We start from the raw sequence: 50,289 nt of genomic DNA on the forward strand, positions 1-50,289 counted from the left end.
AGGCCGTGCGCCAATCGGACGTCCATCTCCAATGTCACCATGGGGTAAACCAACGCTTGGTAAGAAAACACGTCGTGGTAAGAAACATTCAGACAAACTTATCGTACGTAGACGTAAGAAAAAATAAAAATAGCTTATTTGGGTGTGCGGCTTCTTAGCTGCACGCACACAATAAGAAAGGAGGCGCCACTATGGCTCGTAGTATTAAAAAGGGACCTTTCGTCGATGATCATTTAATGAAAAAAGTTGAAGCTCAAGGCGACAGCGAAAAGAAACAAGTAATCAAAACATGGTCACGTCGTTCAACAATTTTCCCAAACTTCATTGGACACACATTTGCAGTATATGATGGCCGCAAACACGTACCTGTATACGTAACTGAAGATATGGTTGGTCACAAATTAGGTGAATTTGCACCAACACGTACATTCAAAGGACATGCTGCAGACGACAAGAAAACAAGAAGATAATCACTCAATAGTAAGTAGAGGAGGAAATACGAATGGAAGCAAAAGCGGTTGCTAGAACGATCAGAATCGCACCTCGTAAAGTTAGATTAGTATTAGATCTAATTAGAGGAAAAGACGTAAGAGAAGCAGTAGCTATTTTAAAATTAACTAACAAAGCTTCTTCTCCAGTTGTAGAAAAATTATTAATGTCCGCTTTAGCTAATGCTGAGCACAACTACGGTATGAACACTGACGAATTAGTTGTTAAGGAAGCATACGCTAACGAAGGACCAACTTTAAAACGTTTCCGTCCACGTGCTCAAGGACGTGCAAGCGCAATTAATAAAAGAACAAGCCACATTACTATCGTAGTAAGTGACGGTAAAGAAGAAGCACAAGAAGCTTAATAAATACTAAGGAGGGAACACCGTGGGTCAAAAAATTAATCCAATCGGACTTCGTGTTGGTGTCATTCGCGACTGGGAAGCAAAATGGTTTGCTGAAAAAGATTTCGCATCATTATTACACGAAGACTTAAAAATTCGTAAATTTATCGATACTGCATTAAAAGATGCATCAGTATCTCACGTAGAGATCGAACGTGCTGCTAACCGTATCAATATCGCAATCCACACTGGTAAACCAGGTATGGTAATTGGTAAAGGCGGTTCAGAAATCGAGAAACTTCGTAACAAGTTAAACCAATTAACTGACAAAAAAGTACACATCAACGTGGTTGAAATCAAGAAAGTTGATTTAGATGCACGTTTAGTAGCTGAGAACATTGCACGTCAATTAGAAAACCGTGCATCATTCCGTCGTGTACAAAAACAAGCTATCGGAAGAGCAATGAAACTTGGTGCTAAAGGTATCAAAACACAAGTATCAGGTCGTTTAGGTGGCGCTGACATCGCGCGTGCTGAACAATATTCAGAAGGAACTGTACCACTTCATACATTACGTGCTGACATTGATTACGCACATGCTGAAGCTGACACAACTTACGGTAAGTTAGGTGTTAAAGTATGGATCTATCGTGGTGAAGTTCTTCCTACTAAGAAAAATAGTGAAGGAGGAAAATAATTATGTTACTACCAAAGCGTGTAAAATATCGTCGTCAACATCGTCCTGACACTAAAGGTCGTTCTAAAGGCGGTAACTACGTAACATTTGGCGAATTTGGTTTACAAGCAACAACAACATCTTGGATCACTTCTCGTCAAATCGAATCAGCTCGTATCGCTATGACACGTTACATGAAACGTGGCGGGAAAGTTTGGATTAAAATCTTCCCTCATACACCATATACTAAAAAACCTTTAGAAGTACGTATGGGTGCTGGTAAAGGTGCGGTAGAAGGCTGGATCGCAGTTGTAAAACCAGGTCGTATCTTATTTGAAGTTGCAGGCGTATCTGAAGAAGTTGCGCGTGAAGCATTACGTTTAGCGAGCCACAAACTTCCAGTTAAAACGAAGTTTGTAAAACGTGAAGAATTGGGTGGTGAAACAAATGAAAGCTAAGGAAATTAGAGACTTAACCACTTCTGAAATCGAAGAACAAATCAAATCATCGAAAGAAGAGCTTTTTAACCTACGCTTTCAATTAGCTACAGGTCAATTAGAAGAGACTGCACGTATTAAAACTGTTAGAAAAACAATTGCACGTCTTAAAACTGTTGCGCGTGAAAGAGAATTAGAACAAGGAAAAGCTAACCAATAATAGTTGAAAGAGGAGGTTACTAAAGTGAGCGAAAGAAATGATCGTAAAGTTTACGTTGGTAAAGTCGTTTCAGACAAAATGGACAAAACAGTGACTGTTTTAGTTGAAACATACAAAACGCACAAACTATATGGTAAACGTGTTAAATATTCTAAGAAGTATAAAACACATGACGAAAACAATTCAGCTAAACTAGGAGATATCGTTAAAATTCAAGAAACTCGTCCTTTATCAGCGACAAAACGTTTCCGTTTAGTAGAAATTGTCGAAGAATCAGTAATTATTTAATGACTATTTAAAGATAAGGGAGGTTTAATCATGATCCAACAAGAAACACGCTTAAAAGTAGCAGACAACTCTGGTGCTCGTGAAGTACTTACAATCAAAGTATTAGGTGGATCTGGCCGTAAAACAGCTAACATCGGTGACGTCATCGTAGCAACTGTTAAAAATGCTACACCAGGAGGCGTTGTTAAGAAAGGCGATGTTGTTAAAGCTGTTGTTGTACGTACTAAATCAGGCGTACGTCGTAAAGACGGTTCTTACATCAAATTTGATGAAAATGCATGTGTTATCATTCGTGACGACAAAGGACCACGTGGTACTCGTATCTTCGGTCCAGTAGCGCGTGAATTACGTGAAGGAAACTTTATGAAAATTGTTTCTCTTGCACCAGAAGTACTATAATTTATAAAATCTAAATCACAATTCAAGGAGGTGCCCACATGCATATCAAAAAAGGTGACAACGTAATCGTTATCGCAGGTAAAGACAAAGGTAAAACAGGTAAAGTTGTAGCAACTGAACCTAAAAAAGACCGCGTCGTTGTGGAAGGTGTAAACGTCGTTAAAAAACACCAAAAACCAACTCAAATCAATCCTGAAGGTGGAATCTTAGAAACTGAAGCAGCTATTCATGTTTCTAACGTACAATTATTAGACCCTAAAACAAACAAACCTACACGTGTAGGCTACAAATTTGTTGATGGTAAAAAAGTAAGAATCGCTAAAAAATCAGGCGAAGAAATCAAGTCTAATAAATAATAAAAGTTGAAAGGAGGATCCACTTTGAACCGTTTAAAAGAAAAATTCAACTCTGAAGTTAGTGAGAACTTAGTTAAAAAATTCAACTATAGCTCAGTAATGGAAGTACCAAAAATCGATAAAATCGTAGTCAACATGGGTGTTGGTGATGCAGTTCAAAACTCAAAAGTATTAGATACAGCAGTTGAGGAATTAACAGCAATCACTGGTCAAAAACCTTTAATCACTAAAGCTAAAAAATCAGTTGCGACATTCCGTTTACGTGAAGGTATGCCAATTGGTGCTAAAGTAACATTACGTGGTGAAAGAATGTATGAATTCTTAGACAAATTAATTTCTGTATCATTACCACGTGTACGTGACTTCCGTGGTGTTTCTAAAAACGCATTTGATGGTCGCGGTAACTACACTTTAGGTGTTAAAGAACAGTTAATTTTCCCTGAGATCGATTATGATAAAGTATCAAAAGTTCGAGGAATGGATATCGTTATCGTAACTACTGCTAACACTGACGAGGAAGCTCGTGAATTGTTAACACAATTCGGTATGCCATTTCAAAAATAATCTCTAAAGGAGGCTAATTAAGTGGCTAAAAAATCAATGGTTGCTAAGCAACAAAAGAAACAAAAGTTCCAAGTCCGTGAATATACGCGTTGTGAACAATGTGGACGTCCACATTCTGTATATCGTAAATTTAAACTTTGCCGTATTTGTTTCCGTGAATTAGCTTATAAAGGTCAAATTCCTGGCGTACGTAAAGCTAGCTGGTAAAAATTTAACTCTTGAAAGGAGGCAACAAACTATGACATTGTCAGATCCAATTGCAGATATGTTAACTCGTGTGAGAAACGCAAACATGGTGCGTCACGAAAAATTAGAATTACCTGCATCAAACATTAAAAAAGAAATTGCTGAAATCCTTAAAAATGAAGGTTTCATTAAAAATGTAGAATATATTGAAGATGATAAACAAGGTGTAATCCGTTTATTCTTAAAATATGGTTCAAATAACGAACGTGTTATTACAGGATTAAAACGTATTTCTAAACCAGGTTTACGTGTATACGCTAAAGCGAACGAAGTACCTAAAGTATTAAACGGTTTAGGTATCGCATTAGTATCTACTTCAGAAGGTGTTATCACTGATAAAGAAGCTAGAAAACGTAATGTTGGTGGCGAAGTATTAGCTTACATTTGGTAATCATTAAATAAATAAGGAGGTGCCACAGCATGAGCCGTGTTGGTAAAAAAATTATCGAGATCCCAAGTGACGTTACTGTAACAATCGAAGGTAACAAAGTTACTGTTAAAGGACCTAAAGGTGAATTATCACAAACACTTAACGAAGAAATGACTTACAAACAAGAAGAAAACACACTTGAAGTTGTTAGACCATCAGATTCTAAAGAACATAGAACAATTCATGGTACAACTCGTGCGTTAATTAATAATATGGTACAAGGTGTATCTCAAGGATACGTTAAAGGACTTGAACTTATCGGTGTTGGTTACCGTGCTCAAGTACAAGGTTCTAAACTTGTATTAAACGTAGGTTATTCTCATCCAGTTGAAATCGAAGCTGCTGAAGGTATTACTTTCTCAGTAGAGAAAAATACAACTGTAAAAGTTGAAGGTATCGACAAAGAATTAGTTGGTGCTACAGCATCTAAAATTCGCGATGTACGTCCACCAGAGCCTTATAAAGGTAAAGGTATCCGTTACCAAGGTGAATACGTACGCCGTAAAGAAGGTAAAACTGGTAAATAATAAATAAACTCTATAGAAAGGAGTATTGACATGATCAGCAAAATTGATAAAAACAAAGTACGTTTAAAAAGACATGCACGTGTTCGTACGAAATTGTCAGGTACTAGCGAAAAGCCACGTCTAAACGTATACCGTTCAAACAAACACATTTATGCACAAATCATTGATGACGTTAAAGGTGTAACGTTAGCTCAAGCTTCTACTAAAGATAGCGATATCGACACATCAGTGACTAAAGTTGAAATGGCAACTAAAGTCGGTGAATCAATCGCTAAAAAAGCAAGCGAAAAAGGAATCGAAGCAGTTGTATTCGATCGTGGAGGATACTTATTCCACGGACGTGTTAAAGCGTTAGCAGATGCAGCTCGCGAAAATGGACTTCAATTTTAATTTAAAGGAGGGACAATTTAAATGGCTCGTAGAGAAGAAGAAGTTAAAGAATTTGAAGAACGCGTTGTTACGATTAACCGTGTTGCAAAAGTTGTTAAAGGTGGACGTCGTTTCCGTTTCACAGCACTTGTAGTTGTAGGTGACAAAAATGGTCGCGTTGGTTTCGGTACTGGTAAAGCACAAGAGGTACCTGAAGCAATTAAAAAAGCTGTTGAGGCTGCGAAGAAAAATCTTATCACAGTTCCACGTGTTGAAGGTACAACACCACACACAATCACTGGACGCTATGGTTCAGGTAGTGTATTCATGAAACCAGCTGCTCCTGGTACAGGGGTTATCGCAGGTGGTCCAGTTCGTGCCGTATTAGAACTTGCAGGTATCACAGATATCTTAAGTAAATCATTAGGTTCTAACACACCAATTAACATGGTGCGCGCAACTGTAGACGGTTTACAAAACTTAAAAAATGCTGAAGATGTTGCCCGTTTACGTGGTAAATCAGTAGAAGAATTATATAATTAAGGAGGGAAACATTTAAAATGGCTAAAATTCAAATTACCCTCACTCGAAGCGTTATCGGACGTCCAGAAACTCAACGTAAAACAGTTAAAGCTTTAGGTTTGAAAAAACTTAACTCATCTGTTGTTGTTGAAGATAACGATGCGATTCGTGGACAAATCAATAAAGTAAGTCACTTAGTAACAGTAGAAGAAAAATAATTAAGGAGGTGCCGAAATGAAATTACATGAGTTAAAACCATCAGAAGGTTCACGTAAAGTACGTAACCGTGTAGGTCGTGGTGCGGCTACTGGTAACGGTAAAACAAGTGGTCGTGGTCAAAAAGGTCAAAAAGCACGTTCAGGTGGTGGCGTTAGACCAGGTTTTGAAGGTGGTCAATTACCTTTATTCCGTCGTATTCCAAAACGTGGTTTCACTAACATCAACCGTAAAGAATATGCTATTGTTAACTTAGACCAACTTAACAAATTCGAAGATGGTACTGAGGTTACACCTGAATTATTAATCGAATCAGGCGTAGTTAAAAGTGAAAAATCTGGCATTAAAGTATTAGGTAATGGTTCATTAGAAAAGAAATTGACTGTTAAAGCACACAAATTCTCAGCTTCTGCTAAAGATGCTATTGAAGCGAAGGGCGGAGCTCACGAGGTGATCTAATGTTTCACACTCTTGTGAATTTCTTTAAAACAAAAGAAGTTCGTAACAAGATTTTCTTTACACTTGCAATGTTAGTGATTTTCAAAATTGGTACGTATATTCCAGCACCTGGAGTTAATCCAGCAGCATTTGATAATCAACAAGGTTCTCAAGGCGTCACTGATCTGTTAAATACATTTGGTGGCGGAGCCTTGAAGAACTTTTCCATTTTCGCAATGGGGATTATGCCTTACATTACTGCTTCCATTGTAATGCAATTATTACAGATGGACATTGTACCTAAGTTTACAGAATGGGCAAAACAAGGTGAGGTCGGCCGCAAAAAGTTAAATAACTTAACACGCTATTTTACAATCGTGCTTGCATTCATTCAATCTATCGGTATGTCTTATCAATTTAATTCATACCTCGGTGGATCACTCGTCCAAACTCAAAGCGTATGGTCATATCTATTAATTGCAGTTGTTCTTACAACAGGTACTGCATTCTTAATGTGGTTAGGTGAACAAATTACGCAATATGGTGTTGGTAATGGTATTTCTATTATCATTTTTGCAGGTATTTTATCTACATTGCCGTCCGCATTAATGCAATTCTATCAACAAGAATTCGTTGGACAAGACGATGTAACGTTAGCTTGGTTGAAAGTGATAGGTCTTATTGTTGGTATGATTTTACTAACAGTAGGTGCTGTATTCGTTTTACAAGCGATTCGTAAAATTCCAATTCAATATGCAAAAAAACAATCAAATATGCGTCTTGGTTCACAGGCAACATATTTACCATTAAAAGTAAACTCTGCAGGGGTAATTCCTGTCATCTTTGCAATGGCATTCTTCTTATTACCTAGAACATTAACGTTGTTCTTTCCTAAAGCAGATTGGGCTCAAAAAATAGGTAATTATGCTGACCCATCAAACAATATGGGAATGGTCGTGTATGTAGTACTTATTATTGCATTCACATATTTCTATGCGTTTGTACAAGTTAACCCAGAAAAAATGGCAGAAAATCTGAAAAAGCAAGGTAGCTACGTTCCTGGGATTCGTCCTGGCGAACAAACGAAAAAATATATTACTAAAGTTTTATATCGTTTAACGTTTGCAGGTTCAATTTTCTTAGCAGCAATTTCGATTCTTCCGATTATTGCTACGAAGTTTATGAACTTACCGCAAGCCATTCAACTTGGTGGTACAAGCTTACTTATCGTTATCGGTGTTGCCATTGAAACGATGAAAGGTTTAGAAGCTCAAGTCAATGAAAAAGAATATAAAGGCTTTGGTAGACGATAATTCATAGGAGGGCATTTATGAATATTATCTTAATGGGATTACCTGGTGCTGGTAAAGGAACTCAAGCGAGTGAAATTATTAAAAAGTACCCAATTCCACATATTTCAACAGGGGATATGTTCAGAAAAGCGATTAAAGATGAAACCGAACTCGGTAAAGAAGCTAAATCGTATATGGATCGTGGGGAACTCGTACCAGACGAAGTTACAGTAGGCATTGTAAAAGAACGTATCTCTGAAGACGATGCTAAAAAAGGTTTCTTACTTGACGGATTTCCTCGTACAATCGAACAAGCTGAAGCTTTAAATTCGATTTTAGAAGACCTTGGAAGAGAAATCGATGCAGTTGTTAACATTGATGTGCCCGAAGAAGAACTTATGAACCGTCTGACTGGACGTCGCATTTGTGAAATCTGTGGCACGACGTATCATCTTGTTTTCAATCCGCCTAAGGTTGAAGGTACATGTGATCTTGAAGGTGGTAAACTTTACCAACGTGAAGACGACAACCCTGAAACAGTTGCAAATCGTTTAGATGTGAACATTAAACAATCTAAACCGATTTTAGATTTCTATAGCCAAAAAGGCGTTCTTAAAAATATTGACGGTTCTAAAAATATTAATGAAGTTACAGAAGACGTCATCACTATTTTAGAATCATTAAAATAATAACGACTTGGTTTAAAGTGTTTGACTTTACACGTCGTTAACTTTGAAACTGTAATCAAATATTCGTGACAAGTCTTATAACGATACGCTTTGACAATGTAAACCAAGCCAACTATTATCTCGTTGATATATTAAGATCCTTACAACTGAAAAGGAGGCGTTAATTCATGGCAAAACAAGATGTTATCGAACTTGAAGGTACGGTATTAGACACTTTACCTAACGCAATGTTTAAAGTAGAATTAGAAAATGGTCACGAAATCTTAGCTCACGTAAGTGGAAAGATTCGCATGAACTATATTCGTATTTTACCAGGCGATAAAGTAACAGTAGAAATGTCTCCGTATGACTTAACACGCGGAAGAATCACATATCGTTATAAATAATTGTCACTCCATCATTGAAGGAGGTATAAAAAATGAAAGTAAGACCATCAGTAAAACCAATTTGCGAAAAATGTAAAGTCATTAAACGTAAAGGTAAAGTAATGGTAATTTGTGAAAACCCTAAACACAAACAAAAACAAGGTTAATTAAAAGAGAGGTGTAAATAATATGGCACGTATTGCAGGAATTGATATCCCACGTGATAAACGCGTAGTAATTTCATTAACTTATATCTACGGTATCGGTAAAACTTCAGCTAAAGAAATCTTATCTGAAGCAAACGTTTCAGAAGACACTCGTGTTAAAGATTTAACTGATGACGAATTAGGCCGCATCCGTGAAGTTGTAGATGGCTACAAAGTTGAAGGTGACTTACGTCGTGAAGTAAACTTAAACATCAAACGTTTAATGGAAATTTCATCATACCGTGGTATCCGTCACCGTCGTGGATTACCAGTAAATGGTCAAAAAACTAAAAACAATGCGCGTACGCGTAAAGGCCCAGTTAAAACTGTAGCTAACAAGAAAAAATAATAGGTAAAGGAGGCAAATTAATCTATGGCACGTAAACAAGTATCACGTAAACGTAGAGTGAAAAAGAATATCGAAAACGGTGTTGCTCACATCCGTTCTACATTCAATAATACAATCGTAACTATTACAGATGAATTCGGAAATGCTTTATCTTGGTCATCTGCAGGTGCATTAGGTTTCAAAGGTTCTAAGAAATCAACACCATTCGCAGCGCAAATGGCATCAGAAACAGCTTCAAAAGCTGCAATGGAACACGGTTTAAAATCAGTTGAAGTAACTGTAAAAGGCCCTGGTCCAGGTCGTGAATCAGCGATCCGTGCATTACAATCAGCAGGTTTAGAAGTAACAGCGATTAAAGACGTTACTCCAGTTCCACATAATGGTTGCCGTCCACCAAAACGTCGTCGCGTATAATTAAATTTTTGTTTTGTCACTATTCACTTAACACTAAAAATTTATAGTTTATGCAAGTCGACGTACTTAAGGAGGATATGTAAATGATAGAAATCGAGAAACCTAGAATTGAAACAATTGAAGTTAGTGATGATGCTAAATTCGGTAAGTTTGTTGTTGAACCACTTGAGCGTGGTTACGGTACTACACTAGGAAACTCCTTACGTCGTATCCTACTATCATCATTACCAGGTGCGGCTGTGAAATATATCGAAATCGAAGGCGTTTTACACGAATTCTCAGCGATTGATAACGTTGTAGAAGATGTTTCTACAATTATCATGAATATTAAAAAGCTAGCGCTTAATATATACTCTGAAGAAGAAAAAACATTAGAAATCGATATAAAAGAAGAAGGCGAAGTCACTGCTAAAGATATCACACATGACAGTGATGTTGAAATCTTAAATCCTGACCTTAAAATTGCCACTGTATCTAAAGGTGGTCATTTCAAAATGCGTTTAGTTGCGAACAAAGGTCGCGGATATGCACTAGCTGATCAAAACAACTCTAGTGATTTACCAATCGGTGTAATCCCAGTAGATTCATTATATTCACCAGTTGAACGTGTGAATTATACTGTTGAAAATACACGTGTCGGTCAAAGCTCTGACTTTGATAAGTTAACTTTAGACGTGTGGACTGATGGTTCAATCACACCTAAAGAGGCTGTATCATTAGCTGCTAAAATTATGACTGAGCATTTAAACATCTTTGTTGGTTTAACTGATGAAGCTCAAAATGCTGAAATCATGATTGAAAAAGAAGAAGATCAAAAAGAAAAAGTATTAGAGATGTCTATTGAAGAATTAGACTTATCTGTACGTTCTTATAACTGTCTTAAACGTGCTGGTATTAACTCAGTACAAGAACTCGCTGACAAATCAGAGGCTGATATGATGAAAGTGCGTAACTTAGGTCGCAAGTCTCTTGAAGAAGTTAAATACAAATTAGAAGACTTAGGTTTAGGTCTAAGAAAAGAAGATTGATAAAGGAGGTTAACTCATGGGTTACAGAAAATTAGGTCGTACTTCAGATCAACGTAAAGCAATGTTACGTGACTTAGCAACTTCACTTATCGTTAATGAGCGTATTGAAACTACAGAAGCACGTGCGAAAGAACTTCGTAGCGTCGTTGAAAAATTGATCACTTTAGGTAAAAAAGGTGACTTAGCTTCTCGTCGTAACGCTGCTAAAACATTACGTAACGTGGAAATCTTAAACGAAGATGAAACGACACAAACTGCATTACAAAAATTATTTGGTGAAATCGCTGAACGTTACCAAGAGCGTCAAGGCGGATACACTCGTATTGTTAAAGTTGCACCTCGTAAAGGTGACGGTGCGTTAACAGTAATTATCGAATTAGTTTAATAAATACACACTACTACATTTAAAGCATATGAGTGCAACGATAATGTTTGCCACATACAAATATTGTCTAGCTCAAAGTACCCCATCTAACTAAATATTGACGACAAAGCGTGAACTCAATTTAGATGGGGTGCGCGCTTTTTTCTTGTGAGTCACATTTGACGCAATACTATTGCAGTCGGATGAAAACATGAAATGATGAAAAGCGACAGGCATTTTGTCTTTTTGACTACGGGCGTTCCACCATGTGGAGTTGCCCTTTTTTTGTTGAATATATATTTATTGATAAAAGTTAAATATATGGATACACGGGGATTCATCGATTCGGTGAGTATACATAAAAGGGTTTATTCGGTAAAATAGGGAAGAAGTTAAAAAAGTGAGGATAAATTATGCAACCGATCATTGCGTTTGAAAATGTTTCATTTAAATATGATACTGCCGACACGATGACATTAAAAAATATCACTTTCACTATCTCATCAGGAGAATGGGTGTCAATCGTAGGGCATAATGGATCTGGTAAATCAACGTTAACGAAATTAATAACGGGCATTGAAACAGAGTTCGAAGGTGACATCTGTATGAATGGCGAATATATCAAAGCGCAAGAACAAGTCGCATTTCGACAACAGATTGGCGTCGTTTTTCAAAATCCGGAAAATCAATTTGTGGGTTCTACGGTGAAGTATGATGTTGCATTTGGACTAGAAAATCGCTGTACACCTTATGAAGATATGCAGCAAATTGTCCCGCAAGTGTTAAAAGATGTAGACATGTATGATAAACAAAATCATGAGCCTACTGCGCTTTCAGGTGGTCAAAAACAACGTGTTGCGATTGCAGGTGTACTCGCGCTAAATCCTAAATTAATCATTTTAGATGAAGCAACCTCAATGCTAGATCCTGAAGGAAAAGCAGAAATGCTTAAAATGATGAAAAAGATGAACCGTGAATGGGGTGTGACGGTTTTATCAATAACCCATGATTTAAGTGAAGTCGTTGATTCAGATAAAGTGATTGTGATGAATCAAGGACAAGTCGCACTACAAGGAGATGTACATACAATTTTTAACGAGGCGAAACGTCTAAAAGATTTAGGACTTGATTTGCCTTTTGAAATGCGACTGGCACAAAAATTAAAACTAGACACGCATTTATTAACTTATGATGCATTAGTGGAGAGATTATTATGATTCAGTTTAATGAGGTTTCTTATACCTACCAACAACACACCCCTTATGCATATCAAGCATTGAACCTTGTGACCACTACTTTTGAAGAAGGAAAGTTTTATGCGGTGATTGGAAAAACAGGTTCTGGTAAATCCACGCTTATACAACATTTAAATGGTTTATTAAAACCATCGCGAGGCAAACTGCAAGTTTTTGATTTAAAAGTTGACCGTAAAACGAAAGATCGTGCATTTAAGTTTATACGTCGACGTATTGGAATGGTATTTCAATTTCCAGAATCTCAGTTATTTGAAGAAACGGTTCAAAAAGAAATCGTTTTTGGCCCACGAAATTTCAATCAGGATACAACAGAAGCACTGAATAAAGGGAAAACATATCTACGTATGATGGGCGAACAACCTGATCACTTATTAGAGCAGTCTCCTTTTTTACTGTCAGGTGGTCAAAAGCGTAAAGTTGCTTTAACTGCCATTTTAGCAAGTAACCCCGATATTTTAGTATTAGATGAACCGACTGCTGGGTTAGATCCAAGAAGTAAGCAACAGGTGATGACACTGATTCAGCATTTGAACGAGCAAGAAGGCAAAACCGTCATCCTTGTGACGCATGAAATGAACGATGTTGCCCGTTATGCGCATGAAGTCAAAGTAATGAAACATGGTCATGTGGTTGCTTCTTATGATACTGAAACGTTCTTCAAACAGGAACAATTGGTGCGTTCATTGCATCTTAATTTACCAGATACTTTACGCTTACAAAGAGATTTGGAGCGACAATCAGGTATTCCATTTGAAGACATTGCACTTACTGAAGAGGATTTTGTCGCATTGTATGAAAAGTGGGGTGGGCGACGTGAAAGATAAATTGATTATCGGTCGTTATCTGCCATTAGATTCTATTATTCACCGTTTAGACCCAAGAGCAAAATTTATTTTTGTATTTCTATTTATTATCATCATCTTTTTAAGCCACCATTGGATTGCGTATTTGTGGTTGGCATGCTTAATACTGATTGGTATAAAATTAGCACGTTTGCCGTTATTATTTTTATTTAAAGGACTGACGCCCATTTTTATTTTTGTGGGTTTTACCTTTGTGATGCACATGTTCGTCACTAAAGGGGGAACACGTCTTTTTGAGTGGGGATTTATATCTATCGATAGTCAAGGCCTTAATGAAGGGGCTTTAATCGTATTACGCTTAACTTTTATTATGATTACGTCAACGATTTTAACGTTAACGACAAGTCCACTAGAGCTCACAGATGCGTTTGAACGGCTATTTAAACCATTAAAATATTTTAAAATACCAGTCGCGGCTTTAAGTATGATGATGTCAATCGCATTAAGGTTTATTCCAACTTTAATGGAAGAGCTAGATAAAATCATGAAATCTCAAAAATCACGAGGATCAGATTTTAATTCTGGTGGGTTCTTTCACCGGGTTAAAGCCTTTATTCCATTGCTCATTCCTTTATTTGTATCCGCGTTTAAACGTGCAGAAGATTTAGCAATTGCGATGGAAGTGAGAGGCTATGATGCCACTCTTGAACGGACAAGTTTTCGCTATTTAGAATGGCACATGAGAGATACCATCACACTGTTAATGATCATTCCAATAGGGGCGGTAGTGTATTGGATTCGAACATATTTATAGAAAGGTTGTCAGGCATGCAACGGGTACTTGTAAAAATAAGTTATCAAGGAAGCCAATTTTTAGGGTTTCAAATACAAAATCAAGGGCGTACCGTACAAGGGTATTTTGAAAAAATTTTAAAACGAATGCATAAGCATGATGTTCGCATACATCCATCAAGTCGTACAGACCGTGGGGTACACGCATTTGAACAGTACTTTCATTTTGACACAGAATTATCAATTGAGCCCACACAATGGCAATATGCGATGAATCGTGCCTTGCCTGAAGATATCTATGTGCATGAAGTCACTATGATAAGCAATGACTTTCATTGTCGTTACGATTGTGTCGGTAAAACATATCGATATAAAATCTATCAAAGTGTACACAAAGATCCATTTCAAGCACACTTAAAAACACATATTCCTGACCGCTTAAATATTGATGACATGAATCAAGCAGCGGAACACTTTATTGGAACTCATAATTTTACTACGTTTTGTTCTCAAAAAACGGACGTCGAAAGTAAAGAACGCACCATTTATGAAAGTTACGTAGTCGCAACCAATGAAGGTCTAGATTTTGTCATATCAGGATCAGGATTTTTATATAATATGGTGCGGGTCATTATGGCCTTTTTAATCGAAGTTGGAAAGGGAAAACGCCAAGCACATGAGGTGACTTCGCTTTTAAAAGCGCAGGATCGTAACCTTGTTCCTCATACTGCGCCAGCTGAAGGTCTATATTTAGAACGCATCTATTTAGCGGAGGATGAATTAATCACAAAATTCGGCCCTGATATTAGAATTCATAAGAAAAAATCATTACAAAATTCTTTGAAACACATTGACAATAACGGGTAAAAATTATATCATAGTTAACGGTATTGTTTTATATCACCCCACGATAAGCCCCGGAAACTTATTGTGTTACAAGATATAGAAGCAGGACAGATCAACAGTTAACGGAATAAATATTTCGTTCACGGTTGTGTACGAAATCTGGTTGAAATCACGCTTAGAAACATTTATTCACTAGGAGGACATTTAAAATGCGTCAAACATTTATGGCAAATGAATCAAACATTGAGCGCAAATGGTATGTTGTTGATGCTGAAGGCCAAACATTAGGTCGTTTATCATCAGAAGTAGCATCTATCTTACGCGGTAAAAATAAAGTAACTTATACACCACACGTTGACACAGGTGATTACGTAATCATTATCAACGCTGAAAAAATCCAATTCACTGGTAACAAAGAAACTGACAAAATCTACTACAGACACTCAAATCACCCAGGTGGTTTAAAATCAATCACAGCTGGTGAGTTAAGACGTACAAACCCAGAACGTTTATTAGAAAACTCAATTAAAGGGATGTTACCAAGTTCACGTTTAGGTGAAAAACAAGGTAAAAAATTATTCGTTTATCGTGGCGCTGAACACCCACACGCTGCACAACAACCAGAAAACTACGAGTTACGTGGTTAATTAGAAGGAGGAAATGACATTGGCACAAGTTGAATATAGAGGCACAGGCCGTCGTAAAAATTCAGTAGCACGTGTACGTTTAGTACCAGGTGAAGGTAACATTAAAGTTAACGACCGTGACGTACGTGAGTACTTACCATTCGAATCATTAATCTTAGACTTAAACCAACCATTTGACGTTACTGAAACTAAAGGTAACTACGATGTATTAGTTAACGTACACGGTGGCGGTTTCACTGGACAAGCACAAGCTATCCGTCATGGTATCGCACGTGCATTATTAGAAGCAGATCCTGAGTACAGAGGTTCTTTAAAACGCGCTGGATTACTTACACGTGACCCACGTATGAAAGAACGTAAAAAACCAGGTCTTAAAAAAGCACGTCGTTCACCACAATTCTCAAAACGTTAATATCGTTTTTATATCAAAAACACTTCTCGAAACTTGTCGAGAAGTGTTTTTTAGGTTCTATACTTTTAACGGTTGGTGAGAAAATCACTAACCGTTATTTTTATATAAAAGTAAACCATGCGCTATGCGTATGGTTCCGGAGAGGTTCCACCGTTGTATTAAAATAGACACCTCCTCATTATAGAATAAAATTTGGTCAGCCAACCAAAATTAACTATACGAGGAGATGCCATAATGTCTAACGACACAAACAGTTTAGCACATACAAAATGGAATTGTAAGTATCACATAGTTTTCGCACCAAAATATAGAAGACAAATAATATATGGAAAATTAAAAAGAGATATCGGAATAATTCTGAGACAACTATGTGAAAGAAAAGGTGTTGAAATCATAGAAGCTGAAGCATGTAAAGATCATATTCATATGCTTGTGAGTATACCTCCCAAACTAAGTGTTTCTCAATTTGTAGGATATTTAAAAGGTAAGAGTAGCTTAATGATTTTTGATAAACATGCACATTTGAAATATAAATATGGTAATAGGAAGTTTTGGTGTAAAGGATTTTATGTAGATACAGTTGGAAGAAATAAAAAGGTAATAGAAGAATACATTCGAAATCAATTACAAGAGGATATCGTTGCAGAACAACTCACAATGATGGAATATATAGACCCCTTCACAGGGGAAGAAAATAAAAAGATTAGAAAAAAATAGGACCCTTTTAAGGGTCGCTGAGAAAGTAGTACAGTTGGCTGATCTTTTCAGCGCCCTTACAAGGGCTGGTCAGTAACAGAGGCTTTCAGCCGCAGAACAAACCACCCGTTCACACGGGTGGTTTTGATTTAAAAACCATGAATACCAAAGTAAATCGCATAAACGATGATCCATACGATAAGCCAAATCATGATTTTGTATCGATATTGAAGCCATTTAAATACATAATGTGATAAAACATATGCAAGACTTGTAACAATGATAAATCGAACGAGTCTCGCAGGAATTGAAATTAGTAAGAATGTAATAATATTTAAATGCTGTGGTGCGATAAAGGCGAATCCCGAATAAAGGACCAGTGATTAAAGCATATGCTGGGTTATCATTCATTGTAGTGATGACATGATCTACCATATACGTTTGAACAGAAGGCACATTCAGCAACATATTTAAGGTTAGTTTGTCATTATGGAGTGATGCAAAATATACACAAGCGCCGCCAATTAGTGCACCTAATAACGCGCTCATTACGACTTTTACAACGACACGTTTACGTTGATATGTGATTGCAACAAATGTTAATAAAACATCTGGAATTATAAAAAAGAGTGTTGCTTCTGAAAATCCCCAAAGTATCGCTAATAACGCCAAAATGTTCACCTCAAATTATTTAATAAGACTATTTTAGCATAAAACGTTTTTGTCAATGTAATTGAATAAGTGTATAATTGCATAGAATACAATATTTTTTATATGAGGTGCTTTGATGATTAGTATTTATGAGTTAAAACCAAAATTTCAACAATTATTGATGCCTATTGTTGATACTTTGAGAAAAAAAGGCATCACACCGAATCAAGTCACGTTGAGTGCCTTAATACTCTCTATTTTAACTGGAGGACTCATAGCGGCTTTAAATGAACAGCGTTGGATTTATCTGTTAGTACCAATCGTAATGTTCGTCAGAATGGCGTTGAATGCGGTAGATGGCGTTATGGCATCGAAATATCATATGAAATCTAATCTTGGTATGTTGCTCAATGAGTTAGGGGATGTCGTCAGTGATTTAGCTTTATTTTTACCCTTTGTTTTGATTGTGCATGATAAAGGGATATCTGTGATAATGTTTATTGGATTTGCGGTGATTAGTGAAATGGCAGGCAGTTTAGTTCAAGTGATTGGGTCTAAGAGACGATATGATGGACCGATGGGGAAAAGTGATCGTGCCTTTTTAATTGGCTTATTATCATTTTTAATCGCAGTCAATGTTCCTGTACTACCGTTGATGCACATCATCTTATATATCGCAACGTTACTCATTTTAGTGAATATCTATAAACGTGTATCAAAGGGATTGAAAGGAGCAACATATGAACCTCAATAAACTTTCTTTTGAAATGATGATTGTACTTATTGGCCTTTTTGTGGTACTCGTAATTTCTACCATCATTAGTCAAATTTTACTTAGAAAAAACCCAAGTGACGTCACCCAAAATATATGGATGCGTATTAAGCCTTGGTGGGTGATGTGTATCATCTTCTCGTTAGCATTAGTAATACATAAAACCGTATCATTAGTCTTTATGGCGTTTTTATGTTTTATCGCATTAAAAGAATATTTTTCTTTGATTCCAACGAATCGCAGTCACAGACTGGTCTATTTATGGGCTTATTTAACGATACCTGTGCAATTTATTCTAATTTATAATGGATTGTATGGCTTTTTCATCATTTTTATTCCTGTATATATCTTCTTGTTAATACCGATTCAAGCACTTATAGTTGGTGAAACAAAAGGCTTTTTACATTCTATGGCCACGATACAATGGGGGATTATGTTCTTTGTATTTGGTCTAAGTCATTTGGCATATCTTATCGTATTACCAGGTTTGGATAGTACTGTTTCTGGGGCAAGTCTAGTATTATTTTTAGTCATTTTGACGCAAGCGAATGACGTATTTCAATATATCTCTGGTAAATTATTTGGGAAGCGTAAAATTATTCCTAAAGTCAGTCCGAATAAAACATGGGCAGGATTTATTGGTGGCGTCATTTTAACGACAATACTTGCGACGATTTTAGGACCGTTATTGACACCATTTTCGCTACTCGGAATGCTTGTGGCAGGTGTATATATAAGCATAAGTGGGTTTATTGGTGATGTGAATATCTCAGCATTAAAACGTGATTTAAATATTAAAGATACATCCCAAGCGATTCCTGGTCACGGCGGTGTTTTAGACCGTGTGGATTCTTTAACGTATACTGCACCACTGTTTTTCCATTTTACAAGGTTCTTTTATTTTTAAGAAAGGGGGCGTAGGAGATGAGAAATGTATTATTTACACTGATCGTACGTCCTATCGTTTTTATCATATTAGGACTTAATATACGAAATTACGAGCGTTTAAAAAAACAAGGTCCGCTTGTGGTAATCGCAAATCATAATAGTCATTTAGATACATTAGTTTTGATGAGTTTATTTAGAGGGAACAGCTTCAAACATGTACGGCCGGTTGCAGCAGGGGACTATTTTATGAAAAATGCATTTTTAAAATGGTTTTCAACGAAGGTGATGAATATTATTCCGATTGAACGAAAAATGACTCGTGATTTTACAGGCATGTTTCAACCCATTTTAGATGAATTAGATCAAAATGGCATCATCATTCTCTATCCAGAAGGATCACGTGGAGAACCTGAAAAGTTATCCAAATATAAGTCTGGCATATATTATTTAATGCGTGAGCGTCCAGATGTATCCATTCAACCTATCTTTATGCATGGATTAGGAAAGGCACTACCCAAAGACAGTTTTATACTAGTGCCGTTCTTCGTAGATATTTTTATTGGAGAAACATTCAAATGTGATTTAAATCGAAAAGCATTTATGGATGAAGTTACAACCCGATTAAATCAACTTAGAGACGAAGGTAATTTTAAAGAGTGGTAGTCAAAATAAAAAAGTGCAACGTAATTACAGGTGACGATTGATAATTTATTATTTTGGAAAATGCGTCAATAATTGCAAGCTATGATTATGAAAAAGTGGAGGGTACTATGACTCGAAAATTATTGTTATTTGACTTCGATGAAACATATTATAAACATCAACCAACTTCTAGAGATATTGAAGATATGAAAGATTTGGAACAGTTATTAACACAATTATCAAAAGAAGGGGTTATCGTTGCGATATTAACAGGAAGTGCTTTAGCAAGTGTGCTTTCAAAAATGACAAAAACAGGCATGACTTTCAAACCGCATTATATTGCGACAGATTTAAGTTCTAAACTTTATACATGGAATGGCAAAAGCTATGTAATTAATGAAACGTATCAAAAGCAAGTTTTAGACGGTACGTTCGAATTATCTGAAATTCAACAATTAATATCGACGATTTCTCATAAATACCATGTTTCATTTCAGCCTCAAAAAGAGTTTCAACCTTACGATACGCATTATAATTACTATTTTAAAATGCAAGGAGACGAAGCGGAAGATCAGCGTATATTAAATGACTTAATCTCAATGGCAAGTAATCAACGTTATGTAGTGAAGTATAACCGCTGTAATCCTCGTGCGGGAGACCCTGAGAATGCATACGATGTAGATTTTTTACCACAGCAAGCGGGTAAGAAATATGCGGCACAATTTTTAATGTCACTTCATGATATACCCAAATCACAAGTCTTAGGTTTTGGGGATAGTGGGAATGATAGGGAATTTTTAAGATTTTTACACAATCGATTTGTAATGTGCAATAGTACCGATCCATCGATGACTTCAGAATTTGAAGTCACAAAGCACGCTTATTATAAAGGCCTCATTTATCATATTAAGTATTTTATAAATCAAACATAGTTATAATAGCGATTGAATGTTTAATTGTGTATAAATTTACCAATTAATAATTGTTTTTCGTTTTAAGAAAATTAAAAATATTAGTGCAAAATGAGAATAATTCTGTATAATCTAATGTGTAACAATTCAAATTTTTAATTGATACATAGAGGGGAGAGATCTTAATGAATCATGGAGAATCTAAAGTGGTTCGCATTGAAAAAGCCAAAGGAAAGCAAATGTTGTTTTTGAGTTTAAGCATTATTATGGTATTGATTTTGTTACTTGTAGGGCTAGGTGCATCAAGTACATTTCTAAAAATTATCATGATTTTATGTGCACTCTTTTTTGCTTTAGGAATTTGGTTTTTTACGAAATCATTATTAAATAAAACAGGTTTTGCGATTTTAGATGAACATGGATTTTATGAATATTCATCTGCAATGTCGACCAATGATACGTTAATTCCTTGGAAAGAAGTGAAAGAAATTAACATTAAAGAATTCGGCGGTAAACGTTATGTGCAAGTGTTACTCCATCATCCTGAAATTGCAGACAATGCACGGTCAGCGATTGGGAATATGTTTGCGAAAAGCAATGCGAAGATGGGTTATGCAGGTATTCTTATCGATACTAATACTGCTAAAGGCATGAAGACTGACGACCTATTCCATTTAATGCAACAGTACCAACAACAATATGGGCAAATTCAAGTTGAATCAGATACGCCTCTTCAAACAATGAAAACAATTGACGAATTATAAGCAATCAAAGGTAGGACACCGTAGTGTCTTACCTTTTGTTTGTTTTTGTTGAATTCAACGTTACAACAAATCACTTTTGTTTATTTTCATATGGTTTTGTAGTAAATTGAATATAATCAAAAAAATGTCATTTAAAAAGTTTCAAAGTGCGTGATGATAAATATAAAGGTTGTGAGCAGTGTGAATAAATATGAGCGATTAGATGAAATTGCAAGACGTGTCCATAAAAAAGGGACGATTCGTATTCAAGATATCGTTGATGACTTAAATGTTTCTGACATGACTGTACGTCGCGATTTAATCGAATTAGAAGAGCAAGGCGTCTTGACAAAAATACATGGCGGGGCACGTAGTAATGCGGCTTTTCAATATAAGGAAATGTCTCATAATGAAAAGCATACCAAACAAATTGAAGAGAAAAAGATGATTGCTAAAAAAGCAGCTGAGCTGATTGAAGACGGCAACCATATCTTTTTAGGTCCAGGCACTACTGTAGAAATGTTAGCAAATGAAATCAAAAATAAACGATTGTCTGTGGTCACGAATTGTTTGCCTGTTTTTCACATTTTGTTCCGAAAACGCTCCGAACATTTTAACGTGTATTTAATTGGAGGCACACAACGAGAAATTACCGAATCATTTGTAGGTGAAATGGCAAACACATTGCTAGAAAAGATGCGTTTTTCTAAAATATTTTTTAGTGCTAATGGCATTAAAGGTAATGATGTCATGACGTCCTCTTATGAGGAAGCGTATACGCAAAAATTAGCAATTTCGCATGCCAATGAAAAATATGTATTAGTGGATGATTCTAAAGTAGGGAAAGAAGATTTTGTGTCTTTTTGTGAATTGTCCGAATTAACCGCGATGGTAACCAATGGTCTAACTGAAGAACAACAACAAATGGTGCAACACTACATCGAAGTCATATAAATATAAATTGTGACAAAAACAATAAAGATGCATATTAATGTTGAACAAAACTAAATATAAGGGTAAAATATTTTTGAGTAGAGAGATAAAGTTGTTGAAACTTTGTCTCTCTTTTTTGTCTAAATTAGAACAATCAAACACCAACAAACAAAAAGTGAACAAATAATGTTGTAAATATGTTTAATTACGTTTATAATTTAAACATAAAGAGATGAAAGCGCTTATTTCAATGTTTGTTTCAACAACAGCAATATCATAGGAAGGATGATAAGTGTGAAAGTGATTATTGGTGCTGATCAATTTGGTTTAGCATTAAAAGACCATATTAAAACGTATTTAAAAGACAACCAATACGATGTGTTAGATGTAACAGAAGAAAGTACGTCTGACTTTGTCGATGTAACTGTAGCGGTTGCAAAAGAGGTTCAAAAAGACGATAGCAATTTAGGTATTGTGATTGATGAATTTGGAGCTGGCAGTTTCATGGTAGCTACAAAAATTAAAGGTATGATTGCAGCAGAAGTTTCTGATGAGCGATCAGCATATATGACACGTAGTCATAATAATTCAAAAATGATTACAATGGGCTCAGCTCTTGTTGGAGAAAAATTGGCTATCAACATTGTCAAAGGTTTTGTTGAAGGAAAATATGACGGAGGTCGTCATCAAATTCGTGTCGACATGTTAAATAAAATGTGTTAATAGGAGGATTTAAATATGAAAATTGCAATTGGTTGCGACCATATTGTTACAGATACAAAAATGGAAGTGTCCCAATTTTTAAAGTCACTTGGTCATGAAGTGATTGATTGTGGCACATATGATTTTACACGAACGCACTATCCGATATTTGGAAAGAAAGTGGGAGAGGCTGTTACTAGTGGTGACGCTGACCTCGGTGTATGTATTTGTGGGACAGGTGTTGGCATTAATAATGCAGTTAATAAAGTGCCAGGTGTGCGTTCAGCACTTGTAAGAGATATGTCTTCGGCTTTATATGCGAAAGAACAATTAAATGCGAATGTCATTGGCTTTGGCGGTAAAATTATTGGTGAATTATTACTATGTGACATTGTTGAAGCATTTATTAATGCAGAATATAAACCGACAGAAGAGAACAAAAAGTTAATCGATAAAATTGCTAAAGTTGAATCTATTAATCAAGCTCAAAAAGATAATCATTTCTTTGATGAATTTTTAGAGAAATGGGACAGAGGCGAATATCACGATTAATTGCAAATTCTAATTTTTGAAAATTCAGATAAATAAGGGCGGTATATTTTGAAAAATGCTTTTCAATAAACCGCTTCAAACTAACATTTAATATGAGGTGTAAGACATGAGCACAAAACAAACTTTTTTAGAACAAGTAAGTAATGAAGATGGCATTATTTCAGCACTTGCTTTTGATCAACGTGGCGCATTAAAACGAATGATGGCGAAATATCAAACAGGTGAACCAAGTGTTGAAGATATGGAGAAACTTAAAAAACTTGTTTCTGAAGAACTCACACAATATGCATCTTCTATTTTATTAGATCCTGAATATGGTCTACCAGCAACACAAGTACGTCATCCTGAAGCTGGCTTGTTACTTGCTTATGAAAAAACGGGTTATGACGTGAACGCAAAAGGTCGTCTTCCAGATTGCCTCGTTGACTGGTCAGCAAAACGAATTAAAGAAGCGGGTGCACAAGCCGTTAAGTTTTTACTTTATTATGATGTGGATGATGAAGCGGCGATTAATAATCAAAAAGAAGCATATATCGAGCGTATTGGCTCGGAATGTAAAGCGGAGGATATTCCATTTTTCTTAGAAATTTTAGCTTACGATGACACAATTGCTGATAATAAAGGACCTGAGTATGCAAAAGTGAAACCTAGAAAAGTTATCGAAGCAATGCGCGTCTTTTCAAAAGAACGCTTTGGTGTGGACGTATTAAAAGTAGAAGTACCAGTTGATATGAATTTTGTTGAAGGTTTCGGTGATGGTGAAGTTGTTTACACTCAAGACGAAGCGGCAGCTTATTTTAAACAACAAGATGAAGCCACACACTTACCATATATCTATTTAAGTGCAGGTGTTTCAGCACAATTATTCCAAGAAACATTACGTTTTGCTGCAAATGCAGGTGCACAATTTAACGGTGTATTATGTGGACGTGCAACATGGGCAGGTTCTGTTCAAGCGTACATCGAAAAAGGTGAGGTAGCAGCACGTGAATGGTTACGTACTGAAGGTTATCACAATATCAATGAATTGAATAAAGTTTTAAAAGAAACAGCTGTATCATATAAAAAATAATCAGTAGATAAAATTCATTAATTGTTGGAGGGGTTTACCATGAATAGAGAAGAAGTTACGATGTTAGGTTTTGAAATCGTTGCTTATGCAGGAGACGCACGTTCTAAATATTTAGAGGCGTTAAACGTTGCGCAAGCAGGGGATTATGCTAAAGCAGAACAATTAATTGAAGAGGGAAATCAATGTATTGTTGATGCGCATAAAGCACAAACATCTTTATTACAAAAAGAAGCGAAAGGTGACGACATTGCGTACAGTGTAACAATGATGCATGGTCAAGACCATTTAATGACAACACTTTTACTTAAAGATATGTTAAAGCACATCATTGAATTATACAAAAGAGGGAGTTAATTAAAATGAACAAGTTAATTGGATTTATCGAAAAGGGAAAACCGTTTTTTGAAAAGCTCTCACGTAATATTTATTTAAGAGCGATTCGTGATGGGTTTATTTCCGCAATGCCTGTTATCTTATTCTCGAGTATCTTTTTACTTATCGCGTATGTTCCTAATATATTTGGTTTCACATGGCCAAAACATATTGAAGCAGCAATTATGAAACCTTATGGCTACACAATGGGTATTGTTGGTTTACTTGTCGCAGGAACAACTGCCAAAGCATTGACAGATGCGTACAATCGTCGTCTAGAAAGTACGAATCAAATTAACTTTATCTCAACAATGCTTGCAGCAATTTGTGGTTTCTTATTTTTAGCAGCTAACCCACTTGAAGAAGGTGGCTTTGCCAATGCATTTATGGGAACAAAAGGGCTTTTAACGGCTTTCTTAGCAGCATTTGTCACAGTAATTATTTATAACATCTGTGTGAAAAATAATGTCACAATTAAAATGCCTAAAGAAGTTCCACCTAACATTTCTCAAGTATTTAAAGATTTAATTCCATTTACTTTAGTAATTTTAGCCTTATATGGTTTAGATTTATTATCACGTGCTGTAATTAATACAAATGTCGCTGAAGCGATTGTAAAATTCTTTGAACCTTTATTTACGGCAGCCGATGGTTATTTAGGTATTACAATCATTTTTGGTGCTTTCGCGTTATTCTGGTTTGTAGGTATTCATGGACCATCGATCGTAGAACCTGCGATTGCTGCCATTACTTATGCCAATATCGAAACGAACTTTAAGTTATTACAAGCAGGCGAACATGCTGATAAGATTTTAACACCTGGTACACAAATGTTTATCGTAACGATGGGTGGTACAGGTGCAACACTTGTCGTACCTTTTATCTTTATGTGGTTATCTAAGTCGAAACGTAATAAAGCGATTGGACGTGCATCTGTTGTTCCAACATTCTTTGGTGTAAACGAACCTATCCTGTTTGGAGCACCAATCGTTTTAAACCCAGTATTCTTTATTCCGTTTATTACTGCTCCGATTGTTAACGTATGGATCTTTAAATTCTTCGTTGACGTACTCGGTATGAACAGTTTTAGTGTGGTATTACCTTGGACGACGCCAGGTCCACTTGGACTTGTAATGGGTACAGGTTTTGAAGTGTGGGCTTTCGTACTTGCAGTCACATTAATTGTCGTCGATGTTTTAATTTACTATCCATTCTTTAAAGTATATGACAAACAGATTTTAGAAGATGAGCTTAAAGGTGTCGATGGCTCAGATGAATTACGTTCAAAAGTATCTGATAATTTCGATACGAAAAAAGCAGACGCTGTCATTGCGTCATCAGTAGGTACTACAACACAAGAAACAACACAATCAACTACAACAGATAATCATGATATTACAGAACAAACGAATGTACTTGTTTTATGTGCAGGTGGCGGTACAAGTGGATTACTTGCAAATGCTTTAAATCAAGCAGCTGCAGAACATCATAAACCTGTTACAGCTGCGGCTGGAAGTTACGGTGCACATATGGACATCATGAAAGAATATGATCTAGTTATTTTAGCGCCTCAAGTCGCATCAAACTATGAAGATATTAAACAAGATACAGACCGTTTAGGAATTAAGTTAGCAAAAACGCAAGGTGCTGAATATATCAAACTCACGCGTGATGGTGAAGGCGCATTGCAATTTGTGAAAGACCAATTTAAATAAAAGGAGTCTTAAAACATGAAAAAATTACCAAAAGATTTTATCTTTGGTGGTGCAACTGCAGCGTACCAAGCTGAGGGTGCTACGCAAACTGATGGAAAAGGACGTGTCGCATGGGATACGTATTTAGAAGAGAATTATTGGTATACTGCTGAACCCGCGAGTGATTTTTATAATCGCTATCCTGTCGATTTAGAATTAAGTGAAAAATTTGGTGTCAATGGGATTAGAATTTCCATCGCGTGGTCGCGTATTTTCCCGACAGGATATGGTGAAGTTAATACAAAAGGTGTGGCATTTTATCATAATCTTTTTAAAGAATGTTTAAAACGTGGTGTAGAGCCTTTTGTTACGCTACATCATTTTGATACGCCTGAAACCCTCCACTCTGACGGTGATTTTTTAAACAGACAAAATATCGAGCATTTTGTTAACTATGCTGAATTTTGTTTTAAAGAATTTGAAGAAGTTAACTATTGGACAACTTTCAATGAAATTGGGCCAATTGGAGATGGTCAATACTTAGTAGGAAAATTCCCACCAGGTATTCAATATGATTTCGAAAAAGTGTTTCAATCGCACCATAATATGATGGTTGCACATGCGAAAGCTGTTAAATTATATAAAGAGCAAGGATATAAAGGTGAAATTGGCGTTGTCCATGCGCTACCAACTAAATATCCATTTGATAAAAATAATCCTGAAGATGTACGTGCTGCGGAACTTGAAGACATTATTCATAATAAATTCATTTTGGATGCCACGTACTTAGGTAAATATTCAGACAAAACTATGGAAGGCGTTCAGCATATATTAAATGTGAACGGCGGCCAATTGGATTTACGTGATGAAGATTTTGAAGTACTTGATGCAGCGAAAGACTTAAATGACTTTTTAGGCATTAACTACTACATGAGTGATTGGATGCGTGGCTATGAAGGCGAATGTGAAATCACGCATAATGGTAAAGGCGAAAAAGGCGCTTCAAAATACCAATTAAAAGGGGTAGGTCAACGTGAATTTGATATTGATGTACCGCGAACAGATTGGGATTGGATGATTTATCCTCAAGGGTTATACGATCAAATTATGCGTGTGAAAAAAGATTATCCAAACTATAAAAAAATATATGTGACAGAAAATGGTTTAGGATATAAAGATGAGTTCAAAAACGATACTGTTGAAGATGATGTACGTATAGATTATGTGAAACAACACTTGGAAGTTATCGCAGATGCGATTCAAGATGGTGCTAATGTAAAAGGTTATTTCATTTGGTCACTTATGGATGTGTTCTCATGGTCAAATGGCTATGAAAAACGTTATGGTTTATTTTACGTAGATTTTGAAACACAACAACGTTATCCGAAAAAAAGCGCGTATTGGTATAAACAGCTCGCTGAAACACAAATCATAGAATAAAGCTTATGAGACTTAAGACGTTTACACGTGTTAAGTCTCATTGTTTATATAGCGATATTTAACATACATTTGAAGTCCGCATAGGGAAGTGCTATAGTGATTTTAATTTAAGTGTGCTTATTTGATTTGTATCCCAAAAGTTGAACATTGATGAGGAGGTAACATTTATGAAAGCTATAGTAAGTAAACAACCATTTGATTTATCAGATGGAAATTTGTTTGAAGAAATAGAGTTAGCACCGACAGCGTTACAACCACACGAGGTACGTGTGAAAGTGCATGCAATTGGTGTCAATCCAGTTGATGCAAAGGTCAGACAATCATCTATGCATACAGATTTTCGTATTTTAGGTTACGATGCGGCAGGGGAAATCGTTGAAGTTGGCACGTCTGTCTTTGATTTTAAAGTGGGTGACGCTGTCTTTTATTCTGGATCGAATCAACGACCAGGCTCTAATCAAACATATCAGACGATTCATACAGATTATATTGCTCATATGCCTAAACAGTTATCTTTTGAAGATGCGGCTGCACTCCCTCTCACAGCCATCACTGCTTATGAGACATTTTTTGATGTATTTAAAATTTCTAAAAATGTACATGAAAACCAAACCAAAACATTATTAATTATTAATGGTGCAGGTGGCGTTGGAAGCATTGCGACACAAATTGCAAAAGCGTATGGCTTAACAGTTGTAACTACTGCTGGTCGAGATGAAACAAAAGCATGGTCCCTTCAACAAGGGGCAGATGCAGTTTTAAATCATAAAATGGATTTAAAGTCTGAATGGAATAAGCTTAAGCTATCATCACCAGACTATATATTTTGTACATATGACACAGATGCATATTACACGCAAATGATTGATATCGTTAAGCCAAGAGGCCATATAGCAACAATTGTAGCATTTAAAAACGATCAAGATTTGAATTTATTGAAGCAAAAGAGTATAACGTTTTCTCATGAATTTATGTTTGCAAGAGCAATACACAACTTTGATGTGGCACAATATCAAATCTATTTGAAAGACGTTGCTCAAAAGATTCAAACCCAACAGTATCACTCTACCCGCACTAAAACTTTAGAGGGATTAACGACGGATACGCTTTTTGAGGCACATCAAGCAATGGAACAACAGCAGTTTATAGGAAAGCTTGTCATTAAAGTGATTTAAATAAAAAAATAGAGATTATATTTGATTGAAAAGGGAAAGGGCATACAAAAGGTATAAGGTGGCTATGCATAATGAAAAAGTTTAAAGTGAGTCTCGTCTTTTGGGTATCACTCTTCTTATGTGCACTCTTTGTATTGCTGGGTGCTCTTTTCCCAAAACATGTAGAAAAATCCACTCAAAATATCACATCATTTATTGCGACTCATTTCGCATGGTACTATTTGTTACTTGTGCTCGCGATTTTATTTGTATGTGTGTATTTATTATTTTCAAGACACAGCTCAATTATTTTAGGCAAAGAGGGTGAAGCGCCGGAATTTTCTCTTAAGTCTTGGTTTGCGATGTTGTTTAGTGCAGGCATGGGCATGGGACTTGTATTTTGGACGACTGCAGAACCTCTCAGTCATGCATATACAAAAAGTCCAATCGCTCATACAGGATCTAATCAGGCTATTGATGATGCAATTCAATTTGCGTTTTTTCATTGGGGTATTCATGCGTGGGGTGTTTACGGCATCGTAGCGCTCGTTATTGCCTATTTTAACTTTCATAAAGGCTATCCAGGGCTTGTAAGTGCTACATTACGCCCGTTATTTGGTGGAAAATTGATGTCAGGACCTTTAGGGGGTTTACTTGACATTTTAGCAATTATTGCAACGGTAACAGGTGTGGCTGCAACACTTGGTTTCGGTGCTTTACAAATTAACCAAGGTTTAAATTACATGTTCGATATAAAACCTTCGTTTACAGCACAATTTTTTATCATTCTGTTTTCGGCTTTTGTCTTTACTTGGTCCAGTTGGACAGGTATTAGTAAAGGGATAAAATATTTGAGTAATTTCAATATGATTCTTGCTTTTATAGTATTGGTTCTTGTGTTTATTTTAGGTCCAACTTTGTATATATTAAATACTTTTTCAAATGGAATTGGTAATTATATTGCGCATTTCTTTGATATGAGTTTGCGATTACCTTTAAATAATGAAACGCAACGCACTTGGGTCAATAATTGGACGATTTTCTATTGGGCATGGTGGATATCTTGGGCGCCATTTGTCGGTATTTTTATAGCAAGAGTGTCACGTGGTCGTACCATTAAAGAATTTATTATTGGTGTATTGTTTGTACCTTCACTCGTATGTTTTATCTTTTTTGCAGTGTTTGGTGCGTCAGCTATCGATCAGCAACAACGTGGGGTGGCAAATTTAGCGAAAGAGGCGACAGAAACTGCAACATTTGCGATGTATCAACATTTTCCACTTGGATTTATATTAAGTCTTTTAACACTTGTTGTGATCTTTATTTTCTTCATTACATCGGCCGATTCTGCAAATTATGTGCTTGGAATGTTGAGTACGAAAGGAGATAATCATCCGGCTGCTTATATCAAAGTGGCATGGGGAATCATGCTTGCGTTATTTGCTATAATTATGATTATTACTGGTGGAACACAAGCCATTCAAAACATGCTTATTATAGCTGCATTACCTTTCTCAGTTGTTATTATATTTATGGTTTGGTCATTATTTAAAGCACTGTCAAAAGAACACCCCAAAACGCACTTACACACACATCAGAATACGCGTGGGAAACATTAAATGATGCTCATGTAATGGTAATTAAAGTAGCGTGGATTTCCATTTAAAACTTAAACGCGACGTCTAGATTTAAAAAAGGCCTTCAACGTTTTTCAATAGTAACGTTGAAGGCTTTGTAATATATAAAACATAAAATCATGACACCTTATCACTGAACAAAGTCGATGATTAGCGTTTAGGGGCTGGTTTTTTTAATAGAATAATAACTATAAGGCCAATGATCCCGATAGCCATCGCAACGTATATTGTTGCAAAAAGGTTAATATGCGCAACCACTATACCTCCAAGTAAAGCGCCAAACCCTATACCTGCATTTAAGGATGACATATTCCAACTCATAATTTGACTATGATCACCTTCAACTTGTTCAATCAGACCTGATTGTACTGCAGGGTTAGTACTCCATTGAATGATATGCCAGATAAAAAGTGCAATCAGTAAAATAATAGTGTAACTCCACAATTGGTTTAATAAAAACATCATTATAGTAAAAATAGTACCGCTTATTAATAACCATTTTTTATAAGATAGAATGTCTGTAAAATATCCTCCTACAGACGTTCCCACTACGCCAGCTATACCAATGACGAGTAAGGCTAATGAGACGAATTGAATCGTATGGCCTCCTGATAAAATAAGTGGATTGATGTAGATGTAAGCTACTGAATTCGCGGTGAGGAAAATAAAAGTAATTGATAATAATTTAACCACTTCTGATGGTCGCTTAATGCGCATACGGTAATCTTCTTTAGTTTCAAATTGTGTTTGAATACGATGTGGCAAAAAGCATAGTAACATGATGCCAGCAATAATTGCCACCACAATTATCAGTCCAAAAGTATAACGCCACCCTATCCAATCTCCAATGAGTGTACCTAATGGTACGCCAAAAACATTTGCGCCACTAAACCCTGTATACACAAGCCCAAGCATGCGTCCACGATGTTGGGGTTTCGCTAAAATAACTGTAATCGCTAAAATTTTAACGACAATTAAAGCTGCAGCAGCAGATGAGATAATTCGACCAATGACAATCATAGTGAAATTTGGAGAAAGCGCTATGATAAGATTACCAATAATAAAAGCAAGTATTGTTGAAAGCAAAACCGTTTTAGTTGAAAAGCGTTCAGTAAGCTTCACTAAAATTGGACCTGTAAGTGCAAAAGTAAAGGCATAAATCGTGACGAGTTGACCAATCCATGCTTCTGAAATATGGAGGTCATGACTCATTAAGCTTAAAATCCCTGCAACGACCAGCTCAACCATACCTACAATGAAAATGCTCAGCATAAAAGTAATGGTACGCATGACTGTCATTTTAACATGTCTCCTTTTTTAGTCTCTGTGCTCAATTTTAATATACTTTACAAAAATACGGAACCACTGAATATCAAAAAGTACTCCATGTTGTATGCCATAAATAAAAAAGCTTTCAAACTTCATTTTGATATGAACTTTGAAAGCTTATTCAATACTTAATTATAACTCAGTGGGATTTAAGTTACGGTTGTGATGACGTAGGGACTTTGAAAATGAGCAAACACAAGCGCTTTTTACATTTTTAGTGGATTATCAACTTGAATATACGTATAGGCATGGGCTTCATCTAAGAGTCGCATCGTCGTGACGCATTTATAGTCAATTTGCGCTTTGAAAAATACGTTTTCAATCTCCTGTATACGGGCGAAATTGCTTTCATTTGATTTCAATACTTTAAATACATCTTGAATGCGTTCGCGTACGATATGCCATAAATCAAGTTCGATTGATGAATCGTCAACGTATTTTGCAATGCATCCAACCAGTTCACCCAAATGATTTTGAACGGTTGAATAAAACGCTTTGTTAAATACAGTAGTTTGACTATCCGTAAGAATACGTGATTTTTCGTGAAAATGGTGTGTTGGAAATCCTGAAGCATTCAACTGTTTTTCATCGATACGTAAGCCTTCAAAATCCCGAATCAGCATTTGGGTTAATGCGCCGCTGTCTTTGTTTACCACAGCAACCGTATTTTGTAAGTGTGCCTCGAGGGCGATACCATACTTTACAAGTAGTGGGACAACATAATCAATCAATGACGCAGCATAACTTTTAAACCATTGAAGCACACTTTCCCGTTGATCTAAGTGATGATGATGTTGATAACGTGAAATGAGCGCCATCAATAGTGGTGTTCTTTCATTTGGAAGTGTGGCTACGAAACTTGAAGGGATTAATGGTATTTCATCATTATTAACGTAGCGATAAATGTTTTCACGGTAGAGTGTTCCGAGTTGTTCGCTACGCTGTTCCTGTATGCTAGGGGCATCTGATGGTTTATAAAAATGAATACCTGCCCACTCTGGAACAGATTGTGTATTTAATTGTGTAAACCATTTATCCTCTGATTCTATGGTGCGCAAAATATGGGTCATCAATGGGCCATTATGAGTCGTTTGTTCAGATAACGTTCGTATCTCACCTGTTATATGGACATTTGTCGATAGTTTAATATGTGGTGTTATTTTAGGATGCTTTGGCATTAATGTTCTAAAGGATAATCCTGCAAAATAAGGCGCATCATAGGAAATTGGTATGATAAGATGCGTCATTAATTCTTGTGAATAGTCTTTGTTTATAATCTGTTGATATTGCCATGGATGAATAATCATCACATCGTAGTCATCAATGTTTATTGATGAAGCCACTTGAGCTTGAATCGTTTCTTTTAAATTTGAAAACATTTGAAAAATAGCTTCTTGATATGGACCTACAATACTTTGTTTACGCGTCAATGATTCGTGTATTAATACGAATTGTAAAGGGATTTCATGGTTGTATTCAGAAGTATACTTGATAGTTTCTTCCGTAGTCATACCTTTACGAAGTTTGGCGCCTGGGTGAATAGGGTGACCTTCGATTACGGATTGCTCAGATGCCAAATACGCATCAGGTTGTTTTTGAATATAAGTTAACAATGAAGAGGTGACATCTTTGAATTTAAAAGATTGATAACTTAATGCGAGTGCCATATGTGTTGCACTATTTTCTAAATCGTCTTTGAATTGTTGACTGTGTTCGCCGTTTAAAGAAGGGTCTTCTCTTAATACAACATTTAACAATTCATTTGGGTGTAACACGCGATGATATGAATGATCTTGCAACCAATAAAATGGGCCAGTCACATCAATACGATTGAAAGCGTGTTGACCCGTCACTTCAGCACAAATCGATATATTTTGAGAAGGGAAATGAATCTTTAACACATCATTATTATTGAAAGGGGTATTTTCTAAATGATTTGCAGACAAAAAATGACTATTTTCATAGCCTCCAACAAGATTCTCTCTATAAAGAGATCCCATCAAACGTGCCGTTACTTTATCACGCCCGGCTAAAAGGTGTTGTAAAAACAATTCAGCCCATTCTGTAGAGTGCTTTCGTAAATATGCGTAACTTTCTTTTTCTTCGCGTGAAAATTCTAGTTGTTTATAACTTACTTTACTTTCGGAATTCATTTGTGCACCTCATTCTTTTTGTTTTACAAATGCATAGAGGATTCGTATAATCCATAATATCGGAATTGAGAATCGTTATCAATTGAAGAAAGGTGAGTATTTTGGCTAAATGGTATTTTTCTAGCACTTTTTTACTCTTTTTAGGAAATTGGATTGGTCAGATTGCATTAAATTGGTATGCGTTTCAAATGAACCATAATGCGATGGATTTGGCTTTACTCAATTTCTTCCGTTTAATTCCCATTTTTTTATTAAGTTTATGGGCAGGGGGCTTAGCCGACCGGTATTGTAGATGTAAACTCATAAAATGGAGTGTCGCAAGTTCATGTGTTGTGACAACCACCTTAACCGTTTTAGTGTTTTCTATAGGAAATGTACCGATGTTCGTATTATTTAGCTATGCCTTTTTGCGTGGCTCTTTAAGTGCATTGGAAACGCCAGTAAGACAAGCTGTATTACCAGATTTATCGACAAAGTTACCCGTGTCTAAAGCTGTATCATACAATGCTTTTATACTCAACATATGTCGTTCTATTGGACCAGCTATTTCAGGTTTTATTATTGCGTTATATGGCAGTGCATATGCCTTCTTGTTACAAGCTGTAGTGTATGGAATATCACTGTTACTCAGTTTACCGCTTTATTTTAAAGCGACACAACTAAAACGAGTTAGAGGTCTTTCTTTCACCGTTGCCAAGCAGTATTTAAAAATACATATACAAGGTAGAAACATTTTTTTAACTTCACTCGTTATAATGGCTACAGGTTATTCCTATACAACAATGTTACCTATTTTAACAGATGCGCATTTTCCAAATAATGCATCTGTTTTTGGTACGGCGATGACAATCAGTGCAATCGGTGGTGTGATTGCAACATTAGTACTTCCTCATATTATCGATTATACTAAAAATAATCATCTATATTTTTTTAGTTCGATAGGATTTGGAATTGGGTTATTGAGCCTGTTTAAAGCTAACGTAATGACTTTGTTCATTGTCATCTTTTTTGTAGGTATGTTTGGTCAATTGGCCCGTACTTCAAACAGAGTCTTTTTCCAAAATGATATTGAACCGGAACATCGGGGGGAAATTTTAAGTGTGATTATGATAGATCGCGGAATGATACCATTAGGCGCAATGCTATTGAGTTTAATCACGGATTGGATCGGTATTACACCTACATTTTTAATTATGGGGATCACCACAATGAGCATCGCTATTTTGGGGTATGTAGTCAATCAAAAATATATTGGAGGTCCATTGAGAAATGAAACTCACTAATGATCAACGTGCGGATAGAAATATACAATATCGGGTGTTACTAGCCTGTATGAAAGAGTCACTATTTCCTAATGATGCGCACGTTCAGATTCACCCCACATCGGTAGAAATACAATTTCACCAACATGTGTTGCATGTTAAATGTCAAACACATAGTGCATTTTTTCAAATACATTTAAACGGTCCGATAACGTATCAGATGGGTCAATCTAATGAACAGCTTGATAGTTTAGAAGCACTCATCTCACATTTGGAAACACACTTTAATATTCCATTTCATGATCAACTCATAGAAGAATTAAAACATAGTCGGTTAGGATTATCTTTAACTTATGATCAATTGGAACAACGTAAAATCGCTATGCAACATTCATTAAAAATCACACGTTTACCTGAAAAAATTAACTTTATATCATGGCTGAGCCATATGCAAGGGAATAACGATTGGACGAGTTTAGCATATACTGAAGGTATGGTTTGGGAGGGGCATCCTTCACATCCGCTTTCTAAAACCAAACTTCCATTAAACGAAGCTGAAATTCGTGATTATGCACCTGAATTTATGAAAACGATATTTTTACGTATCGTCCTCGTGCATCAAGATGAACTTGAAATTACTGCTATGGACGGTAATGACTGTTTTATTGGTGCACACGTATTACCTGAATTTAACGGGCGACTCAAGCAATTTTTAGAACCATTAGGATGTCAATTAAATGATTATCGAATTATGTTAGTGCATCCATGGCAATATGACAATGTGATTACAACGCAATTTGCCCATAGAATTCAGATGTTACGCATTATACCAACGCCATACAGTGTGCCATCTAAAGCAACACTCTCATTTAGAACAATGGCACTAGAACAAAAACCTTATCATATTAAGTTGCCTATTAATGTACAAGCAACAAGTGCGGTACGTACAGTGTCCACTGTAACAACTGTAGATGGGCCAAAGCTTAGTTATCAATTACAAAGGCTTTTAAATATATATCCAACTCTACAGGTTGCTTTAGAGCCTTATGGTGCTTATGTAAAAGAGGAGCCAGATACTGCACGTCAATTCGGAATGATTGTACGTCAATCTCCAGCAACCGCGAATCAAAATGTATTACAAATAGTGACTGCTGCACTCACTCAAGAAAATCCAGTAGACGAACAAATCACCGTTGACAGCTTAATTGAATTCTTATATGACGATATTAATGAGGCAACCATCGTACGTTTCATTAAAGACTATACACATGCGTTAATACCACCGTTAATTGCTTATATCCAAACTTATGGCATTGCACTTGAAGCCCACCAGCAAAATACGGTTTTACAAATTAATCAACAAACCCGTGAATTTTCCTTTAATGTGAGGGATTTAGGTGGCTCTAGGATTGATCTTCCAACATTGCAAAAAGAAGTGCCAGAACTAGAAATTTCTAACCAAAGTTTAATTGCTGAGGATATCGAAGCGGTGGTAGCCAAATTCCAACATGCTGTAATCCAAAATCAATTGGGGACCTTAATAGATCATTTTAATCATACACATCATATTGCAGAACCATGTCTTTATGCCATCGTTCGCGACGAGGTAGATACAGCGATAAAGGATCATTTATCGCATGCAAGTGTCTTGAGAGAAATTTTATTTGGTCAAACAGTGACTGTTAAAGCATTGCTTACAATGCGTATGCATCAAAGGGTAAAATCGTATATGCAAATCGAACTCCAAAATCCAATACGAAAAGAGGTGTAAATTGTGGCGCATATCAATATTCATCTCAGTAAAATTAAATATAACGCTCTATTATTAAAGCGTATGCTTGATGAACGCGGTATTAATATGGTACCGGTACTTAAATGTGTCGCAGGTGATTCGCAAATCGCAAAACTATTTGAAACGTTACCTTTTCAGTGCATAGCAGAATCACGACTGAACATTATTTCTGAACATTATGGAACATTGAATTACGTCATGATTAAGGGGGCTACGCTATCTGAAATATCGACACTTGTGTCACAAACATCAATGAGTATTCAAACTGATATTAATGTCATTCGTCGTATTAACTTAGAAGCGAAAAAACAAAATAAGCGCCATCAAATTTTACTAATGGTAGATTGGAAAGATGGTAGAGAAGGTCTATTGACTTATGAAGCGGTGGACTACATTAATGAAGTAATGCGCATGGATCATGTATTTTTGAAAGGGTTAGCATTTAATTTTATGTGTTATCGACCTATGCCACCAACGGAGGAAGATATCAGTTATATTGAACACTTTTTAAATAGTGTTGAACAAGAAACAGGTTTTATTTTTACAACAATCTCTGGTGGTAATTCGAGTATGTTAACGTTAGCAATGTATCATGATTTAGGTCCTATTAATGAATTACGTATAGGTGAAGCATTGTTCAGAGGATATGAAACAGCGCATAACCAACGACTTCCATTTTTATATGATGATGCGATTGAGCTTGTAGGTCACATTATTGAAATTAAACCGCGATTGAATTTATCCACACATCAACCCTACATGCAAGCACTTGTAGACTTCGGAAATTTAGATACAGTTGTAACAGAAATAACACCGGTGGATTCGAAAGTGAAAATTGTAGGAAGTACAAGTGATTTATTATTAATAGATTTAGATGAAACACATGGCTATCAAATTGGTGATGTAATGACGTTTAAATTAGGCTATGCTGCGCTTGCACATAGTATGCATGCACCACATCTCTCCAAACGTTATCTCAATGATACTGGCATCGACTTAATGTTAGAAAATTTGAACAGTACAAAAGAAAATAAAATTTTGAATAGATATTGACATTGAGAATCATTATCAATTAAAATGTATGAGGTAAGGCGAATTACATAAGAAAAGGAGAATGTCATTGTGAACATTAAAAAAGCATTATGTTTATTCACATTGGTAGCATTCATCATCACTCTTGCTGCATGTGGTAACGTGAGTGATTCAGGTAACTCAGACAATAAGAGTACTAGTGATGGTAAAGGCGTTGAAATAAAACATGAAGGAGGAACTACAACGGTTAAGGGTGAGCCTAAACGTGTTGTAGCGCTTGAATATTCATTTGTTGATGCCCTCGTTTCACTAGGAGTTAAACCTGTAGGTATTGCAGATGATGGTAAAAAAGGAAATATTATCGCACCGATTAAAGATAAAGTGGGCGACTATAAATCAGTTGGCGCACGAAAACAACCTAACTTAGAAGTTATTAGTGAGTTAAAACCAGATTTAATTATTGCTGATGCTAACCGTCATAAAGGGAATTATGAGCAATTAAGTAAAATTGCACCAACAATTATGTTACCTAGTTTAGATGCAGATTATAAAGATAATATCGAAGCATTCAAAACGATAGCTAAAGCATTATCTAAAGAAAAAGAAGCGGATAAGCGCTTAGAAGAACATAAACAAACAATTGAAAAATATAAAAAAGAAATTACAATGAACAAAGACTTAAAAGTTTTACCAGCTGTTATTTCACAATCTGGATTTTTAGCGCATTCAGATAAATCCTATGTAGGTCAATTTTTATATGAATTAGGGTTTAAAGAAGCGCTAACGAAAGAGGTTGAAGATCAATTACCTGAGTATTTAAACGCACCATATTTAAATATGAACTCAGAACAACTTGCTGAAGTGAACCCTGAACGTATGTTCATCATGGTTAATGGCGACAAAGATCCTCACTATGCTAAAATGAAAAAAGATCCAGTTTGGAAAGACGTTAAAGCTGTTAAAAACAATCGTGTACACATTGTAGATAGACAAACTTGGGCGAAGTTCCGTGGTTTGATTTCTTCTGAAGAAATTGCGAAAGAACTCGCTGAAATTTCGAAAAAAGAACAAAAATAAACGTATTATAAATACGTTTGTAACATGTAATTTTTATAAAAAAGGTGATTTCTAATGTCTAAGCTGTCACATTCAAAATTTAAAGAATATCACCATGGAAAACGCACAACGCTCACATTTATTGTGAGCGTCTGTTTTCTTATTATTGCAATATATCTTAATCTTGCAATCGGTGCATCTAAAATCTCGTTTCAATCGATGTTGGACTATATGTTTCAACTAAAAGATACGAAAGATACTTTCTTAATACATAACGTACGCATGCCAAGGATGTTAGCAGCAATACTTATTGGTGCAGCACTTGCAGTGGCAGGGGTGTTAATGCAATCTATTACACGCAATCCCCTTGCCTCACCGCAAATATTTGGCGTAAATGCTGGTGCCTCATTTGTCGTTGTTTTGATTACAGTGTTATTGCCATCATTGGCACAATATACAGTGATTTATGCATTTGTCGGTGCATTTATTGGTGGCTTAACCGTTTACCTATTAGCTGGAACAACGAGAGGGATGACACCTGTTAAACTTGCACTCGCTGGTATGACAATACATTTATTTTTTACGAGTTTAACGCAAGGAATTATATTATTAAATGAAGATGCGACAACAACCGTCATGTTTTGGTTGGTTGGTGCATTACATACGATTAAATGGCCGGATATCATTCATATTCTACCTTGGATTATGACGGGGTTAGTCATGGCATTATTTTTAGGAAGACAACTCGCTATTTTAGAATTAGGTGATGAACTTGCGAAGGGACTCGGTCAAAATACACAACGTGTACGTGCCATAGCCGGACTCATTGTCGTCGTTCTAGCCGGTGCTTGTGTATCTATTGCCGGACCAATTGGTTTTGTGGGTCTTATTGTGCCACATATCGTGAAGTATTATTTGAATCGAAATTATTTTTTAATAATCATGTTATCTATGATTATCGGCGCTAATTTACTTTTAATTTCTGATGTGGTGAGTCGTTTGATCGCTTTTCCATTTGAATCTCCAGTAGGAATTGTGACTTCATTTATAGGCGCATTGTATTTCTTATGGATTACAATGAGAGGAGTGAAAGCACGATGAAATTTAAGTTATCCAAGCGCTATCTCATTATTGTATTTCTATTAATCATAGTTTCTATTTTAAGCCTAAGTGCAGGGGCTGTATGGATTGCTCCTAATCAAGCTTTAAAGGAAATGTGGACGGGTGAAAACTTCATTTTAACTGAATACCGTATTCCACGCATGATTTTAGGCATTGTTGTAGGGGCGGCATTAGCGATTTCTGGTGCAGTCATTCAAGGCGTGATTCGAAACCCTTTAGCTTCGCCAGATGTTATAGGGATAACAAAAGGTGCCAGTCTTGCGGCAGTCATCGTTATTATTTTGTTTCCTAAAGCACCGTTGTACGTGTTACCATTTGCTTCATTTGTAGGTGCTGTTGCTATAAGTATTATATTATCGTTATTAATTAGCTATAAGGGTGTGAAAGGTTCGCAACTCGCGCTTATAGGTATGGCAATAGGCGCAATTGCGATGGCGATTGTCCAGTATTTATTAATTCGAAACCCTATGGAGGCAAATATTGCGCTCGTATGGTTAACGGGTAGCTTATTTGGAAGAACATTTGATCATGTCTTGGTGATTCTGCCGTGGATTATTGTTGCAGTCCCTATTATTTTAATGTATTGCAGGAAATTAGATTTATTAGATTTAGGAGAAGATGTAGCAACAAGTTTGGGCACTCATGTAAACCGTACAAAAATGATATTGCTTATTACAGCAGTAATGCTCGCAGGCGCTTCAATATCCGTGGTCGGTGGTTTGAGCTTTTTAGGATTAATCGCACCACATATTGCACGGAGTATAGTTGGACATAAACATCTTCATATTGTTTTAATGTCAGGTTTAATAGGCGGCCTATTGATGGTCTTCTCGGATGGTCTTGCGAGAGCAATCGCACCACCAATTGATATTCCAGTGGGGGTATTAATTGCTATTATAGGTGCGCCATATTTCTTATACGTATTACGAAAAATATAAAAATAAAAATGTCGTCAAGTATTGACGGCATTTTTTTGGTTGATCTGAGCTTCTCTCTTTTATATGTCATAGAATTGGGTATCAAAAAAGCAATCCATTTCGGATTGCTTTTTTGATGTCAACGAATTGTTAACGTTTATATTTATTTAGTTACTTCGTTATAAACTTTTTTGTCGTTGTGCGTATAAATAATGTATTGATGGTCATCCGTATCAATGATTACACGGTTCGTTTTGCCAAATGTAGATCCAATACGAGAAACTGTTTTTTCTTCAGTGCTAGGGAATGCGTGAATATCTTGATCCTCAGTCACGTTTTTGATTTGGTCGTTTGGAATACGGATATCTGCAACTCTCCATTGGATTTGTACTTCTTTGTCGTTTTTCTTAACTGTCATAGCCATTTGACTGACACATCCTTTTCCTAATTGATGACTATAGTGTAACCGATTTCTTAAAGAATTGCAAGAGAAATGTGTTATACATTTTACAAATGTGACATACTAATTGAAATACGAAAATATGTTCGTGTTTTGATTGAAGATATGGTATACTAAGTCATTGAAAAATGTAGAGATAAAGGAGTTAGAAATGACTGGAAAAACGCATTCCTCTGCGGGCTTACTCATTGGAGCTATGGTAGCTACACATTTTGAACTTGATGTGTTTGAATCTGTGACAGCCATTGTTATAGCTGGTATTGCTAGTATATTTCCTGATATTTGTCATACGAGGAGTAAAATAGGTCAACGATTAAAAATTTTGAGCTTTATCGTCAAACATTTGTTTGGCCATCGTACATTTACGCATTCGTTGTTATTCATTATTCTTAGCTATTATCTATTAACGCTAATTCAAACACCGCTTTACTATATGATTAGCATTATTTGTGGTATGCTTTCACATGTAATATTAGATATGTTAACCCCTAGAGGTGTACGTTTATTATTTCCATTACCAATACGTGTGCGCTTTCCGATACATTTTAGAACGGGAGGCTTAGTGGATTTATCTTTAGCTTCAACATTTACGCTATTAACTGTATACATATTATTCGAAACACCGATTAAACGCGTATTGATAACTTGGATTTAAATAGAAATGTACGTTGAAATGAATTTATGAATTAAAGGAGCGTATAATTATGCTTGAAAAAAGTAAATTGGAAAAATATCATCAACAGCATTTATTAGAATATGAGAAGATGATGAGCCAAAACGAAAAAGATAGACTTGAAGAACGCCTTAATGCACTTGACCTCGCTGAGATTCAAAAATTGTATCATGATGTCTATGTACAACGTCAAACAATTAGTGATGTATCTGCGATTCAAGAAGTTGACTATGTACGAAAAAATGATTTCGATGACGCATTACGTCATAAGTATGAACAAAAAGGGTTAGAAGCTATTCGCAATCATCAATTTGCTGTGTTATTAATGGCGGGTGGTCAAGGGACGCGCCTTGGATATAAAGGGCCTAAAGGCTCATTTAAAATCAAAGGAACGAGTCTTTTTGAATTACAAGCACGTCAATTAAAACATTTACATGAGCTTACAGGTACATATGTTGACTGGTATATTATGACAAGTGACATTAATGATGTAGAAACACGTCAATTTTTTGAAACAAATGACTATTTTGGATACGACCCATCACACGTTTATTTTTATAAACAAGATACCATTGTAGCTTTAAATGAAGAAGGACAATTGATTCTTAATCATGAGGCTCAAATTATGGAAACACCAAATGGAAATGGTGGTGTTTTTAAAGCACTAAAACGCGCGGGATATTTAGACCAAATGACTAAACGTGGGAATCGTTTTATTTTTGTAAATAATATTGATAACGTACTTGTACGTGTATTAGATCCAATATTTGCTGGATTTACAGCATACTACGACAAAGATGTAACATCTAAATCAATACAACCTAAACCGGGTGAAAGTGTTGGTCGTCTTGTCAGCCAAGATGGCCAAGATGCAGTATTAGAATACTCTGAGCTTGACCCAGAAGTGGCTGATCGTTTTGAAAATGCGAATATTGGTATTCACGCTTTTAAAACGGATTTTATAAACCGTGTTGTCGACGAACCATTGCCATATCATTTAGCTATTAAGCAACTAGAACAACTTGATGAGGATTTTGGTATTGTGAAACGACCGACGTTAAAGTTTGAACTGTTTTATTTTGATATTTTTAAATATGCGCAATCTTTTATCACGTTACAAGTTTTACGTGACGAGGAATTTAGCCCTTTAAAAAATAAAGAAGGTAAAGATAGTGTTGAAACAGCTACAAATGATTTAATACGATTAAACATTATTGAATAGGGGTGATATAATGTCGCAAATGAAGCCCACTAAAGTTGCAAAAAATAAATTAAATGCGTTTAAAGAAATGAATCCACTCTCTTTTGGAGAGGAAGTCGGTAATGCAGTATCACATGGATTTGCGGCATTATTAATGCTCATTGCACTGCCATATGCAGCCGTTCATAGTTATATTTCTACAGGCGTAACGATGTCAATCAGTGTATCTGTCTTCGTAATAAGTCTCTTTTTAATGTTTATGTCATCTACGGTGTATCATACGATGCAACAAGCATCATCACATAAGTATGTTTTACGAATCATTGATCATAGTATGATATATGTCGCTATTTCAGGAAGTTATACGCCTATATCATTAGTGCTTGTCGGTGGATGGTTAGGTTGGACAGTAATGATTTTACTATGGGGGATAACGATATGGGGCATTTTGTATAAAGCGTTATCTACGCACGTTAACCCAAAATTAAGTTTGTTTATCTATTTGTTTATGGGTTGGGTTGGTGTTATCTATTTTCCAATCATACTTAAAGAGCAAGCTTGGATATTTTTATTGTTTATAGTATTAGGTGGACTTGCTTATACCATTGGTGCATGGTTTTATGCTCAAAAAAACAGACCGTATTTTCATATGATATGGCATATTTTTATTTTAATAGCGTCCATATTTCATTTTATCGGAATTGTTTATTTTATGTAGGTGGGATGTAACATGTTTTCAAAGTACACATCCATTATGATGGGGTTAACCGTGTTATTACTATTTCAAATATATTTTGCTTTTTATTACTTATTTGGCGAGGGGGCAATGCAGAGTTCGCCAATATTAGGTGTAATATCGCTCATATTTGCAGTTGTTGTTATTGCTATCATGATAGCAGTGAGGCATTATTTTAAAAATCATAATTAATGATAGACGAATCTCTCTATAAAATTAGAGTGATTCGTTTTTATTACGATGCTTTTTATCTTATAGTAATAAATGAAGTGGTATGGAAGGTGGATACATTATGAAAATGAAACAGTTCAATGTGATTATGTCATTAGTATTAATCATGTTTATGTCAGCCATTGAAACGACTATTGTTTCCATTGCTTTGCCAACTATGCGTCATGATTTACGTCCAGATGTTTCTATCGCCTTTGTTTTTACTGTGTATTTTATAGGTATTGTAGTGGCCATTCCACTTATTAGCGAACTCATGTCTCGGATTGAAATTCGTGTGATTACATTGTTGGGTTTAAGTTTATTTATCGGTGGTAGTCTATTGGCTGGTTTTAGTCACACTTTTGACATGTTATTGTTGTCGCGTTTTATACAAGGTATTGGCGCAGGTATCAATATGTCACTCGCCCAAATTGTACCAAAGTTAGCTTTTGCTATACCTTTTAGATACAAAGTAATGGGTATAGTAGGAAGTGTGTGGGGGATTTCGAGTATTATCGGTCCCTTTATAGGTGGATTTATCTTAGAATGGACAACTTGGCACTGGCTCTTTTTTATAAATGTTCCCATTGGAGCGATCGCATTTATATTAGTCATCATCAGTTATCGCTTTGAGGCAGAAACGACCGAAAAACATGTCGTTGATTATAGAGGCATATTACTCTTTTATATATTTATAGGATGTCTAATGTGGACGGTTATGACATATCAAATGAATTTGTTGTATGTTGGTGCGTTGTTACTACTCATTTTCTTTAGCATTGGGTTAATACATTATTATAAAAAGAAACCGCATGCCTTTATATCTATAAAAGAATTCACACCTAAAATTCGGCTTGCATTTATAACCGATATAATGATAGCAGCCATATTAATAGGATTTAATGTCTTTATTCCATCATATCTACAGGATGAATTTCATTACTCTCCTTTACAGAGTGGATTAATCATATTTCCTTTATCAGTAGGATGGCTTTTAATCAATTTTACATTAGACTACATTGAGCAATATGTATCTATCAAGACGTTTTATGTGACATTATTAATCTTTTTGTTTTTAGCAAGTGTAAGTGTGAGTTTGAATGTAAACCACCCCATACTCATTGCAATCACAGTATTTTTTGCAGGTATGGGATTCGGGAGTGCATTCACTAAAGATAGCGTATTAGTCCAAGAGGGTGTATCACAAGGACAAATGAAAAAAATGATGTCTTTATTTACACTGAATCGTAATTTAGGTAATGCGATGGGTTCTGCAATAATGGGAACTGTGTATAGTATGTCCGTGGCATTTTTAAATGTTCCTATACAACACGTTATGGCATTAGCTATGCTATTGCTCAGCGTTTTATGGGTGATATGGCAACAACACAAGACGATATAAGTTTAACGTAAACGATTCATTACGTAATGTGAGGAGGATAGAATTTGAAGAAAAAATTTAATTTAATCAATATCCTTACGTTACTAGTAATTATGATGATTTTTATCATTTCAGGTGGAATATTTTTAACATTACTTGCATTTGGTCTATTTGGACTCAGTCGAATATTGATCTTTTTACATTTAGCAAAATTTACATTCAATGAAGGATTTTACGACAACCTTTTTTATTATGGTAGTTATATATTATTAGGTTATTTTCTCATCTACTGTATTGAGTATGTGATGGATATATTGAAAAAGAAATTTTATCCTAACCCTTATTTACAAGGTATGACATTTCATCTCATTACTTATACAATTATTGTTTTCTTATTTTATTTCATCGTACATGTGCATTTTTCCCATATTCATATAGATTACTGGGTATTGATGATTATTTTTGCATTTCTTTATATGTGTAAAGAAATTTTTTATCCTGACTCAGAAAATTTATATCATAACCGCAAATAGTAAGAGATATGAAGCTATAAGTGGCAGCTTAGTTTTATATTAAGCGATGTCATTTATAGCTTTTTTATTATATCGAACAAACATTTTGAGTGCTTCGAATGAGAAGTGTAAAATAAAATTGAATATGAACATTTTAACATTTGAGTTAATGTATGAAAAAAGTCAAAGAAACATTACTAATGTTGAAGGATGATGGATTACTTAGAAAGTAATTGATATATAGTTATTCATCATTTCTGGATAAAGGTGCATTGAAACATCAATCAATGGCGTGAAGTGTTATATTGAAAAACTATAGTCAGTCACGGATACCGGGCTAGGGGAAATGAGGTTACAAGAATGACATCTAATCAAATTGGGAAGGAAGCGCGTAATATCATCGTAGCAGTTATGTTAATTAGTGCGTTTACTGCGATACTTAACCAAACACTTTTAAATACAGCTCTACCAGATATTATGAAGGGGTTAAATATTAACGAAAGCACATCGCAATGGCTTGTTACAGGTTTTATGTTAGTGAACGGCATAATGATTCCCTTAACAGCCTATTTTATGGATCGTATACAGACACGAACACTTTATATTATTGCGATGGGGATTTTCCTTTTAGGTTCTATCATTGCTGCACTAGCACCTAATTTTGCGATATTAATGACAGCAAGAGTCATTCAGGCTATGGGAGCTGGCATTATTATGCCTTTAAGTCAATTTACTATGTTTACACTATTTCCTAAAAATCAACGAGGATTTGCAATGGGGCTATCTGGTTTAGTGATTCAATTCGCTCCTGCAATAGGTCCAACCTTATCAGGTGTACTTGTAGACCATTTTTCATGGCGTGTACCTTTATATGTTGTTGTAGTAGTAGCAGTAATTGGTTATATTTTTGGTTTTAAATATATGCATAATTTTAGTACAACGAAATCTGTAAAGTTGGATAAACCTTCAGTAATGTTATCGACATTAGGGTTTGGCTTAATGTTGTATGCTTTTAGTATTGCTGGTACAATCAGTTTCCAACATCCTATCGTTATTATGAGTTTAGTTGTAAGTATGATTATTATCGGCGTGTTTATAAAAAGACAATTGACAATCACAAACCCAATTTTACGGCTAGAAGCTTTTAAAAACCGTACGTTTGCATTAACGTCAATTGCTTCCATGATTGCTTTTACATCCATGGTAGGTCCAGCACTCTTAGTACCGATTTATATACAAAACGTACTTGAACTATCAGCCTTTTTGTCAGGATTAGTCGTTTTACCTGGAGCGATTATCAACGGCTTAATGTCTGTTGTTACTGGAAAAATATATGATAAAGTAGGCGCGCGAATACTTATCATTCCAGGATTTACATTGTTATTGATTACGACATTCATGTTCAGTCAAATTACAGCGCATACCTCTTATACGTATATCATTATTGTATTTACAATTCGTTTAATATCTATTTCATTTATTATGATGCCTCTAAACACTGCTGGTATCAATGCACTTGAAAATGACATGGTGTCTCATGGTACAGCTATAATGAATGCATTACGAACGATTTCAGGTTCGATGGGTACAGCCATTATGGTTACCGTTATGGCTATCGGAACATCATGGTATATACCAGATAACACAATTGCGAAAGCGATGGTTCATAGAGAGGCAATGGCGTTTGGTGTTGATGCGGCATTTTTAGTTGCTTCATTGATGGTATTCATTGGATTGATAATTAGCTTGTTTATACATGATCGTAATAAAGTGAAGAAAAATGCTGTGTAACCTAATTTTACAATAGTGAACAAAAATGATGCATATACCTTATTTTGAAATGATATCTTTGTTAAAATATATTTAAAATGTGTACTAAAGGAGATGGCGGATGTGTTAACACAAGAGCAAGTTAAAACTATCGTAGGTGAAGTGATTGACCCTTCAGTTAACGTACCTTTAAAAGAGACGGAAGGTTTGTTAGAAGTCTCTATTAAAGAAGAGAAGGAACATGTGAGTGTTAAAATAGCGATGGCACAACTAGGGGGGCAACAACAGCTCGACTTACAAATGGCAATAGTTGAGAAGTTAAAAGAAAACGGTGCTAAAACAGTAGGAATTCGTTTTGAAGCCTTACCTGAAGAAAAAGCTCAAAAGTTTCAAGGTTCAAATGAAACAAAGCAACAAACCATTGAGGAATTTCTAGCACAAGGCAATGATTTAGAGTTTATCGCTATTGCATCAGGTAAAGGTGGTGTTGGCAAATCTACAGTATCCGTAAACTTAGCAGTTGCGCTTGCACGTGCTGGAAAACGTGTGGGACTTATTGATGCTGATATTTATGGGTTCAGTGTTCCTGATATGATGGGCATAGATACGAAACCTAATATAGAAGGGAAATCGGTTGTCCCTGTGGAGCGCCACGGTGTTAAAGTCATTTCAATGGCGTTTTTCGTCGAAGAAAATGCCCCGGTGATTTGGCGTGGTCCTATGCTAGGTAAAATGTTGACAAACTTTTTTACGGACGTTAAATGGGGAGAACTCGATTATTTAATCCTTGATTTACCGCCTGGTACAGGAGATGTCGCGCTTGATGTACATACGATGTTACCGTCCAGTAAAGAAATTATCGTTACGACACCACACCCAACTGCTGCATTTGTAGCAGCAAGAGCAGGTGCTATGGCGAAACATACAGATCATAGTATTTTAGGTGTAATTGAAAATATGTCATATTTCCAAAGTAAAGAAACGGGGAATAAAGAATACATTTTTGGTCAAGGTGGCGGTCAAAAATTAGCTGATGAACTACAAACAGATTTGTTAGGACAATTGCCTTTAGCACAGCCGTCATGGAAACCTGCTGATTTTTCTCCATCAGTATATCAACCAGAAGATGAATTGGGTCAAATTTATCTTAATATGGCGCAAAAAATTATCGAAAAAACGAAAAAATGATCTTTATGACTATTTGATTCATACAAAGAGTAGGTTAGAACCTTTATGGTTTCTTCAATCTACTCTTTTTTTGTGGGTTAAAGTTAATATACGTGTAAATAGCATAGAATAAGTGTAAAGAAAAACCTTGTCTTTTTATTACAACCTGATAGAATAAGTTCTTGTGAGCACGACAACTGCTTACAATCGAAATTAACTAAAAAAAGTTAAAAATAGTTGTTGACTTTGATTGATGAAGTTGCTATTATTAAAAAGTCGCTGAAAACGACAGAAACATTTCAAAAATAATATTTCAATAGTGTAAAAGTTACCATTGAAATCGAAAAAGAAATGTTTTAAAATTATAAAAGTCTTGTAAATAACTTGTAAAGAACATTAAGCTGTGATAAGATAATCGAGACTTGAATGAACATTGAAAACTGAATGACAATATGTCAACGTTAATTCCAATAATTTTGAGTACGTAATGTACTTTCAAGAGTGATTGGCTTAACCAATCAACGAGCTATATCAAGCTTACTTCTTTTATGGAGAGTTTGATCCTGGCTCAGGATGAACGCTGGCGGCGTGCCTAATACATGCAAGTCGAGCGAACTGACGAGGAGCTTGCTCCTTTGACGTTAGCGGCGGACGGGTGAGTAACACGTGGG

The 50,289-nt window shown here is 35.7% G+C and carries 63 protein-coding genes and 1 rRNA gene (1 of these 64 cut by a window edge); 60 read left to right on the top strand and 4 right to left on the bottom strand.

Translation table 11 applies throughout. From position 1 onward, the window contains the following. From rplB to tnpA, 32 genes are all read left to right on the top strand, one after another. On the top strand, positions 1-127 hold the end of the coding sequence (rplB, locus tag G8Y85_RS07080) for a 50S ribosomal protein L2 (protein ID WP_037567105.1). The gene continues 707 nt to the left of window position 1, outside the view; the window shows 127 of its 834 coding nt (coding positions 708-834); the start codon falls outside the window, past its left edge; it ends in the stop codon at positions 125-127. 64 nt (positions 128-191) lie between these two features. Beyond that, entirely contained in the window at positions 192-470 is a 279-nt protein-coding gene (gene rpsS / locus G8Y85_RS07085) for a 30S ribosomal protein S19 (protein ID WP_014613216.1), read from the top strand. 32 nt (positions 471-502) lie between these two features. Next, on the top strand, positions 503-856 hold the full coding sequence (gene rplV, locus G8Y85_RS07090) for a 50S ribosomal protein L22 (protein ID WP_016426354.1): 354 nt from the start codon (positions 503-505) through the stop codon (positions 854-856). Positions 857-878: 22 nt separating this feature from the next. Beyond that, positions 879-1,532 (top strand): 30S ribosomal protein S3, encoded by a 654-nt coding sequence (gene rpsC, locus G8Y85_RS07095; RefSeq protein WP_037567110.1) that lies wholly within the window; start codon positions 879-881, stop codon positions 1,530-1,532. A 2-nt stretch (positions 1,533-1,534) separates the two neighbouring features. After that, positions 1,535-1,969 carry a 50S ribosomal protein L16 gene (gene rplP / locus G8Y85_RS07100; RefSeq protein WP_037567112.1) on the top strand — a complete coding sequence of 145 codons (435 nt, stop codon included), beginning with the start codon at positions 1,535-1,537 and terminating at the stop codon, positions 1,967-1,969. After that, positions 1,959-2,168, top strand: a complete 210-nt coding sequence (gene rpmC, locus G8Y85_RS07105; protein ID WP_014613220.1) for a 50S ribosomal protein L29 — start codon at positions 1,959-1,961, stop codon at positions 2,166-2,168. The genes rplP and rpmC overlap by 11 nt, the downstream gene beginning before the upstream one ends. Before the next feature lie 24 nt (positions 2,169-2,192). Further along, a complete protein-coding gene (gene rpsQ / locus G8Y85_RS07110; protein ID WP_037567114.1) occupies positions 2,193-2,456 on the top strand; it encodes a 30S ribosomal protein S17 in 264 nt (87 codons plus the stop codon). Positions 2,457-2,486: 30 nt separating this feature from the next. Further along, the gene (gene rplN, locus G8Y85_RS07115; RefSeq protein WP_014613222.1) at positions 2,487-2,855 is read left to right on the top strand and encodes a 50S ribosomal protein L14; all 369 of its coding nucleotides are present in this window, start codon (positions 2,487-2,489) and stop codon (positions 2,853-2,855) included. A gap of 38 nt (positions 2,856-2,893) precedes the next feature. Next, complete coding sequence (rplX, locus tag G8Y85_RS07120; protein ID WP_037567116.1) at positions 2,894-3,211, top strand: 50S ribosomal protein L24; 318 nt, start codon at positions 2,894-2,896, stop codon at positions 3,209-3,211. 24 nt (positions 3,212-3,235) lie between these two features. Continuing rightward, positions 3,236-3,775 carry a 50S ribosomal protein L5 gene (gene rplE / locus G8Y85_RS07125; protein ID WP_037567119.1) on the top strand — a complete coding sequence of 180 codons (540 nt, stop codon included), beginning with the start codon at positions 3,236-3,238 and terminating at the stop codon, positions 3,773-3,775. Between the two features lie 21 nt (positions 3,776-3,796). Next, a complete protein-coding gene (locus G8Y85_RS07130) occupies positions 3,797-3,982 on the top strand; it encodes a type Z 30S ribosomal protein S14 (RefSeq protein ID WP_037567121.1) in 186 nt (61 codons plus the stop codon). Between the two features lie 31 nt (positions 3,983-4,013). Then, positions 4,014-4,412: a 30S ribosomal protein S8 gene (rpsH, locus tag G8Y85_RS07135; protein ID WP_014613226.1), complete on the top strand. Its 399-nt coding sequence runs from the start codon at positions 4,014-4,016 to the stop codon at positions 4,410-4,412. A 29-nt stretch (positions 4,413-4,441) separates the two neighbouring features. Continuing rightward, positions 4,442-4,978 (top strand): 50S ribosomal protein L6, encoded by a 537-nt coding sequence (gene rplF / locus G8Y85_RS07140; protein WP_037567123.1) that lies wholly within the window; start codon positions 4,442-4,444, stop codon positions 4,976-4,978. A gap of 30 nt (positions 4,979-5,008) precedes the next feature. Further along, complete coding sequence (rplR, locus tag G8Y85_RS07145; protein ID WP_037567125.1) at positions 5,009-5,368, top strand: 50S ribosomal protein L18; 360 nt, start codon at positions 5,009-5,011, stop codon at positions 5,366-5,368. Positions 5,369-5,389: 21 nt separating this feature from the next. Next, the gene (gene rpsE, locus G8Y85_RS07150; protein WP_037567127.1) at positions 5,390-5,890 is read left to right on the top strand and encodes a 30S ribosomal protein S5; all 501 of its coding nucleotides are present in this window, start codon (positions 5,390-5,392) and stop codon (positions 5,888-5,890) included. Between the two features lie 17 nt (positions 5,891-5,907). Further along, on the top strand, positions 5,908-6,087 hold the full coding sequence (gene rpmD / locus G8Y85_RS07155; RefSeq protein WP_037567129.1) for a 50S ribosomal protein L30: 180 nt from the start codon (positions 5,908-5,910) through the stop codon (positions 6,085-6,087). A 16-nt stretch (positions 6,088-6,103) separates the two neighbouring features. Further along, complete coding sequence (gene rplO, locus G8Y85_RS07160) at positions 6,104-6,544, top strand: 50S ribosomal protein L15 (RefSeq protein ID WP_037567130.1); 441 nt, start codon at positions 6,104-6,106, stop codon at positions 6,542-6,544. Then, positions 6,544-7,836 carry a preprotein translocase subunit SecY gene (gene secY, locus G8Y85_RS07165; protein WP_037567132.1) on the top strand — a complete coding sequence of 431 codons (1,293 nt, stop codon included), beginning with the start codon at positions 6,544-6,546 and terminating at the stop codon, positions 7,834-7,836. The genes rplO and secY overlap by 1 nt, the downstream gene beginning before the upstream one ends. 17 nt (positions 7,837-7,853) lie before the next feature. After that, complete coding sequence (locus G8Y85_RS07170) at positions 7,854-8,504, top strand: adenylate kinase (protein WP_037567134.1); 651 nt, start codon at positions 7,854-7,856, stop codon at positions 8,502-8,504. Positions 8,505-8,671: 167 nt separating this feature from the next. Continuing rightward, positions 8,672-8,890, top strand: a complete 219-nt coding sequence (infA, locus tag G8Y85_RS07175; protein WP_001118443.1) for a translation initiation factor IF-1 — start codon at positions 8,672-8,674, stop codon at positions 8,888-8,890. Positions 8,891-8,922: 32 nt separating this feature from the next. Beyond that, positions 8,923-9,036, top strand: coding sequence for a 50S ribosomal protein L36 (gene rpmJ, locus G8Y85_RS07180; RefSeq protein ID WP_002509257.1), 114 nt, complete (start codon positions 8,923-8,925; stop codon positions 9,034-9,036). Between the two features lie 22 nt (positions 9,037-9,058). After that, positions 9,059-9,424: a 30S ribosomal protein S13 gene (gene rpsM / locus G8Y85_RS07185; protein ID WP_037567140.1), complete on the top strand. Its 366-nt coding sequence runs from the start codon at positions 9,059-9,061 to the stop codon at positions 9,422-9,424. A gap of 24 nt (positions 9,425-9,448) precedes the next feature. After that, complete coding sequence (gene rpsK / locus G8Y85_RS07190) at positions 9,449-9,838, top strand: 30S ribosomal protein S11 (protein ID WP_014613235.1); 390 nt, start codon at positions 9,449-9,451, stop codon at positions 9,836-9,838. A gap of 83 nt (positions 9,839-9,921) precedes the next feature. Continuing rightward, entirely contained in the window at positions 9,922-10,866 is a 945-nt protein-coding gene (locus tag G8Y85_RS07195; protein ID WP_103345584.1) for a DNA-directed RNA polymerase subunit alpha, read from the top strand. A 16-nt stretch (positions 10,867-10,882) separates the two neighbouring features. Further along, positions 10,883-11,251 carry a 50S ribosomal protein L17 gene (gene rplQ / locus G8Y85_RS07200; protein WP_037567144.1) on the top strand — a complete coding sequence of 123 codons (369 nt, stop codon included), beginning with the start codon at positions 10,883-10,885 and terminating at the stop codon, positions 11,249-11,251. 392 nt (positions 11,252-11,643) lie between these two features. Beyond that, positions 11,644-12,447 carry an energy-coupling factor transporter ATPase gene (locus G8Y85_RS07205; RefSeq protein ID WP_165805617.1) on the top strand — a complete coding sequence of 268 codons (804 nt, stop codon included), beginning with the start codon at positions 11,644-11,646 and terminating at the stop codon, positions 12,445-12,447. Beyond that, a complete protein-coding gene (locus tag G8Y85_RS07210; RefSeq protein WP_165805618.1) occupies positions 12,444-13,310 on the top strand; it encodes an energy-coupling factor transporter ATPase in 867 nt (288 codons plus the stop codon). Before G8Y85_RS07205 ends, G8Y85_RS07210 begins: the two co-directional genes overlap by 4 nt. Further along, positions 13,300-14,103 carry an energy-coupling factor transporter transmembrane component T family protein gene (locus G8Y85_RS07215; RefSeq protein WP_037567152.1) on the top strand — a complete coding sequence of 268 codons (804 nt, stop codon included), beginning with the start codon at positions 13,300-13,302 and terminating at the stop codon, positions 14,101-14,103. The genes G8Y85_RS07210 and G8Y85_RS07215 overlap by 11 nt, the downstream gene beginning before the upstream one ends. 14 nt (positions 14,104-14,117) lie before the next feature. Continuing rightward, a complete protein-coding gene (gene truA, locus G8Y85_RS07220; RefSeq protein WP_165805635.1) occupies positions 14,118-14,948 on the top strand; it encodes a tRNA pseudouridine(38-40) synthase TruA in 831 nt (276 codons plus the stop codon). Between the two features lie 188 nt (positions 14,949-15,136). Continuing rightward, positions 15,137-15,574 carry a 50S ribosomal protein L13 gene (gene rplM / locus G8Y85_RS07225; protein WP_037567156.1) on the top strand — a complete coding sequence of 146 codons (438 nt, stop codon included), beginning with the start codon at positions 15,137-15,139 and terminating at the stop codon, positions 15,572-15,574. Between the two features lie 19 nt (positions 15,575-15,593). Beyond that, entirely contained in the window at positions 15,594-15,986 is a 393-nt protein-coding gene (rpsI, locus tag G8Y85_RS07230; protein WP_037542446.1) for a 30S ribosomal protein S9, read from the top strand. Positions 15,987-16,220: 234 nt separating this feature from the next. Then, on the top strand, positions 16,221-16,703 hold the full coding sequence (gene tnpA / locus G8Y85_RS07235) for an IS200/IS605 family transposase (protein ID WP_085623027.1): 483 nt from the start codon (positions 16,221-16,223) through the stop codon (positions 16,701-16,703). Positions 16,704-16,919: 216 nt separating this feature from the next. On the opposite strand, the gene G8Y85_RS07240 is transcribed toward tnpA, so the two are convergent. Further along, on the bottom strand, positions 16,920-17,354 hold the full coding sequence (locus G8Y85_RS07240) for a hypothetical protein (protein ID WP_165805619.1): 435 nt from the start codon (positions 17,352-17,354) through the stop codon (positions 16,920-16,922). 115 nt (positions 17,355-17,469) lie between these two features. Here G8Y85_RS07240 and G8Y85_RS07245 point away from each other — a divergent pair, with 115 nt between their 5' ends. The 14 genes from G8Y85_RS07245 to G8Y85_RS07310 all read left to right on the top strand — a co-directional run bounded on the left by G8Y85_RS07245 (position 17,470) and on the right by G8Y85_RS07310 (position 30,827). After that, complete coding sequence (locus G8Y85_RS07245) at positions 17,470-18,087, top strand: CDP-alcohol phosphatidyltransferase family protein (RefSeq protein WP_209104222.1); 618 nt, start codon at positions 17,470-17,472, stop codon at positions 18,085-18,087. Continuing rightward, a complete protein-coding gene (locus G8Y85_RS07250; RefSeq protein WP_165805620.1) occupies positions 18,074-19,012 on the top strand; it encodes a phosphatidate cytidylyltransferase in 939 nt (312 codons plus the stop codon). Before G8Y85_RS07245 ends, G8Y85_RS07250 begins: the two co-directional genes overlap by 14 nt. A gap of 17 nt (positions 19,013-19,029) precedes the next feature. Beyond that, a complete protein-coding gene (locus tag G8Y85_RS07255) occupies positions 19,030-19,656 on the top strand; it encodes a lysophospholipid acyltransferase family protein (RefSeq protein WP_165805621.1) in 627 nt (208 codons plus the stop codon). A 107-nt stretch (positions 19,657-19,763) separates the two neighbouring features. After that, positions 19,764-20,567: an HAD-IIB family hydrolase gene (locus G8Y85_RS07260; RefSeq protein WP_165805622.1), complete on the top strand. Its 804-nt coding sequence runs from the start codon at positions 19,764-19,766 to the stop codon at positions 20,565-20,567. Positions 20,568-20,731: 164 nt separating this feature from the next. After that, complete coding sequence (locus G8Y85_RS07265; RefSeq protein ID WP_165805623.1) at positions 20,732-21,310, top strand: STM3941 family protein; 579 nt, start codon at positions 20,732-20,734, stop codon at positions 21,308-21,310. A gap of 180 nt (positions 21,311-21,490) precedes the next feature. Continuing rightward, positions 21,491-22,243, top strand: a complete 753-nt coding sequence (locus G8Y85_RS07270) for a DeoR family transcriptional regulator (protein ID WP_165805624.1) — start codon at positions 21,491-21,493, stop codon at positions 22,241-22,243. Positions 22,244-22,516: 273 nt separating this feature from the next. Continuing rightward, the gene (gene lacA, locus G8Y85_RS07275) at positions 22,517-22,945 is read left to right on the top strand and encodes a galactose-6-phosphate isomerase subunit LacA (RefSeq protein ID WP_037567165.1); all 429 of its coding nucleotides are present in this window, start codon (positions 22,517-22,519) and stop codon (positions 22,943-22,945) included. A 15-nt stretch (positions 22,946-22,960) separates the two neighbouring features. Next, positions 22,961-23,476, top strand: a complete 516-nt coding sequence (gene lacB, locus G8Y85_RS07280; RefSeq protein WP_103346268.1) for a galactose-6-phosphate isomerase subunit LacB — start codon at positions 22,961-22,963, stop codon at positions 23,474-23,476. 106 nt (positions 23,477-23,582) lie between these two features. Next, a complete protein-coding gene (gene lacD, locus G8Y85_RS07285) occupies positions 23,583-24,548 on the top strand; it encodes a tagatose-bisphosphate aldolase (protein WP_103346269.1) in 966 nt (321 codons plus the stop codon). Positions 24,549-24,587: 39 nt separating this feature from the next. Next, entirely contained in the window at positions 24,588-24,902 is a 315-nt protein-coding gene (locus tag G8Y85_RS07290; protein ID WP_037567172.1) for a PTS lactose/cellobiose transporter subunit IIA, read from the top strand. Between the two features lie 5 nt (positions 24,903-24,907). After that, positions 24,908-26,635 (top strand): lactose-specific PTS transporter subunit EIIC, encoded by a 1,728-nt coding sequence (locus G8Y85_RS07295; RefSeq protein ID WP_105988913.1) that lies wholly within the window; start codon positions 24,908-24,910, stop codon positions 26,633-26,635. 15 nt (positions 26,636-26,650) lie between these two features. Next, a complete protein-coding gene (gene lacG, locus G8Y85_RS07300) occupies positions 26,651-28,054 on the top strand; it encodes a 6-phospho-beta-galactosidase (RefSeq protein WP_165805625.1) in 1,404 nt (467 codons plus the stop codon). 167 nt (positions 28,055-28,221) lie between these two features. Further along, positions 28,222-29,229, top strand: coding sequence for a zinc-binding alcohol dehydrogenase family protein (locus G8Y85_RS07305; protein WP_165805626.1), 1,008 nt, complete (start codon positions 28,222-28,224; stop codon positions 29,227-29,229). A 71-nt stretch (positions 29,230-29,300) separates the two neighbouring features. Then, complete coding sequence (locus G8Y85_RS07310; protein WP_107370843.1) at positions 29,301-30,827, top strand: BCCT family transporter; 1,527 nt, start codon at positions 29,301-29,303, stop codon at positions 30,825-30,827. Positions 30,828-30,995: 168 nt separating this feature from the next. Here G8Y85_RS07310 and G8Y85_RS07315 read toward each other — a convergent pair whose 3' ends face one another. After that, a complete protein-coding gene (locus G8Y85_RS07315) occupies positions 30,996-32,144 on the bottom strand; it encodes an MFS transporter (RefSeq protein WP_165805627.1) in 1,149 nt (382 codons plus the stop codon). Positions 32,145-32,380: 236 nt separating this feature from the next. Beyond that, positions 32,381-34,327 (bottom strand): IucA/IucC family protein, encoded by a 1,947-nt coding sequence (locus G8Y85_RS07320; protein ID WP_165805628.1) that lies wholly within the window; start codon positions 34,325-34,327, stop codon positions 32,381-32,383. Between the two features lie 101 nt (positions 34,328-34,428). On the opposite strand from G8Y85_RS07320, the gene G8Y85_RS07325 reads away from it, so the two are divergent. The 6 genes from G8Y85_RS07325 (at position 34,429) to G8Y85_RS07350 (ending at position 41,529) form a co-directional block, all read left to right on the top strand. Beyond that, positions 34,429-35,610: an MFS transporter gene (locus G8Y85_RS07325; protein WP_165805629.1), complete on the top strand. Its 1,182-nt coding sequence runs from the start codon at positions 34,429-34,431 to the stop codon at positions 35,608-35,610. Beyond that, positions 35,597-37,360 carry an IucA/IucC family protein gene (locus G8Y85_RS07330; RefSeq protein WP_165805630.1) on the top strand — a complete coding sequence of 588 codons (1,764 nt, stop codon included), beginning with the start codon at positions 35,597-35,599 and terminating at the stop codon, positions 37,358-37,360. Before G8Y85_RS07325 ends, G8Y85_RS07330 begins: the two co-directional genes overlap by 14 nt. 3 nt (positions 37,361-37,363) lie before the next feature. Continuing rightward, positions 37,364-38,434, top strand: coding sequence for an alanine racemase (locus G8Y85_RS07335; RefSeq protein WP_105989281.1), 1,071 nt, complete (start codon positions 37,364-37,366; stop codon positions 38,432-38,434). A gap of 69 nt (positions 38,435-38,503) precedes the next feature. Then, a complete protein-coding gene (locus G8Y85_RS07340; protein WP_037567192.1) occupies positions 38,504-39,490 on the top strand; it encodes an ABC transporter substrate-binding protein in 987 nt (328 codons plus the stop codon). 54 nt (positions 39,491-39,544) lie between these two features. After that, positions 39,545-40,570: a FecCD family ABC transporter permease gene (locus G8Y85_RS07345; protein WP_165805631.1), complete on the top strand. Its 1,026-nt coding sequence runs from the start codon at positions 39,545-39,547 to the stop codon at positions 40,568-40,570. Beyond that, positions 40,567-41,529: a FecCD family ABC transporter permease gene (locus G8Y85_RS07350; RefSeq protein ID WP_165805632.1), complete on the top strand. Its 963-nt coding sequence runs from the start codon at positions 40,567-40,569 to the stop codon at positions 41,527-41,529. Before G8Y85_RS07345 ends, G8Y85_RS07350 begins: the two co-directional genes overlap by 4 nt. A gap of 142 nt (positions 41,530-41,671) precedes the next feature. Here the strand turns inward: G8Y85_RS07350 and G8Y85_RS07355 are convergent, their stop codons facing one another. Next, positions 41,672-41,932: a SunI/YnzG family protein gene (locus tag G8Y85_RS07355; RefSeq protein WP_037567200.1), complete on the bottom strand. Its 261-nt coding sequence runs from the start codon at positions 41,930-41,932 to the stop codon at positions 41,672-41,674. Positions 41,933-42,119: 187 nt separating this feature from the next. On the opposite strand from G8Y85_RS07355, the gene G8Y85_RS07360 reads away from it, so the two are divergent. From G8Y85_RS07360 to G8Y85_RS07395, 8 genes are all read left to right on the top strand, one after another. Continuing rightward, the gene (locus tag G8Y85_RS07360) at positions 42,120-42,623 is read left to right on the top strand and encodes a metal-dependent hydrolase (RefSeq protein ID WP_165805633.1); all 504 of its coding nucleotides are present in this window, start codon (positions 42,120-42,122) and stop codon (positions 42,621-42,623) included. A 49-nt stretch (positions 42,624-42,672) separates the two neighbouring features. Next, positions 42,673-43,863, top strand: coding sequence for a UTP--glucose-1-phosphate uridylyltransferase (locus G8Y85_RS07365; protein WP_165805634.1), 1,191 nt, complete (start codon positions 42,673-42,675; stop codon positions 43,861-43,863). A 19-nt stretch (positions 43,864-43,882) separates the two neighbouring features. Continuing rightward, positions 43,883-44,560, top strand: a complete 678-nt coding sequence (gene trhA, locus G8Y85_RS07370; RefSeq protein WP_060552501.1) for a PAQR family membrane homeostasis protein TrhA — start codon at positions 43,883-43,885, stop codon at positions 44,558-44,560. A gap of 310 nt (positions 44,561-44,870) precedes the next feature. Continuing rightward, the gene (sdrM, locus tag G8Y85_RS07375; RefSeq protein WP_103346194.1) at positions 44,871-46,190 is read left to right on the top strand and encodes a multidrug efflux MFS transporter SdrM; all 1,320 of its coding nucleotides are present in this window, start codon (positions 44,871-44,873) and stop codon (positions 46,188-46,190) included. A gap of 44 nt (positions 46,191-46,234) precedes the next feature. Further along, positions 46,235-46,702, top strand: a complete 468-nt coding sequence (locus G8Y85_RS07380) for a SepA family multidrug efflux transporter (protein WP_103346195.1) — start codon at positions 46,235-46,237, stop codon at positions 46,700-46,702. A gap of 339 nt (positions 46,703-47,041) precedes the next feature. Then, positions 47,042-48,472 (top strand): MDR family MFS transporter, encoded by a 1,431-nt coding sequence (locus G8Y85_RS07385; RefSeq protein ID WP_103346196.1) that lies wholly within the window; start codon positions 47,042-47,044, stop codon positions 48,470-48,472. A gap of 102 nt (positions 48,473-48,574) precedes the next feature. After that, a complete protein-coding gene (locus G8Y85_RS07390; protein ID WP_103346197.1) occupies positions 48,575-49,639 on the top strand; it encodes an Mrp/NBP35 family ATP-binding protein in 1,065 nt (354 codons plus the stop codon). 524 nt (positions 49,640-50,163) lie between these two features. Next, positions 50,164-50,289: ribosomal RNA gene (locus tag G8Y85_RS07395) — 16S ribosomal RNA — on the top strand; the annotation flags it as partial.

The organism is Staphylococcus sp. 11007852 (genome assembly GCF_011394325.1).
GTDB lineage: Bacteria > Bacillota > Bacilli > Staphylococcales > Staphylococcaceae > Staphylococcus > Staphylococcus agnetis.

Coding starts and splice junctions, on each gene's coding strand:
- rpsE (WP_037567127.1), top strand. CDS start 5,390: ATGGCTCGTAGAGAAGAAGAAGTTAAAGAATTTGAAGAACGCGTTGTT.
- rplP (WP_037567112.1), top strand. CDS start 1,535: ATGTTACTACCAAAGCGTGTAAAATATCGTCGTCAACATCGTCCTGAC.
- rplQ (WP_037567144.1), top strand. CDS start 10,883: ATGGGTTACAGAAAATTAGGTCGTACTTCAGATCAACGTAAAGCAATG.
- rplF (WP_037567123.1), top strand. CDS start 4,442: ATGAGCCGTGTTGGTAAAAAAATTATCGAGATCCCAAGTGACGTTACT.
- rplO (WP_037567130.1), top strand. CDS start 6,104: ATGAAATTACATGAGTTAAAACCATCAGAAGGTTCACGTAAAGTACGT.
- rplR (WP_037567125.1), top strand. CDS start 5,009: ATGATCAGCAAAATTGATAAAAACAAAGTACGTTTAAAAAGACATGCA.
- G8Y85_RS07345 (WP_165805631.1), top strand. CDS start 39,545: ATGTCTAAGCTGTCACATTCAAAATTTAAAGAATATCACCATGGAAAA.
- tnpA (WP_085623027.1), top strand. CDS start 16,221: ATGTCTAACGACACAAACAGTTTAGCACATACAAAATGGAATTGTAAG.
- G8Y85_RS07290 (WP_037567172.1), top strand. CDS start 24,588: ATGAATAGAGAAGAAGTTACGATGTTAGGTTTTGAAATCGTTGCTTAT.
- G8Y85_RS07245 (WP_209104222.1), top strand. CDS start 17,470: ATGATTAGTATTTATGAGTTAAAACCAAAATTTCAACAATTATTGATG.
- G8Y85_RS07330 (WP_165805630.1), top strand. CDS start 35,597: ATGAAACTCACTAATGATCAACGTGCGGATAGAAATATACAATATCGG.
- rplN (WP_014613222.1), top strand. CDS start 2,487: ATGATCCAACAAGAAACACGCTTAAAAGTAGCAGACAACTCTGGTGCT.
- G8Y85_RS07365 (WP_165805634.1), top strand. CDS start 42,673: ATGCTTGAAAAAAGTAAATTGGAAAAATATCATCAACAGCATTTATTA.
- G8Y85_RS07315 (WP_165805627.1), bottom strand. CDS start 32,144: ATGACAGTCATGCGTACCATTACTTTTATGCTGAGCATTTTCATTGTA.
- rpsK (WP_014613235.1), top strand. CDS start 9,449: ATGGCACGTAAACAAGTATCACGTAAACGTAGAGTGAAAAAGAATATC.
- rpsS (WP_014613216.1), top strand. CDS start 192: ATGGCTCGTAGTATTAAAAAGGGACCTTTCGTCGATGATCATTTAATG.
- lacB (WP_103346268.1), top strand. CDS start 22,961: ATGAAAATTGCAATTGGTTGCGACCATATTGTTACAGATACAAAAATG.
- rpmD (WP_037567129.1), top strand. CDS start 5,908: ATGGCTAAAATTCAAATTACCCTCACTCGAAGCGTTATCGGACGTCCA.
- trhA (WP_060552501.1), top strand. CDS start 43,883: ATGAAGCCCACTAAAGTTGCAAAAAATAAATTAAATGCGTTTAAAGAA.
- infA (WP_001118443.1), top strand. CDS start 8,672: ATGGCAAAACAAGATGTTATCGAACTTGAAGGTACGGTATTAGACACT.
- G8Y85_RS07360 (WP_165805633.1), top strand. CDS start 42,120: ATGACTGGAAAAACGCATTCCTCTGCGGGCTTACTCATTGGAGCTATG.
- G8Y85_RS07195 (WP_103345584.1), top strand. CDS start 9,922: ATGATAGAAATCGAGAAACCTAGAATTGAAACAATTGAAGTTAGTGAT.
- rpsM (WP_037567140.1), top strand. CDS start 9,059: ATGGCACGTATTGCAGGAATTGATATCCCACGTGATAAACGCGTAGTA.
- rplM (WP_037567156.1), top strand. CDS start 15,137: ATGCGTCAAACATTTATGGCAAATGAATCAAACATTGAGCGCAAATGG.
- G8Y85_RS07385 (WP_103346196.1), top strand. CDS start 47,042: ATGACATCTAATCAAATTGGGAAGGAAGCGCGTAATATCATCGTAGCA.
- lacG (WP_165805625.1), top strand. CDS start 26,651: ATGAAAAAATTACCAAAAGATTTTATCTTTGGTGGTGCAACTGCAGCG.
- rpmC (WP_014613220.1), top strand. CDS start 1,959: ATGAAAGCTAAGGAAATTAGAGACTTAACCACTTCTGAAATCGAAGAA.
- rpsH (WP_014613226.1), top strand. CDS start 4,014: ATGACATTGTCAGATCCAATTGCAGATATGTTAACTCGTGTGAGAAAC.
- G8Y85_RS07260 (WP_165805622.1), top strand. CDS start 19,764: ATGACTCGAAAATTATTGTTATTTGACTTCGATGAAACATATTATAAA.
- truA (WP_165805635.1), top strand. CDS start 14,118: ATGCAACGGGTACTTGTAAAAATAAGTTATCAAGGAAGCCAATTTTTA.
- G8Y85_RS07350 (WP_165805632.1), top strand. CDS start 40,567: ATGAAATTTAAGTTATCCAAGCGCTATCTCATTATTGTATTTCTATTA.
- G8Y85_RS07320 (WP_165805628.1), bottom strand. CDS start 34,327: ATGAATTCCGAAAGTAAAGTAAGTTATAAACAACTAGAATTTTCACGC.
- rplV (WP_016426354.1), top strand. CDS start 503: ATGGAAGCAAAAGCGGTTGCTAGAACGATCAGAATCGCACCTCGTAAA.
- lacD (WP_103346269.1), top strand. CDS start 23,583: ATGAGCACAAAACAAACTTTTTTAGAACAAGTAAGTAATGAAGATGGC.
- G8Y85_RS07295 (WP_105988913.1), top strand. CDS start 24,908: ATGAACAAGTTAATTGGATTTATCGAAAAGGGAAAACCGTTTTTTGAA.
- rplX (WP_037567116.1), top strand. CDS start 2,894: ATGCATATCAAAAAAGGTGACAACGTAATCGTTATCGCAGGTAAAGAC.
- G8Y85_RS07265 (WP_165805623.1), top strand. CDS start 20,732: ATGAATCATGGAGAATCTAAAGTGGTTCGCATTGAAAAAGCCAAAGGA.
- secY (WP_037567132.1), top strand. CDS start 6,544: ATGTTTCACACTCTTGTGAATTTCTTTAAAACAAAAGAAGTTCGTAAC.
- rpmJ (WP_002509257.1), top strand. CDS start 8,923: ATGAAAGTAAGACCATCAGTAAAACCAATTTGCGAAAAATGTAAAGTC.
- G8Y85_RS07355 (WP_037567200.1), bottom strand. CDS start 41,932: ATGGCTATGACAGTTAAGAAAAACGACAAAGAAGTACAAATCCAATGG.
- G8Y85_RS07170 (WP_037567134.1), top strand. CDS start 7,854: ATGAATATTATCTTAATGGGATTACCTGGTGCTGGTAAAGGAACTCAA.
- G8Y85_RS07310 (WP_107370843.1), top strand. CDS start 29,301: ATGAAAAAGTTTAAAGTGAGTCTCGTCTTTTGGGTATCACTCTTCTTA.
- G8Y85_RS07250 (WP_165805620.1), top strand. CDS start 18,074: ATGAACCTCAATAAACTTTCTTTTGAAATGATGATTGTACTTATTGGC.
- G8Y85_RS07205 (WP_165805617.1), top strand. CDS start 11,644: ATGCAACCGATCATTGCGTTTGAAAATGTTTCATTTAAATATGATACT.
- G8Y85_RS07305 (WP_165805626.1), top strand. CDS start 28,222: ATGAAAGCTATAGTAAGTAAACAACCATTTGATTTATCAGATGGAAAT.
- sdrM (WP_103346194.1), top strand. CDS start 44,871: ATGAAAATGAAACAGTTCAATGTGATTATGTCATTAGTATTAATCATG.
- G8Y85_RS07255 (WP_165805621.1), top strand. CDS start 19,030: ATGAGAAATGTATTATTTACACTGATCGTACGTCCTATCGTTTTTATC.
- G8Y85_RS07210 (WP_165805618.1), top strand. CDS start 12,444: ATGATTCAGTTTAATGAGGTTTCTTATACCTACCAACAACACACCCCT.